The 55,781-nt window shown below is 35.3% G+C and carries 43 protein-coding genes (1 of these 43 only partly in view); 35 read left to right on the top strand and 8 right to left on the bottom strand.

Translation table 11 applies throughout. The features are described 5' to 3' along the window. The 12 genes from argB to Q5Y73_RS17565 all read left to right on the top strand — a co-directional run. A protein-coding gene (gene argB / locus Q5Y73_RS17510; RefSeq protein ID WP_305993205.1) for an acetylglutamate kinase crosses the window boundary here: on the top strand, window positions 1–262 show its final stretch. It extends 539 nt beyond the left edge of the window; only the last 262 of its 801 coding nucleotides appear in the window; its start codon lies off the left edge, out of view; it ends in the stop codon at window positions 260–262. A gap of 406 nt (window positions 263–668) precedes the next feature. Next, window positions 669–1,865, top strand: a complete 1,197-nt coding sequence (gene argD / locus Q5Y73_RS17515; protein WP_305993206.1) for an acetylornithine transaminase — start codon at window positions 669–671, stop codon at window positions 1,863–1,865. Beyond that, a complete protein-coding gene (argF, locus tag Q5Y73_RS17520) occupies window positions 1,862–2,815 on the top strand; it encodes an ornithine carbamoyltransferase (protein WP_305993207.1) in 954 nt (317 codons plus the stop codon). Before argD ends, argF begins: the two co-directional genes overlap by 4 nt. A 153-nt stretch (window positions 2,816–2,968) precedes the next feature. Beyond that, window positions 2,969–4,165 (top strand): argininosuccinate synthase, encoded by a 1,197-nt coding sequence (locus Q5Y73_RS17525; RefSeq protein WP_305993208.1) that lies wholly within the window; start codon window positions 2,969–2,971, stop codon window positions 4,163–4,165. Between the two features lie 12 nt (window positions 4,166–4,177). Further along, the gene (gene argH / locus Q5Y73_RS17530) at window positions 4,178–5,590 is read left to right on the top strand and encodes an argininosuccinate lyase (RefSeq protein WP_305993209.1); all 1,413 of its coding nucleotides are present in this window, start codon (window positions 4,178–4,180) and stop codon (window positions 5,588–5,590) included. Window positions 5,591–5,871: 281 nt separating this feature from the next. Beyond that, entirely contained in the window at window positions 5,872–7,509 is a 1,638-nt protein-coding gene (locus Q5Y73_RS17535) for an RHS repeat domain-containing protein (protein WP_305993210.1), read from the top strand. Beyond that, entirely contained in the window at window positions 7,496–7,765 is a 270-nt protein-coding gene (locus Q5Y73_RS17540; RefSeq protein WP_305993211.1) for a deaminase domain-containing protein, read from the top strand. The genes Q5Y73_RS17535 and Q5Y73_RS17540 overlap by 14 nt, the downstream gene beginning before the upstream one ends. 112 nt (window positions 7,766–7,877) lie before the next feature. After that, window positions 7,878–8,285, top strand: a complete 408-nt coding sequence (locus tag Q5Y73_RS17545; RefSeq protein ID WP_442548609.1) for a hypothetical protein — start codon at window positions 7,878–7,880, stop codon at window positions 8,283–8,285. A gap of 46 nt (window positions 8,286–8,331) precedes the next feature. Then, window positions 8,332–8,499: a hypothetical protein gene (locus tag Q5Y73_RS17550; RefSeq protein WP_305993212.1), complete on the top strand. Its 168-nt coding sequence runs from the start codon at window positions 8,332–8,334 to the stop codon at window positions 8,497–8,499. Between the two features lie 313 nt (window positions 8,500–8,812). Further along, window positions 8,813–8,992, top strand: a complete 180-nt coding sequence (locus tag Q5Y73_RS17555) for a deaminase domain-containing protein (RefSeq protein ID WP_305993250.1) — start codon at window positions 8,813–8,815, stop codon at window positions 8,990–8,992. A gap of 23 nt (window positions 8,993–9,015) precedes the next feature. Continuing rightward, a complete protein-coding gene (locus Q5Y73_RS17560; protein WP_305993213.1) occupies window positions 9,016–9,381 on the top strand; it encodes an Imm3 family immunity protein in 366 nt (121 codons plus the stop codon). A gap of 103 nt (window positions 9,382–9,484) precedes the next feature. Next, window positions 9,485–9,961 (top strand): hypothetical protein, encoded by a 477-nt coding sequence (locus tag Q5Y73_RS17565; RefSeq protein ID WP_305993214.1) that lies wholly within the window; start codon window positions 9,485–9,487, stop codon window positions 9,959–9,961. A 73-nt stretch (window positions 9,962–10,034) separates the two neighbouring features. Here Q5Y73_RS17565 and Q5Y73_RS17570 read toward each other — a convergent pair whose 3' ends face one another. Together Q5Y73_RS17570 and Q5Y73_RS17575 are read right to left on the bottom strand one after the other, a co-directional pair. Next, a complete protein-coding gene (locus tag Q5Y73_RS17570; RefSeq protein WP_305993215.1) occupies window positions 10,035–10,214 on the bottom strand; it encodes a hypothetical protein in 180 nt (59 codons plus the stop codon). A gap of 188 nt (window positions 10,215–10,402) precedes the next feature. Next, window positions 10,403–10,585: a hypothetical protein gene (locus Q5Y73_RS17575; RefSeq protein ID WP_305993216.1), complete on the bottom strand. Its 183-nt coding sequence runs from the start codon at window positions 10,583–10,585 to the stop codon at window positions 10,403–10,405. 728 nt (window positions 10,586–11,313) lie between these two features. On the opposite strand from Q5Y73_RS17575, the gene ftsE reads away from it, so the two are divergent. The 13 genes from ftsE to Q5Y73_RS17640 all read left to right on the top strand — a co-directional run bounded on the left by ftsE (window position 11,314) and on the right by Q5Y73_RS17640 (window position 37,256). Then, a complete protein-coding gene (gene ftsE / locus Q5Y73_RS17580; RefSeq protein WP_305993217.1) occupies window positions 11,314–12,000 on the top strand; it encodes a cell division ATP-binding protein FtsE in 687 nt (228 codons plus the stop codon). Further along, complete coding sequence (locus Q5Y73_RS17585; protein WP_305993218.1) at window positions 11,990–13,063, top strand: permease-like cell division protein FtsX; 1,074 nt, start codon at window positions 11,990–11,992, stop codon at window positions 13,061–13,063. Before ftsE ends, Q5Y73_RS17585 begins: the two co-directional genes overlap by 11 nt. A 25-nt stretch (window positions 13,064–13,088) precedes the next feature. Next, window positions 13,089–14,285 carry a murein hydrolase activator EnvC family protein gene (locus Q5Y73_RS17590; protein WP_305993219.1) on the top strand — a complete coding sequence of 399 codons (1,197 nt, stop codon included), beginning with the start codon at window positions 13,089–13,091 and terminating at the stop codon, window positions 14,283–14,285. Between the two features lie 65 nt (window positions 14,286–14,350). Further along, entirely contained in the window at window positions 14,351–15,811 is a 1,461-nt protein-coding gene (locus Q5Y73_RS17595; protein WP_305993220.1) for a S41 family peptidase, read from the top strand. Window positions 15,812–15,962: 151 nt separating this feature from the next. Then, the gene (locus Q5Y73_RS17600; protein ID WP_305993221.1) at window positions 15,963–17,135 is read left to right on the top strand and encodes a S41 family peptidase; all 1,173 of its coding nucleotides are present in this window, start codon (window positions 15,963–15,965) and stop codon (window positions 17,133–17,135) included. 60 nt (window positions 17,136–17,195) lie between these two features. Beyond that, window positions 17,196–18,488, top strand: coding sequence for a PDZ domain-containing protein (locus Q5Y73_RS17605; protein ID WP_305993222.1), 1,293 nt, complete (start codon window positions 17,196–17,198; stop codon window positions 18,486–18,488). Between the two features lie 330 nt (window positions 18,489–18,818). Further along, window positions 18,819–20,816, top strand: coding sequence for an excinuclease ABC subunit UvrB (uvrB, locus tag Q5Y73_RS17610; protein WP_305993223.1), 1,998 nt, complete (start codon window positions 18,819–18,821; stop codon window positions 20,814–20,816). 15 nt (window positions 20,817–20,831) lie between these two features. Then, window positions 20,832–23,714 (top strand): excinuclease ABC subunit UvrA, encoded by a 2,883-nt coding sequence (gene uvrA / locus Q5Y73_RS17615; protein WP_305993224.1) that lies wholly within the window; start codon window positions 20,832–20,834, stop codon window positions 23,712–23,714. Between the two features lie 500 nt (window positions 23,715–24,214). Beyond that, a complete protein-coding gene (locus Q5Y73_RS17620; protein WP_305993251.1) occupies window positions 24,215–27,790 on the top strand; it encodes a DUF8508 domain-containing protein in 3,576 nt (1,191 codons plus the stop codon). A 383-nt stretch (window positions 27,791–28,173) separates the two neighbouring features. Further along, a complete protein-coding gene (locus Q5Y73_RS17625; protein ID WP_305993225.1) occupies window positions 28,174–31,179 on the top strand; it encodes a carbohydrate-binding protein in 3,006 nt (1,001 codons plus the stop codon). A 196-nt stretch (window positions 31,180–31,375) separates the two neighbouring features. Beyond that, on the top strand, window positions 31,376–34,066 hold the full coding sequence (locus tag Q5Y73_RS17630; protein WP_305993226.1) for a carbohydrate-binding protein: 2,691 nt from the start codon (window positions 31,376–31,378) through the stop codon (window positions 34,064–34,066). 226 nt (window positions 34,067–34,292) lie between these two features. Then, window positions 34,293–35,300, top strand: a complete 1,008-nt coding sequence (locus Q5Y73_RS17635) for a LacI family DNA-binding transcriptional regulator (protein ID WP_305993227.1) — start codon at window positions 34,293–34,295, stop codon at window positions 35,298–35,300. A 213-nt stretch (window positions 35,301–35,513) separates the two neighbouring features. Beyond that, the gene (locus Q5Y73_RS17640; protein ID WP_305993228.1) at window positions 35,514–37,256 is read left to right on the top strand and encodes a stalk domain-containing protein; all 1,743 of its coding nucleotides are present in this window, start codon (window positions 35,514–35,516) and stop codon (window positions 37,254–37,256) included. A 73-nt stretch (window positions 37,257–37,329) separates the two neighbouring features. Here the strand turns inward: Q5Y73_RS17640 and Q5Y73_RS17645 are convergent, their stop codons facing one another. Continuing rightward, the gene (locus Q5Y73_RS17645; RefSeq protein WP_305993229.1) at window positions 37,330–38,937 is read right to left on the bottom strand and encodes a nitrite/sulfite reductase; all 1,608 of its coding nucleotides are present in this window, start codon (window positions 38,935–38,937) and stop codon (window positions 37,330–37,332) included. Window positions 38,938–39,218: 281 nt separating this feature from the next. Here Q5Y73_RS17645 and Q5Y73_RS17650 point away from each other — a divergent pair, with 281 nt between their 5' ends. From Q5Y73_RS17650 to Q5Y73_RS17665, 4 genes are all read left to right on the top strand, one after another. Then, window positions 39,219–39,434 carry a hypothetical protein gene (locus tag Q5Y73_RS17650; RefSeq protein ID WP_305993230.1) on the top strand — a complete coding sequence of 72 codons (216 nt, stop codon included), beginning with the start codon at window positions 39,219–39,221 and terminating at the stop codon, window positions 39,432–39,434. Between the two features lie 280 nt (window positions 39,435–39,714). Continuing rightward, complete coding sequence (locus tag Q5Y73_RS17655; RefSeq protein ID WP_305993231.1) at window positions 39,715–40,521, top strand: histidinol-phosphatase; 807 nt, start codon at window positions 39,715–39,717, stop codon at window positions 40,519–40,521. 92 nt (window positions 40,522–40,613) lie between these two features. Beyond that, entirely contained in the window at window positions 40,614–41,735 is a 1,122-nt protein-coding gene (locus tag Q5Y73_RS17660; RefSeq protein ID WP_305993252.1) for a glycoside hydrolase family 88 protein, read from the top strand. Window positions 41,736–41,767: 32 nt separating this feature from the next. After that, window positions 41,768–42,919 (top strand): DUF2264 domain-containing protein, encoded by a 1,152-nt coding sequence (locus Q5Y73_RS17665; protein ID WP_305993232.1) that lies wholly within the window; start codon window positions 41,768–41,770, stop codon window positions 42,917–42,919. Window positions 42,920–43,082: 163 nt separating this feature from the next. On the opposite strand, the gene Q5Y73_RS17670 is transcribed toward Q5Y73_RS17665, so the two are convergent. The 4 genes from Q5Y73_RS17670 to Q5Y73_RS17685 form a co-directional block, all read right to left on the bottom strand. Further along, window positions 43,083–44,333 carry an MFS transporter gene (locus Q5Y73_RS17670; protein ID WP_305993233.1) on the bottom strand — a complete coding sequence of 417 codons (1,251 nt, stop codon included), beginning with the start codon at window positions 44,331–44,333 and terminating at the stop codon, window positions 43,083–43,085. Continuing rightward, window positions 44,330–44,863, bottom strand: coding sequence for an NADPH-dependent FMN reductase (locus Q5Y73_RS17675; protein ID WP_305993234.1), 534 nt, complete (start codon window positions 44,861–44,863; stop codon window positions 44,330–44,332). Before Q5Y73_RS17675 ends, Q5Y73_RS17670 begins: the two co-directional genes overlap by 4 nt. 158 nt (window positions 44,864–45,021) lie before the next feature. Further along, complete coding sequence (locus Q5Y73_RS17680) at window positions 45,022–45,654, bottom strand: response regulator (protein WP_305993235.1); 633 nt, start codon at window positions 45,652–45,654, stop codon at window positions 45,022–45,024. A gap of 73 nt (window positions 45,655–45,727) precedes the next feature. Then, the gene (locus tag Q5Y73_RS17685; RefSeq protein WP_305993236.1) at window positions 45,728–47,218 is read right to left on the bottom strand and encodes a GAF domain-containing sensor histidine kinase; all 1,491 of its coding nucleotides are present in this window, start codon (window positions 47,216–47,218) and stop codon (window positions 45,728–45,730) included. Between the two features lie 184 nt (window positions 47,219–47,402). Here Q5Y73_RS17685 and Q5Y73_RS17690 point away from each other — a divergent pair, with 184 nt between their 5' ends. From Q5Y73_RS17690 to Q5Y73_RS17715, 6 genes are all read left to right on the top strand, one after another. Then, the gene (locus tag Q5Y73_RS17690) at window positions 47,403–47,621 is read left to right on the top strand and encodes a hypothetical protein (RefSeq protein WP_305993237.1); all 219 of its coding nucleotides are present in this window, start codon (window positions 47,403–47,405) and stop codon (window positions 47,619–47,621) included. A gap of 26 nt (window positions 47,622–47,647) precedes the next feature. Beyond that, window positions 47,648–48,265, top strand: a complete 618-nt coding sequence (locus Q5Y73_RS17695) for a spore coat protein (protein ID WP_305993238.1) — start codon at window positions 47,648–47,650, stop codon at window positions 48,263–48,265. Window positions 48,266–48,415: 150 nt separating this feature from the next. Beyond that, window positions 48,416–49,114, top strand: coding sequence for a heptaprenylglyceryl phosphate synthase (gene pcrB, locus Q5Y73_RS17700; protein WP_371320231.1), 699 nt, complete (start codon window positions 48,416–48,418; stop codon window positions 49,112–49,114). A gap of 85 nt (window positions 49,115–49,199) precedes the next feature. Further along, entirely contained in the window at window positions 49,200–51,461 is a 2,262-nt protein-coding gene (pcrA, locus tag Q5Y73_RS17705; protein ID WP_305993239.1) for a DNA helicase PcrA, read from the top strand. A 113-nt stretch (window positions 51,462–51,574) separates the two neighbouring features. Next, window positions 51,575–53,584, top strand: a complete 2,010-nt coding sequence (ligA, locus tag Q5Y73_RS17710) for an NAD-dependent DNA ligase LigA (RefSeq protein ID WP_305993240.1) — start codon at window positions 51,575–51,577, stop codon at window positions 53,582–53,584. Window positions 53,585–53,827: 243 nt separating this feature from the next. Beyond that, window positions 53,828–54,064 (top strand): hypothetical protein, encoded by a 237-nt coding sequence (locus Q5Y73_RS17715; protein WP_305993241.1) that lies wholly within the window; start codon window positions 53,828–53,830, stop codon window positions 54,062–54,064. 424 nt (window positions 54,065–54,488) lie between these two features. On the opposite strand, the gene Q5Y73_RS17720 is transcribed toward Q5Y73_RS17715, so the two are convergent. After that, window positions 54,489–55,277 (bottom strand): MBL fold metallo-hydrolase, encoded by a 789-nt coding sequence (locus Q5Y73_RS17720; RefSeq protein ID WP_305993242.1) that lies wholly within the window; start codon window positions 55,275–55,277, stop codon window positions 54,489–54,491. Between the last annotated feature and the right edge of the window lie 504 nt (window positions 55,278–55,781).

The raw sequence follows: 55,781 nt of genomic DNA on the forward strand, positions 1-55,781 counted from the left end.
AATGATTGTAGTAACGGATGTACCAGGCATAATGAAGGAAGAGAATGGGGAAAAAGAAGTGCTTCCGAACATTACAGCGCAAGAAATTGAGGAGATGATTCATTCAGGTGAAATTTTTGGAGGTATGATCCCGAAAGTTAGAGCTGCAATGAAATGTATCCAAGGTGACGTGCAAGAAGTTCTTATTGTTAATGGTGCAGAGCCGAACGTACTAACGAAAGTTCTTAAAGGTGAGAATATCGGGACTAGGATTACGAAATAATTTTACAGCTCTTATATATTGTTTTATTTTTTTGTAAGACTTATAAATATCACTAGCATGTAATTGGTTTGGGAAATACTCCTCGTTAATAAGTGATTTGTTCTTAGAGAGACTTTTGCGGTTTGTGCAAGTGGAACAAAAAAGAGCAAATTACTTTTAACTGAAATACTTTTAATGTGTTGTTTGTTTATTAATTTACTCCACCTACAAGTCATTTACTTTTGGGACTGACTTGACTTGCACAGGAAGTGCTGATGTCTACGTTGCCACATGGACGTGGCTGTCTTTAGTAGAGGTACATTAACGTAGGCAAATGAAAGGAGTAAAAGTAAATGACTTATAGCTGAATTACTTGCAGTATCTTAAAGTTTTTATATTTTAACTAATTATAAAGAGGTGAAAACGAATGAGTGAAAAAAGCTGTCTATTTCCAACCTACGCAAGGTTTCCGATCACATTTGTTAAGGGGGAAGGAAGTCGATTATGGGATGACCGAGGCAACGAATACCTGGACATGATGAGCGGTCTTGCAGTGACAAACTTAGGGCATGCACCTGAGTCTGTGAAACAAAAAGTGAAAGAGCAGCTGGATCAGCTGTGGCATGTATCCAATCTTTTTACCATTCCTAATCAAGAAAAACTAGCCTCTTTACTGACGGACATTAGCTGTGCTGACGCTGTGTTTTTCTGTAATAGCGGAGCAGAGGCCAACGAAGCAGCGATTAAACTTGCTAGAAGATATAAACAAAAGATTTTAGATCAAGATAAATACGAGATCATTACATTTAAACAATCTTTCCATGGTAGAACTTTAGCTACATTGACAGCAACAGGACAGGAGAAAGTACAAGATGGATTCTTACCTTTACCAGAAGGATTTGTTTATGCGGAATACAACAATAGTGCTGATGTGGAGAAGCTGATTAATGAAAAAACTTGTGCCGTGATGTTGGAAATGGTGCAAGGTGAAGGCGGGGTAATGCCAGCAGATCCAACCTTCGTAAAGGAAGTTTCTGAATTATGTAAAAAACATGATTTATTATTGATCGTTGATGAAATCCAGACAGGAATGGGACGTACAGGAAAATGGTTCGCTTATGAACATTACGGAATTGAACCAGACATTATCAGTGTAGCGAAAGGTTTAGGGAGCGGACTCCCAATTGGAGCTATGTTAGGTAAGGAAAAATTAGCAGAGGCGTTCACGCCAGGAAATCATGCTACTACTTTTGGTGGTAATCCCGTAATAACAGCGGCATCTATTGCAACGATTGAAGAGATGACAAACTTAAAATTACCTCAAAGAGCTTTGGAACTGGGAGACTGGATGATTACTCAATTTTCAGAACGATTGAAAAATAATTCGATTGTAAAAGAAGTCCGAGGCAAAGGGTTAATGATTGGGATTGAATGTACACATCCGGTGGCTGATTTGATAAAGGCAGTACATCAAGAAGGCGTGTTGGTGGTTGGAGCAGGTCCGAATGTTATTCGATTACTACCCAACTTACTCGTCCAGAAAGAAGATTTGCAAAAAGCCGTTGATGTCATTTGTACGATACTAGAAGAACATAAATCAGCATGGAAGGAGACGGTACAATGAGTGTTTTGGAGAAGGATTTAATCGTAAATTTAAAGGGAAGAGACTTTTTAGCCCTGATAGATTATTCAACAGAGGAAATTCATTATTTAATTGATTTTGCCATAAAATTAAAGAAGCTGCAAAAGGCGGGAGAGTTTTTTCAACCGCTAAAAGGAAAAACGTTGGGTATGATTTTTGAAAAATCATCGACACGAACTAGAGTTTCTTTTGAAGTTGGAATGTACCAACTAGGAGGTTCGGCTTTATTTTTAAGTAAAAATGATTTGCAAATTGGACGTGGTGAGAGTATTTGGGATACAGGACGTGTGATGTCAGGATATTTGGACGGAATTATGATTCGCACGTATGAACATCGTAAATTAATAGACTTAGCTAGAGGTTCAACAGTACCTGTAATTAATGGTTTAACTGATTTATCTCATCCGTGTCAGGTTCTAGCTGATTTACAATCGATTGTTGAGCAAAAAGGGAAATTAAATGGACTGAAAATGGCTTATATTGGAGACGGAAATAACATGGTGCACTCATTGATGATGGGAGCTGCTAAAGTAGGAATGAATCTATCTATAGCTACCCCTCCTGGTTATGAACCAAACAAGGAAGTAATTAAATTATCTCAAGAAAATGCGCTGGTTACGGGTGCAAATATTGAAATTCACAACGATCCAAAACAAGCTGCTTCAGATGCAGATGTTGTATATACAGATGTGTGGGCAAGTATGGGCTTTGAAGAAGAGCAGGGTGAAAGAATCCAAGCCTTTAAGGACTTCCAAGTTAATGAGGATCTAATGAAATATGCAAAATCTGATTATTTGTTTATGCACTGTCTTCCAGCACATCGTGGGGAAGAAGTAACAGGCGACATTATGGATGGAAAACATTCCATCGTATTTGATCAAGCTGAAAATCGTTTGCACGCACAAAAGGCGATTATGGCTTCGATTCTGTAAGATGAATGAAGTGATTTTCCTAAGAGTGACTTCATAAAAAATATACTTTAACGTTTCGTTTTTCACATTGATGTAGAAGTTGCTAGATATAGTCATTAAGTATATAGATTACATTATATTTTTAAAATTAAAATGGTTTGAGGAGAGAGAGAAATGAGTAAAGAGAAAATCATATTAGCTTACTCTGGAGGTTTAGACACTTCCGTAGCTATTAAGTGGATACAAGAAAAATATAATTATGATGTTGTAGCAGTAGCGCTTGATGTAGGGGAAGGTAAAGATTTAGATTTTGTTCGTGAAAAAGCACTAAAAGTAGGAGCTATTGAATCTTATGTAGTTGATGCTAGAGAGCGTTTTGCAGATGAGTTTGTATTGCCTGTTATAAAGGCTAATGCGATGTACGAAGGAAAGTATCCTTTGGTATCAGCACTTTCACGTCCTTTAATTTCACAGATTTTAGTGGAGTTTGCTGAAAAAACAGGGGCAGTTGCGGTAGCGCATGGTTGTACAGGAAAGGGAAATGATCAAGTTCGATTTGAAGTATCCATCGCCGCATTAAATCCTGATTTAAAAGTGATTGCACCTGTAAGAGAGTGGGGACTTTCTAGAGATGAAGAGATTGTATACGCACAAAAACACGATATTCCAATTCCAGTAGATTTAGATAATCCATACAGTGTGGATCAAAATTTATGGGGTCGTGCCAACGAATGTGGTATACTAGAAGATCCTTGGGCTGAACCGCCAGAAGGTGCCTATGATATGACCGTTTCATTGGATAAAGCATTGGATACGCCAGAGGAGCTAGAATTAACCTTTGAGCAAGGTGTTCCAGTGGCAATCAATGGAGTGCAAAAACCATTATATGAATTGATTTTACAATTGAATGAAATTGCGGGACGTCATGGGATCGGAAGAATAGATCATGTAGAGAATCGTTTAGTGGGCATTAAATCACGTGAAGTGTATGAAACACCAGGAGCAGTCGTCATTATGAATGCACATAAAGAATTGGAGTTCCTAACACTGCCTCGTGAAGTGGCTCAATTTAAACCGATCATTGAACATAAATTATCACAGGTTATTTATGAAGCTTTATGGTTTTCACCGATCCGTGAAGCATTGATGGCTTTCATTGAAGAAACGCAAAAAAATGTCTCAGGGATTGTGCGTATTAAGCTATTTAAAGGGCATGCAACGGTTGTTGGACGTAAATCTGAGAAATCTTTGTATGATCTTGAGTTAGCAACTTATAACTCAGATGATAAATTTGACCATAATTCTGCAGTAGGTTTTATCGAGTTATTTGGATTGCCTACAAAGGTTCAAGCGAAGGTGAATAAAAAGTAGGAGTGAACTCACGTGTCAAAACTATGGGGTGGGCGTTTTACGAAAAAAACAGATCAATTAGTAGAAGAATATACTGCATCGATCTCTTTTGACCAACTATTAGCTGAAGAGGATATTCAAGGTAGCTTGGCTCATGTGCAAATGTTAGGAAAGTGCGGCATTATCCCTTATGAAGATGTAGATAAGATTCGAGAGGGATTACATGCTGTGCTAGGGAAAATTCGTCGTGGGGAAGTCGAATTTTCCGTTGCAGATGAAGATATTCACATGAATATTGAAAAACTGCTTATTGAGGAAATTGGATCTGTAGGTGGAAAACTACATACGGGGCGCAGTCGAAATGATCAGGTTGCTACAGATATGCACTTATATCTACGTAAAAGAGTGAACGAATTTGTAGATCTATTAAACAAATTGCAGCAAGCTCTGATTGGACAAGCGAAACAACATGTAGAAACCATATTGCCTGGGTATACTCATTTGCAGCGTGCACAACCAATCCTTTTTGCACATCATATGATGGCTTATGTATCTATGTTTCAAAGAGATATTGAAAGATTGCAGGATAGCTTTAAACGTATCAATACGTTGCCTTTAGGTGCTGGAGCTTTAGCAGGAACAACATTTCCAATAGATCGTGAATTTGTAGCAGAAAGATTAGGCTTTGAACGAATCTATGATAATAGCTTGGATGCCGTAAGTGACCGTGATTTTATTGTCGAATTTTTATCGAATGCGTCGATGATCATGATGCATTTATCTCGCTTGTGTGAAGAGTTAGTTTTATGGTCTAGCAATGAGTTTGATTTTGTTGAACTAGATGATGCGTTTTGTACAGGCAGCAGTATCATGCCGCAGAAGAAAAATCCGGATGTAGCTGAACTCGTTCGAGGAAAAACAGGGCGTGTTTATGGACATTTAGTAGGATTATTGACCTTGTTGAAATCACTTCCGTTAGCGTATAACAAAGATATGCAGGAAGATAAAGAAGGCATGTTCGATACGGTTAATACTTTGCAAGGTGCTCTGCAATTGTTTGCACCAATGATTGAAACGATGACCGTAAATAAAGATCAAATGAGACAAGCCGTGAATGAGGACTTTTCAAATGCAACAGATATTGCTGACTACTTAGTGAATAAAGGCCTGCCATTCCGTCAAGCACATGAAGTGATCGGAAAAACAGTGCTTTATTGCATTCAAAACAAAAAGTTTTTATTGGATTTAGAGCTTGAGGAATTTAAGCAGTTTTCTAACTTATTTGAAAAAGATATATACGATACCCTTCAACCTGAGCAGGTTGTTAATGCTAGAAACGTATATGGTGGTACAGCCTCTAACCAAGTGTTAGAAGCGATCAACCGTGCGGAAGCTGCGACACAGGAAACTGAGCAGTGGGTTGAGCAGCATATGGAAAAGAACTAATTTAATAAAGTGAATATAAAAACAACCCTTTCCAAAGTGAACTGATTTGGAGAGGGTTGTTTTGTTTATAACTTAATAATTTATAAAATTACAAATTTTAAGGTTCAACAAAAACTACCACTAAAGAAGTATTCGACTACTTCTCCGAGAGACTCCAATTGGAGTTTTTGTTCAATCTATCATATTTTTAGGTCCAATGAATTCAATTAAATTGTATAAATTCTTGTGGATTTTTTCTGATAAAGGTGCTGATGATCTCTCTAGAATGTGGTTTCGCTATAGTGAATTTTTCAAAGATAGTATTTAATGCTGAAGCAAACTCGGGATCAATATTTAAATCTTCCAGTGAAATTTCACGCCAGGTTCCACTTGAAGAAACAAATTTTATTTATGATAAACAATATGTGATTTTAGAAACAAATCAAGGTGGAACAGAACAATTTAGATATATTCGAGGATTGAACTATATTGCAAAGATCAATTCATTCAATGAGCTGTCATACTATTTATTTAATGGGCATGGTGATGTCGTACAAACTGTATCAGAAGATGGGGAACTGAAAAATCAATATGACTATGATGTATTTGGTAATCCTATTCTAACAGTTGAGGTGGAAGCTAATGCAATTCGTTATGCTGGAGAATTTTATGATGAAGAAAGTGGATTATATTACTTAAGAGCTAGATATTATGATCCTTACACAGCCAGGTTTATTTCACGAGATAGTTACTGGGGTGAAGATGCTAATCCGCTTAGTTTGAACTTATACACCTATGCATACAATAATCCAAATATGTATGTGGATCCGTCAGGACATATTCCTTTACCTCTTCCAAAATCGAAATCTCCTGGAAAAGGTAGTTTGGGCGGACCGAAGAAAGATTGGGTAAAACCAAAGAAAGATAAAAAGCCAGATAAGAAAAAGCCAGATAAGAAAAAGCCAAGTAAAAGTACAACAAATAGGAAAGATAATAGTTCAAAAAACAAACCTAATAGTAGTCCAATTCCAATGGATATATTAGATTTTATTCCTGGTAATATTGGTAATATTATAAAAAATAATTCTAAATTACAGGATGTATTGTTGGGCAGTCAAGAAAAACAACAAGAATTTACAAAACAAGACTTATTATTTAAAAGAGGGATGCAATATAATGGAAGAAAGGGTTGGTTAGGAAGAAAACCAATTCCATCTTTTGATAATTTTTATGAGGGGAACCTTGTTGCATTTGATGCAGATCCGACACTAGATAACTATGGTAACCTGTTACCAGAATATGAGGAATACTATGAAGAACAATTGGATATTTTGGAAGAAACTATTAAAGCTATTGATTTAATAAATAATTTCGATAAGTATTTGCGAGATTTAATTTTTGAAATTCAAAAAGGGGGCTTTGCAGGAGCTACTATTGAACATCCTGATGAAGCACTGAAAGGGTTCTTAACTGAAGCTTGGGATAGTATATATGGAACGATTACTGGAACTGCTGAACTTTTAAAAGATATTAAAGATGATCCAATAGGAACAATTAGTGATACGAGTCAGGAAGCACTAAATCAAGTTTTCGATGCTGGTTACTACCTATTCTTTAATCTTGATGAAGATCTAAGAAATCTAGAAAATAATATAAATAAGCTATCAAAAGAAGAGAAAGCGGCTATTGCAGGAACTATTGTAGCTACTATACTATTATCTCAATCAGGTAAAATTAAGGATCTTCTTCTACCAAAGAAAAAGTTTGAAACAAACCAAATTGATAAAGATATAGAAGGACACATTCTAGATAGAGTAGCGGAATTAAGAGGACAGTTACCAAGTGCATATAAAAGAAGTGGTAACTTTGCATTAGCAGAAGTGGAAATTGAAGGGATTGATAAAACAGAGAGCTCCGGATATTTCTTTGAAACCCAGTGATCCTATGTTTGAAGCAACTAAGGTTCCAGGTAAAGATGGTAAACCTTATTTAAGGAGTAGTGACACTGAGTATAAAATACTTAATGATATAGCTGATAGACTAGGAGATAATACAGAAGCTACAGGGAATATCAAGCTATTTACAGAGTTGGATACATGTGCGAGTTGTAATAATGTAATATCAGAGTTTGCAGACAAATATTCAAATATTGAGATTGAAGTTATTCATAATAATGGTGTAAGGATTAAACCTTAATATACACTAGCAAATCCAACTGATATACACTTATGATGAGGTAGGGAATATAACATCAGTTACCGATCAAACTGGATTTACAACTACTTATGGATATGATCTTTCCAATCGAATGAAGTCTGCCACATTTAACGGACAGACAACAACCTATTCTTATGATGTTAATGGAAACAGAGAAGCGATTGAGTATGACGGTGGTGTAAGAGAAGAATATACGTATGATAAAAATAATCGTATACAAACACTAACAAATAGAAAGTCTGACGGAACGGTTCTTTCAAGTTACCAATACACTTATGATGCAGCTGGAAGATGGATATCTAAGACAGATGATTTCGGGACAACATTTTATACTTATGATGAAGTAGGTAGAATTATAAATGTTGAGGCACCAGGTAAAACAACGGTATATGCATATGACAATGCTGGAAACCGTAAATCGATGCAGGTGACATACACCTCTGAACAATCAAGTGGATATATAGAACCGACAAGCGGAGAAAATCTTAAAGAAAAGTGAGTACTTTTATTCAGCGAGCAATGAATTATTAAAGCTTAGTGAAAAGATGTATGATGCTAATCAGCAGGAAATCATTAAAAAAACAACGGCTTACTATTATGACAACAATGGAAACCAACTGAGTCAAAAAGTAAATTATATATTGCCACATCATGTTAATACGAATCAAATGACAGGTGGAAATATACAGTCTAGCACAGCTTGTTTACGTTGAAGTTTTTTTTTCTTTGCTTTAAGAAATTGTAACATGCATTAGGAGATAACTGAAATCGTTGCAATAGCCATCTTACACCAAATTCAGAGGCATGCTTTTGGATAAACTCATATATTAATTGTCGCTTTCCTTCGCAAAGAATGCTGCCGCCTTTTTTAAGAATCGATTCTCTTTCTCTAATTCTTCATTTTTCTTGCAATGAAAAGAAATCATACAAGAAATAGTTGCCAACAGAAAATGAATAACCCTTTTTAGAGTCAACTGGCTCTTGAAAGGGTTATTTTCTGATTATTGATTTTAGAACCAGTATAAAATCTTAAATGACATTGCTTCTAGATTAGGAGATAATACAGAAGATTCTGGAAGTATTAAGTTATTTACAGAGCTAGATACATGTGCGAGTTGCAATAATGTAATATCAGAGTTTGCAGAAAAATATTCAAATATAGAAATCGAAGTTATCCATAATAACGGTGAGAGAATTAAACCATAATATATTATAAGGGGAAAGCATGTATGGAAAATTGGGACTATAATGAATTAATTAATGTAATTAATGAGGCCTATATTGATTTTATAAATGAAGGAAGAGGATATAAGCATGCAGTAGCTAGACTTGTTGATGAGTTTAATAATTTAGGAGAGATAGAGGATTTTATTGTGGATACAGCAATTGGAGAGATATTAATAACCCATAAAAAAGTGTTTGTTAATACTCTTAATAGGATTAGAAAGAATATAAGTAGTTTTAACCATGACAAAGCGAAGGGTGAATTAACACTTGAAGAAGTTGCAAATTTATGTAGAAGGATGGAGAAAGTATTAGAGGGTTTAGATAAAGTCGAAATTGATTATAATCCAAATGCTGAAATGAGAGATTGATAAATAAAGTGAATCTAGATGTAAATTGTTTATTAGTATGATTAACTAGAGTTAGTAAGTTTGATTATTTTAACAATGATAAATTCTTTAGGAGCTATCACCAATGACCCAGGCAATAAAAACAAATAAAAAAATATTAATCTTAATAGGTGTCATAATATCTTCTTTCTTAGTAGAGGGATATTTATATCTTTTAAATCATCCACCTCTCTCTTGGACGGAAAATTCATCTAATGATGACAATACAACAGTAACAGTAAACATTCAAAATGATGGTCTAACATCCGTTGAAATTATAGATGTGTTCGTAAATGGAACAAATGTAACGAAGTCAGCAGAATTAGGTATAAGTTATTCTGGAAAGATAGTGCAAATAAAGGATGAACCTGAATATAATGTTGTGTTTGTAAGCAACTTTGAAGAACATGTAATTTATCCTACAGATAGCATATACGAAGCTATACATAAAAATGAACCGACTAGTTATGGGATTAGAATTATTCATCATGAACCTATTGGAACAATAAAAATAAAGTATAAATACTTAGGTTTGTCATGGGAGTTTATTAAAAATATTTAAGCTGATAAAGATGTGTGATAGATATGATCATTTATCAAAAAATAGGTTGTCATTTTTAATGCTGCACCTGTAACTAACCTCCTCCACTATGATCTTGATCTTGACCCATTACATAATTAGAGCTTTCTCCTTCTTTACTATGTGGATTAATGCCTCTTTGATATAAATTATTATTTTTTTTACGTTTAAGATCGATCAGGAGAGCAAAAAGTAATAAAGCTATAATAGACCCAATGACCCAAAGCCAAAACATTTAAACCAACTCCATTGTAAAAAAATTGAATTTATTATAGATTATTTTAACATAACTCTTTTTATGATTTGATTATTCAATTGGAGTAAAAGTAACTAGGAAAAACATCGTTCGATAATTTGTACCACACCCAATGGATAGTCACATTCCAACAATTGGGTGCAGTATTTATAAAATCCCCATCTATTCTATCCCTTTTTGTTATTCTTTTTCCTCTCGTTTTCCTCTAACTGTTCATTTGCCTGATGGATTTCCTCTGAGTTAGAAGGAATTGGTTTTGTAATTTCAGATAGGTCAAATCCCCCAACCGCAGAAACCCCCATTAAATAAGATGATAATGCAACGGTAGATACTAATTTTTTAAATGCCATTTTAATTTCCTCCTATTCCGTTTATATGGAAATGTTTTGTGTTTGAATAGCATACGCCCCTTATATTAAAGAAAGGTTAGTCAAACATTAAAATCACATAAAATGTTAGGTTTTATTTCCATACAGTATCCAATGTTTCGTTTACAATCATTCTTACTAATTCGTTTGATGTTCTCTTAATAAGAAATAAAGACAACTAGTTACTTCTCTTCTAAAAAAGCAGCTCTGTGTTTAGTTTCAATCGATTCATATGGGATAAAAAGTAGTTGCCAAACACTCAATAACATCTTTCAATTTCAGTTTTGATGCGATGTGGACAAATATTCTTGATATAATTTTTGAACAAAAAGCCAACTTATTTATTTCCTCTAAAAAATAGTAAATTTTATGTGGAAAAAACTACTTAAATTGACGTATTTGATGGTATAATGTAAAAAAAAGCTGTTTTTTGATATAGAATTTGTTCAAATCCCTTTTACAGAGGAAATAAATAGTTAATAGAATATGTCGTTCGTGCTTAAAATCGCAAATATACCTTGATTTAACGCTTATTTACGATTTTAAGAGTGACCGGAAACAAACACCCTTTCTCTGAGAGATTTTTTTTTGAGCAGGCTTTATATTTCAAGGATTTTTTTAGTTTTTGTCGAATTATATAATTGAAGTGCGTGTTCAGAAGGGACTTTTTGAACAACCTCTAAGACTACCAAGAATCGGGAAGTGATAAAGTGATAGAGATGCAGGGTGTTTTCAAAAAATATCCAGATGGCAACGATGCCTTAAAAGGCATTAACTTGGTTGTCGATCAAAATGAATTTGTATACATAGTAGGTCCATCAGGCGCTGGTAAATCCACATTTATGAAATTAATCTATCGAGAAGAAAAACCCACAAAAGGACAAATTGTCGTAAATGGTTTTAATATTGGAAAACTGAAGCAAAGAAAAATTCCATATGTAAGAAGAAATATCGGTGTTATATTTCAAGATTTCCGTTTGCTTCCAAAGCTCACAGTTGCAGAAAATGTCGCATTTGCGATGGAAGTGATAGAAGAACCCAAAAAAGTAATCAGAAAACGGACCAATGAAGTATTAAGTTTAGTTCGATTAAAGGGTAAAGCAAATGCGTATCCCTCACAATTGTCTGGTGGTGAGCAACAAAGAGTTGCGATAGCTAGAGCAATAGTAAACAACCCTTCTTTGATTATTGCAGATGAACCAACAGGGAATTTAGATCCAGAAACATCTTGGGGCATCATGGAGCTCTTAGAGGAAATTAATTTTAGGGGAACAACGATCATCATGGCTACACACAACAAAGAAATTGTAAACAAAATGAGAAAACGAGTGATTGCTATAGAAGATGGAGTTATTGTAAGAGACCAAGAACGAGGTGAATACGGATATGAAGTTTAGCACAATCGGTAGACACTTTCGTGAAGGGTTCAAAAACGTTATTCGTAATGCGTGGATGTCATTTGCATCCATTAGTTCTATTGCGATTCCTCTTTTTATATTAGGTGTATTTTTATTACTAACCTCAAATGTAGATGAGTTCTTAAATGATCTTGAGAGTCAAGTTGAAGTAAAGGTTTTTCTACATACAGAAGTACCTCAAGATGAAATTCTTTCAATTAAAAATAAGATTGCTACGATTGATGAAATTAAGAGAGTTACACACATAACAAAAGAGCAAGGTATGGCAGATCTTAGAGAAAGAATTGGAGATCCTTTGGAAGGTTATGATGGGGAAGAAAATCCACTCCCAGATTCCTTTGTGGTTGAAGTTTATCAACCTAGAGAAGTGAAAACAGCTGCTGAAAAAATTGAAAGTTTGTTTGAAAATGAATTTATAACGATTGAACGAGCGATATCAGATGAAGTGGATCAATCAGACGAGTCAACCACTACAGATGGAGAGAATACAGCAGAAGAACAAACACCGGAAGAAAGTACAACAGAAGGAACTGCAACAGATGAAGAATCAATTACAGAAGAGCCATTAACACAAGACACTGAAATTCCAGTGATAGAGAGTGTAAAATATGGTCAGGGATATGTAGAAAAATTACTTACAATTACCAATACGATCAGACTCATTGGATTTATTATTGTTATTGGATTAGTATTTACAGCGATGTTTTTAATTGCGAATACGATTAAGCTGACGATTATGTCAAGAAGTAGTGAAGTAGAAATTATGAAGCTAGTAGGTGCAACCAATCAGTTTATTCGTTGGCCGTTTTTCATTGAAGGGGCTGTTATTGGAGTTATTGGTTCATTCATTCCAAGCGCGATTCTTTACTTTGGATACTCCGGCTTAGAGCAAAGAAGTGAGCTCCAGTTAGGTATCTTAGGTATTAAAATGATTCCTGTGAATGAAGCGACGCCACAAATACTGATGGTATTGTTTGCAATCGGTATTGTGATAGGTGTTTTTGGAAGTCTATTATCTATTAGAAAACATTTGAAAGTATAATATATTTGTTGACGAGGTGGAGCCGGTGTTAAAGAAGGTTTTTGTTGTTTTTTTATTATCTCTATTTATATTAACTTCTATTTTGTTACCAGACCAAGGACAAGCTGACGATTCAGGAAATATAGAGCAAATAAATGCCCAAATAAATGAGGCAAAAGCTAAACGACAACAAGCACAAAAGGATAAACAGATTGCTATCGGTATAATAAGAAATTATGAAACTAAAATAGCTTCTACTGAGCAAGAGATACATCAACTTGAACTTGAAATAGAGAAAAAGAATCAAGAGATAGCAGAATTAGAAGGTAAAATAAATCAAACATTTGAAGAACTTGATGTCACGAAAGAAGAGCTGGATGATGCGATACAACGTGTAATTGATCGCAATGAGTTACTTCAGTCCAGACTATACATCATGTACACAAATGGTTCTGTTTCATACTTAGATGTGATGTTAAGTGCAACTAGTTTCACAGACTTTTTAGAACGATTCGAAGCTTTAAACACAATTTTAAGTAATGATAAAGTCTTATTAGAGGAAAGAAAACATGATCAAGCAATCATTGAAGAGAAGAAAGCGAGCATTGAAGCAACGATTGCGTTGTTGAATGAGGACTTTGAAGAATTAGAACAGAAACGATTGGATCTCACACAACAAGAAAAAGATAAAGCAGTAGCTATTTCTACTTTTAATGAGGAAAAAAAGAATCAAGAAGAAGTAGTTCATGAAGCAGATGAAATTGACAAAGAATCAGAAGAATTAATGAACAAATTAATCGCGGAAAGACAAAAGCTATTATCAAAAAACTTAAAATTCAACGGAAACTTGGCATATCCACTCCCACAAGATGGGAATTATCGTATTACTTCTAAATTCGGTACGAGAACAGATCCGTTTACAGGAAAAACCTCAAGCCATACTGGGGTAGATATTGCGGCACCAGGTGGAACGAATATTTTAGCATCTGGTGATGGTGTTGTGATCGTGGCAGAATATTATTATTCCTATGGAAATGCAGTGGTAATAGATCATGGAAGTGGGATAACTACCCTATACGGACATATGAAGCAGATTAATGTAACTAAGGGTCAGAACGTAAGTCAAGGAGATAAAATTGGAGAAGTAGGAACAACAGGTAGATCTACAGGTAATCACTTGCATTTTGAAGTGCGCAAGGATGGTACTCGTGTAGAACCAAATGATTATGTTAGTTTGTATTAAAAGAATTGGACTTGACATATAATACAAAGATGAGCTTCAAGATCCATAGTTAGGTAGGTGAGTCAATGGTTTTAAAACGAAGTACGGTTACAATATTAATTATACTTTCCATGATAATTGGAGCAGTGCTTTCTATTACAATTGTAAATTGGAGCACTTCCATATTTGCAGAACAAGACGAAACAGAACAAGAAACCATGAAAGAAGAGACAAAGGATACCTTCGGTTTTACAGAAACGGATCTAAAGAAAATGTCTACAGTGTTTGGGATTATCGGAAACGATTATTACAAGGAAATGGATAAAACAGAAATTATAGATGGTGCGATACGTGGTATGCTCGCTTCACTAGATGATCCATATACTGTATATTATGATGCAGAGCAATCCAAAATGTTCAGAGAAGCTGTGAATTCTTCTATTACTGGTATTGGTGCGGAAGTAACGATGGAAGATAATAGAGTAACAGTGGTTTCACCAATTAAAGACTCCCCAGCTGAACAAGCAGGTATTCGAGCAAAAGATCAAATTATCTCTGTAAATGGAGAAAGTTTGGAAGGTTTGACACTAAATGATGCTGTTTTAAAAATCAGGGGTCCAAAAGGAACGCAAGCAAAGTTAGAAATTCTTAGATCAGGATTTAACGAAACGATAGAAATTATCGTTGTACGTGATCAGATAGATATTGAAACGATTCAATCTGAAATGCTTGAAGGAAATATAGGATACATAGAAATCAAGCAGTTTTCTCAGCATACATCAGATCGGTTCCATGAGGATCTAACTCAATTGGAGAGTGAAGGTTTACAGTCATTAATTATTGATGTTAGAAACAATCCAGGTGGGTTTTTGGATACAGCAATAGAATTATTGGATCCTTTGCTTGAAGAAGGAAAAATCATTGTACAAGTTGAGGATCGCCAAGGGAATAGACAAGAGACTCGATCTAAGCAAGGAGGAAAACCATACTCCATAGTCGTTTTAACAAATAACGGAAGTGCAAGTGCTTCTGAAATTTTAGCGGGTGCTATCCGAGAGTCAGCAGATGGGATAATCGTCGGTGAAAATACTTTTGGAAAAGGAACAGTACAAAATACATTTCCTAGTGGAGTGAATGATGGCAGTGAGTTGAAAGTAACCATTGCTAAATGGCTGACACCAAATGGAAATTTCATTAATGAAGTAGGTATTGAGCCAGATTATATCGTAGAACAACCAGCTTTTTATACTGTGGCTCCGTTACGAAAGGATGAAGTTTTATCTCTTGAGTCTGTTGGAGAAAATGTGAAAACATTACAGATCATGCTTGAAAGTTTAGGGTTCAACCCTGAAAGAAGTGATGGATTTTTTGATGTGAAAACAGAAGCGGCATTGAAAAACTTCCAAGCAGAAAACGGTTTATCGGTAACAGGCAAAGTAGATGAGCTGACTGCAAACGAAATTGAAAAACAAATTATTGCTAAATTTAATGATCCTGAAAATGATTATCAACTACAAAAGGCAATAAAGGTTTTAAGTGGAAGTTAGCAGGATTTAATTATTCTTATGTCGAAATGATTGTAGGAGGGTTGGGTCAGAAATACTCAATCTTCCTATTTTTTTTCAGTGTGATCATAATCAACCTGTCAACTAAATATTTATGGAAAACAAAAAGTATTAATGATAGGTAGGTGAGCTTATGTTTTTTAGAGGTCGTACTGTTATAATGATAGTTACACTTTCGATGATGATTGGTTCCGTATTTACATTTACAGTTGTAAATATGAACACTACTGGCTTTACGAATGTAGAATTAAAAAAAATATCTTCTGTAATTGGAATGATTGAAGAAGAGCATTATAATCAAGTTGATAAAACTAAAATGCTTGATGCAGCCATAAGGGGTATGGTAGATTGGCTAGAAGACCCTTACACTGTTTATTATGATGCAGAGCATATGAAGCAAATGGATGAGTTGAATTATAGATTTTCGTCAGGAATAGGTACAGAGATTGCTATGGAAGAGAATCGAGTTACTGTTATATCCCCTGTTAAAAATTCACCCTCAGAACAAGCCGGAATTCAAGCTAGAGATCAAATCATTTCTGTGAATGGAGAAAGTTTAGAAGGACTTTCATTAAAGGAAGCAGTTTTAAAATTAAGAGGTCCTAAAGGAACGCATGCTAATTTAGAAATTATTAGACCAGGAGTAACAGAACCTCTAAAAATCACTGTAGTACGTAATAACCTTGAAGTTGAAACCGTTCATTTGGAAATGCTTGAAGGAAATATTGGTAAAATGAAAATTGATCAATTTTCACAATATACTGCACAACATTTTCATGAGGGTTTGAGGGAATTAGAGGATGAAGGAATGCAGTCACTTATAATAGATGTTCGCAGCAATCCTGGAGGACTGTTAAACAGTGTGGTTGATGTTTTAAACCCATTGCTAGAAAATGGAAAGTTGATTGTCCAAGTTGAAGACAAAGAAGGAAATCGAAAGCAATTTTTTTCTGATGGGAACGGTAAACCTTATCCAATAGTTGTTTTAACGAATCATGGTAGTGCTAGTGCATCTGAAATATTAGCAGGAGCAATTAAAGATTCTGCCGATGGGATCATTGTTGGTGAAAATACCTTTGGGAAAGGAACTGTACAAAAAACCTTTCTTACAGCAGGAGAAGATGGTAGTCAGTTGAAAATCACAACTGAAAGATGGTTAACTCCAGCTGGGAGAGTTATTCATGAAAAAGGAATAGAACCTGATATTTTGGTGGAACAACCTTTATTTTTCGCAACTAATTCTTTAGAATCTAATCATAGTGATTTACAATTACAAAAAGCAGTAGAAATATTAAAGCAAAGTTAAACTTTTTTATAGACGGATCGGTGAATTTTCTTCCAAATCAAGTTCAAGGAGATTAAAGCAATGGAATTCATAATACAATTATCGTTGGAATTAGTACAAGCTTTAAAGGTGTTGTTCCTTCAGCCCTTTTATTATTTAGGTATATTGTTTGTGATCTTTCAATATAGAAGACAAATTTATTTAGAAAGAAAACTATTCCACACTAAATTGCATTCTCTTTTGAATGAAACTTGGAAAACCTTAGGTTGGGGATTGCTTGGTGGGTTTGTTTGTTCAGTATTTATGATTTTTTTAGGCGTAAGCATCTCATTTGAGGTATTGATCATTCTTTGGATAATTTCATTGATATTGATTTTATTTAGAGTTCGATTTTTATGTTTTTCATACTCTGTTGGAATTTTGGGCATATTGCACGTACTCATTGTCTCGTTTCCGTTTTTGGGACCGTTGGAAAATACTTGGATTATTCAAGTTATAAAAGATGTAAATGTACCTTCATTACTAAGTTTAGTTGCAATAGTGCATATGTTAGAAGCTTTTTTATATTACATAAATGGAGTGAAATCCTCTACACCGTTATTTATTAAAGGAAAACGTGGAAAGATTGTAGGGGGTTATCATTTTCAAGGTTTTTGGCCTGTTCCACTGTTTTTATTAATCCCGACAACTTCATCCAGTGTAATATTGCCTTGGAACCCAATTCTAAGCAGCGACATGCTAGCAGGTGGGTGGATGATGATTGCATTTCCAATTGTCATAGGATTTTCAGAAATGACTCGAGTTAAACTTCCAGTCGAAAAGGTCAAGTGGAGTGCAAAATGGCTGTTGATTTACAGCATTGTCCTTTTAGGACTAGCAATTGCTGCCAATTATTTGCCGATTCTTACTTTTTCAGCTGTACTGTTTTGTATCATCTTTCATGAAGGCATTGTTTATTACAGTAAAAAGCAAGAGATTAATCAAACTCCTATCTATGTTCATGATGAGAGTGGATTATATATACTTGGTATTCTCCCAAATAGCCCTGCGGAAAAAATGGGTGTAGAAACAGGGGAGAAGATCCATAAGGTGAATGGGTTGGAAGTTCATACGAAGGAAGAGCTCCACCAAGCAATTCGCATGAATCCTGCTTATTGTAAATTAGAAATTATTAATCTTGATGGTCAGAGTAAATTTGTAAAGTGCCCATTATTTTCGGGGGAACATCATCAACTAGGCTTAATTATAGCACCAGATGAGAAGGCGATGTACTATATGGAGCTTCATGAGAAGCCAATTTGGTCTTATGTGAGAATGAAGCTGTCTGGAATATTTAAAGTGGAACAGCATTCAAAAAATAATGTTGATGTTTAGAAGGAATCTTTGTTAAAAACCTTTGATTATTTGTCGAAGGTTTTTTGCTGTGCAGTCTATTTTCTTTTCATATATACTAGGTAGGATGCTGTACATTTTTATTGTTGTTATCGTAAGAAAAATATACCCGTGATTTGCATTTTGTTATAGTTTTTGGGTATGTTCATTTAATTACGACAGTAGTTGACGTAATTAAATGTTATATTAAAATTATATGTAAATGTAAAGATGAATTTCCACAGTTTTGAAATTTGCATCAACACTATTTTCAAGGTATAATATGAGATGGGAACAAGTATTCCTATTAATTTATATTAGGCAGGTGTCTACATGAGTGACATTGTACAAAGTGATAAAAAGTTTGAGCTGATTTCTGAATATTCACCACAAGGTGATCAACCGAAAGCCATTGAAAGTTTGGTCGAAGGGATTAAAGCAGGAAAAAAACATCAAACCTTATTAGGGGCGACGGGAACAGGGAAAACGTTCACGATTGCACAGACGATTTCCAAATTGAATCGACCAACACTTGTGATTGCACATAATAAGACACTTGCAGCCCAGCTTTGTAGTGAATTCAAAGAATTTTTCCCTAATAACTCAGTGGATTATTTTGTGAGTTACTATGATTATTATCAACCTGAAGCTTATATGCCAGCTTCAGACACATATATAGAAAAAGATTCAAGCATTAATGATGAGATTGATCAGCTGCGGCATTCTGCAACAAGCTCCTTGTTTGAGCGAAGAGATGTCATTATCGTTGCCAGTGTTTCTTGTATTTATGGTTTGGGTTCCCCAATGGAATACCGCAACCTAGTATTGGATTTGCGTGTTGGTATGGAACGGTCTAGAGATGAGATTTTGCATAGGTTAGTGGATATCCAATACCAAAGAAATGATATTAATTTTACTCGGGGTACCTTTCGTGTTCGAGGTGATGTTGTAGAGATTTTTCCTGCATCTGGATTTGAACACGCTATGAGAGTAGAAATGTTCGGAGATGAGATAGAAAAAATTACGGAGATTGATGTATTAACAGGTGAAATCGTTGCAGACCGACAGCATATTGCTATATTTCCAGCTTCTCACTTTGTGACACACGAAGATACGATGAAAGTGGCATTAAAAAATATAGAACAAGAGTTGGAGGAAAGACTAGAGGAATTTCGTTCACAAGGGAAGCTGCTAGAAGCCCAGCGTTTAGAACAGCGGACTAGATATGATATTGAAATGATGGCAGAGATGGGGTTTTGCTCTGGTATTGAAAACTACTCTGGCCCACTCACCTTTAGAGAAAGAGGAGCCACTCCATATACTTTGTTCGATTATTTTCCTGAAGATATGTTGATTGTTGTAGATGAGTCTCATGTGACATTGCCACAAATAAGAGGTATGTATAATGGGGACAGAGCAAGGAAAAACATGTTAGTAGATCATGGTTTCCGTTTGCCTTCTGCACTGGATAACCGTCCATTGCAGTTTGAAGAGTTTGAAAAGAAAATAAGTCAGATCATACATGTTTCAGCAACACCAGGTCCTTATGAATTAGAACATACACCAGAAATGGTAGAACAGATCATACGTCCAACAGGATTGATTGATCCAAAAATTGAAGTAAGACCTACTAAGGGACAAGTGGATGATCTTATAAACGAGATTCAGGAAAGAATAGAGAAGGATGAAAGAATTTTAGTCACAACTTTAACGAAAAAAATGTCTGAGGATCTAACAGATTATTTAAAAGAAATCGGCATAAAAGTCCGTTATTTGCATTCCGACATTAAAACGTTGGAACGGATGCAAATTATAAGAGACCTACGTTTAGGAACGTTTGATGTTTTGATAGGGATTAATTTATTAAGAGAAGGTTTGGATTTGCCAGAGGTTTCGTTAGTTACAATTTTGGATGCAGATAAGGAAGGGTTTTTAAGGTCTGAGCGTTCATTAATTCAAACGATAGGAAGAGCGGCACGGAATTCAGAAGGTTCAGTCATCATGTATGGAGATAAAATTACGGATTCCATGGACAAAGCCATGAAAGAGACGGAGCGTAGACGCGAAATCCAAATTGCTTATAACGAAAAACATGGCATTACACCTAAAACGATTCGTAAAAAAATCAGAGATGTAATTGAAGCAAGTAAAGTAGCAGAACAGAAAGCGGATTACGGAATAGATAAACATGCAGGCAAGATGTCCAAAAAAGATCGTAAAGCATTAGTTGAACGATTGGAGTCTGAAATGAAGGAAGCCGCTAAAAACCTGCAATTTGAAAGAGCAGCAGAGCTTCGTGATGCTGTATTGGAATTAAAAGCACAGGATTAAGAAGGAGCGTTAATAATGTCAAAGGATCAGATCGTAATTAAAGGAGCTCGTGCTCACAATTTGAAAAATATAGATGTATCAATTCCTAGAGATAGCTTCGTTGTACTAACTGGTTTAAGTGGATCAGGAAAATCCTCGTTGGCTTTTGATACAATATATGCCGAAGGACAAAGAAGATATGTTGAATCTTTGTCTGCGTATGCAAGACAGTTTCTTGGTCAAATGGATAAACCCGATGTAGACTCCATTGAGGGATTATCACCAGCTATTTCTATTGATCAAAAAACAACAAGTCGAAATCCTAGATCTACAGTAGGGACTGTAACTGAGATTAGTGATTATCTTCGCTTGTTGTATGCACGTGTTGGTAGACCCCACTGTCCCAAACATGGAATTGAGATAACCTCGCAAACCGTCGAGCAGATGGTGGATCGGATTCTTGAATATCCTCACAAAACAAAGTTGCAAATTTTAGCTCCTCTTGTTTCAGGTCGCAAGGGGGAGCATGTCAAATTGTTGGAGGACATTCGAAAACAAGGATATGTACGCGTAAGAGTAGATGGAGAGATTAGGGATTTATCTGAAACGATTAAGTTAGAGAAAAATAAAAAACATCACATTGAGGTTGTCATCGACCGTATTGTAATTAAAGATCAAATTCAAACCAGATTGGCAGACTCCATTGAAACTGCATTAAAATTATCTGAAGGACAGATCATAATTGATGTCATTGGTCAAGAAGAACTGATGTTTAACTCAAAGTTGGCATGTCCAGAATGCGGATTCAGTTTAGAGGAATTATCTCCACGTATGTTTTCTTTCAATAGTCCATATGGTGCATGTGTTGAATGTGATGGATTAGGATTGAAAATGATTGTAGATCCTGACTTATTAGTTCCGAATAAAGATAAATCCGTAAGTGATGGTGCATTCGAAGCTTGGGCGGGAAGTACTTCTAACTATTACCCCCAATTTTTAGCTGCGGTTTGTGAGCATTTTGACATTCCAATGGATGTACCTGTTTCAGAGCTTTCAGAGGAGCAAATGAATACTTTGTTATACGGAACAGGTGAGGAGAAAGTTAGATTTGTTTATGAGAATGAATTTGGAAAAAGACGAGATGCATTAGTTCCTTTTGAAGGGATTATTAATAACTTAGAACGAAGATACAGAGATACAGCTTCAAATGGAATTCGGGATCATATTGAAGGGTTTATGAGTGCTAAACACTGTAATAAGTGTAAAGGGCAGCGATTAAAGCAAGAAAGTTTGGCTGTAACAATTAACGAGAAAAACATTGGTTATGCTACGAACCTTTCTATAAGTGAAGCTTATGAATTTTTTGATTCCTTAACTTTAACGGAAAAGGAAATGCAAATTGCTGTATTGATTTTAAAGGAAATAAAAGCAAGGTTAGGTTTTCTGAACAATGTAGGATTGGATTATTTAACTTTAAGCAGAGCAGCAGGCACATTATCTGGTGGTGAGGCGCAAAGAATACGTCTAGCAACCCAAATCGGTTCAAGTTTGATGGGGGTTTTGTATATTTTAGATGAACCAAGTATCGGGTTACATCAAAGAGACAATGATCGATTGCTTCAAACCTTACAGCATATGCGTGATATTGGGAATACACTGGTTGTTGTTGAACATGATGAAGATACAATGAAGGAAGCTGACTATATTATTGATATTGGTCCTGGTGCGGGCATACATGGTGGAAAGATTGTTTCACAAGGGACACCAAAAGAAGTGATGGAGGATGAAAATTCCTTAACAGGTCAGTATTTAAGCGGTAAAAAATTTATCCCTGTCCCTGCAGAAAGAAGAAAACCAAATGGAAAATGGATCGAAGTCAATGGGGCAAAGGAAAACAACTTAAGAAATGTAAATGCCAAATTCCCATTAGGTGTATTTAGTTGTGTGACTGGAGTTTCAGGTTCAGGAAAAAGCACATTAATTAACGAAATTTTATATAAAACATTAGCAAGAGAGCTGCATAAAGCGAGTAAGGTCAGACCAGGTAAATTCAAAGAAATCAATGGTTTGGAACATGTGGAAAAGGTAGTTGATATTAATCAATCTCCAATAGGAAGAACACCAAGGTCCAATCCGGCAACTTATACAGGTGTTTTTGATGATATAAGAGATGTTTTTGCAGCAACTTCAGAAGCGAAGGTAAGAGGTTATAAAAAAGGAAGGTTTAGCTTTAATGTAAAAGGTGGACGATGTGAAGCTTGCCGTGGGGACGGAATTATTAAAATCGAAATGCACTTTTTACCTGACGTATATGTTCCTTGTGAAATATGTAAAGGGAAACGATACAATCGTGAAACGTTAGAGGTAAAGTATAAAGGGAAAAATATATCGGACATTTTGGATATGACGATCGAGGATGCATGTGAATTTTTCAAAAATATTCCGAGAATTGAACGTAAACTACAGACCCTATTGGATGTAGGTTTAGGATACATGGATTTAGGTCAGCCTGCAACGACTCTTTCGGGTGGAGAGGCACAAAGGGTAAAACTAGCATCAGAACTATATCGACGCAGCACCGGAAAAACATTTTATATATTGGATGAACCTACAACAGGATTGCACGTTCATGATATTGATCGTTTATTGAAAGTATTGCACAGATTAGTGGATAATGGGGATAGTGTGTTGGTTATCGAACACAATCTAGATGTTATTAAAACAGCCGATCATATTATTGATTTAGGACCTGAAGGTGGTAAAGGTGGAGGTCAAATTATTGCAACCGGCTCCCCCGAGGATCTTATTAGAGTTAAAAAATCTTATACAGGGAAGTACCTTGCACCTATTTTGGAAAGAGATACGGGACGATCAGTTAATAAAGAAAAAGAAGAAAGTATTAGTGAAAGTGTAGTTTAGCCATTTTCTTAAGTGGATTAAGCAATTGTAAAAAAAGCATCTCTTGTAGAGGTGCTTTTTTGCACTTTAAGAATTTATAAAGGTTCATCAAACTGCGAGTTTTCTTTATTGAAATAAATGATGATTTGCCATACAAAGTTTGCTGAATCTAAAATATTTCATGTAAACTCTTTCATTTGACACATCTATATTAAAGATTGAGTCTTAAGTACTGTTAATATGGATGAATTTAACCAAAATCTACTATGTTTTTTATTTAAATTTAATATTACAATGGTAATGTAGTATGGGACAAGGTAGTATGAATTATGCAACTAAACATACAATATAATGATATAGTTGACCCGTATTAATAGTCTGAGAGACCCTGTTTCAGCTAAATTTCTTGTGGGTGGAATACTTCTATTAAAAGAAGAGTCTCTATATTTGTATGTTGATTTATATGATCTTGTTCAATTGGTACAAACAATATAACCTATGGGGGAGGAAACAAAGTGTATATGAAAAAAAGTTTATCTATTTTCATCGCATTTGTTTTAGTAATCAGTTTACTTAGCTCAAGTTTTATGAACATCAGCTCCGCGGAGGAACAAACATTTATTGAAACCTTAAGCAACGCAGATGCACCAGGTAATACCTATGCAGACGGATCATTTTTAGGTGATAATGATATCGCATGGTCTTATATTTCTGCACGTGATGAGTCAGGGTATGGCATTGATGGAAACGGTTTAATGTTAAGGAATGCGGAATCTAACAGCAGTATCGTGTCAGAAGTGATTACAGGCGGCATTCATTCGTTTTCAGTAAATCTTAAAAAAGGGTTTACTGGTGCAGGAAATCGTCAAGTTGAATTATTTATAAACGGAGAATCAAAAGGGACATCAGAGGCATTTGATGATACAGATGTTCATACATTTACAGTTGATGAAATCAATGTAGCTGGGGATGTAGAAATTAAAATTGTAAATACAACTACAAAACAAGTTGTAATTGACAACATTACTTGGACAAGTTTTGATGGTCAAATTACGCAGGTTTCTTCTGTAAAGGCTCTACCAGCAGTTGGTGAAGTAGAGGCAGGAACAGAAGTAACATTGTCTACTTCAACTGCAGATGCTCAAATCTACTATACAGTAGATGATTCTGAACCAACAAATGAGAGTACTTTATATGAGAATCCGATTTTAGTAGAGGATTCAGTAACAATAAAAGCAGTTGCATATAAAGATGGACTTGATCCAAGTGAAATTGCAACATTTGATTACACTGTGAAACCACCATTAGCTTTAAGTAACATAACCGATGTTAGAAGCAATGTTGGATTAGAAGCTAAGATTCAAGGGATTGTGACTGCCTCTTTTGAAGCAGGTGGAAAAACAAACTTATATGTACAAGATGAGACAGCCGGAATCATCGTAAGAGGCAGTGGGTTGTCTGCTTCAATTGGAGATAAAGTCTCAGCAGAAGGAACTGTTAGTGAATATTTCGGAATGTCCCAATTTGAAGTAAATGAAGTGGTTGTTGTAACGGAAGGTGAGGGTACACCCGAACCTCAAGTTGTTACTTCATCTGATTTAACAAGTGAAAACGGTGAGGCTGTAGAAGCTGAGCTTGTTACAATTAAAAACATTACAATTCAAGAAGTAGATAACTTTGGTAACTATACAGCAGTTGATGAAAACGGAACATTCAAATTATATCCAGAAGATGAAAGCTTATTGGAAGTAGGAAAAACATACGAACAGATATCAGGTGTTGTGAACTACAACTATAATGAATATAAAATTGTACCGCGTTTTTCAGTAGATGTTATTGAAGAATTCTTTACAGTGTATGCTCAACCTGGATCAGGAAAAATTGAAAAAGGGAATACTGTAAGTCTAAAAACGTTTGTTGAAGAAGGAACAATTTACTATACGTTAGATGGAACAAATCCAACGACTGAAAGTAATGTGTATGTTGATCCTATTCAAATTAACGAAGACACAACAATAAAAGCCATTGTTGTAGAAAGCAGCAACGTAAGTGATGTTGCAACGTTTGATTATACCGTAGTTTTACCTTTGGATTCATTATCTATTCATGATATTCAAGGTGTAGGACACACTTCTTTATATGAAGGCTTAGTAGTAAAAGATGTGATTGGAGTAGTAACTCATGTAAATGGAACTTCCGGTTTTTATATTGAATCAATTGAAGCTGATGATGATATTCGTACTTCTGAAGGAATTTATGTGTATGTAAGAAATTCAGCTGTAAAAGTTGGAGATTTAGTATCCGTCACTGGTGGAGTAGTGGAATATAGAGAAGATGGATATGACGATGCTGCAGATTTATTAACGACTCAAATTAGTGCAAATTCTGTTCAAGTTATTGCAATGGATCATACAATTCCAGCACCAGTAGAACTAGGTGTGGATCGTGAAATCCCAACTTCTGTGATTGATAATGATGGGTTTGATGTCTTTGACCCTGAAGAAGATGGTATTGATTTTTATGAAAGTTTAGAAGGTATGAGAGTTGTGATTAATGATGCATCCGTTATAGCTCCACCTAAATATGATGAGATTCCAGTTGTACTTGAAGGATTTGTGGATGCAAACCGTACACCAAATGGTGGAATTTTAATTACAGAAGACGACTTAAATCCTGAACGCATTATGGTGAAAGTATCCAATGAACCAAATGTGAAGGTTGGAGATCGTTTTGATGGAACTATAACAGGGATCTTTAGCTATGATTATAGTAATTTCAAGCTTTTAGCGATTGATCAATTACCACAAGTGGTTGATGGTGGTGCTGAACGTGCTGTGACAACAATTCAACCTACTGAGGATAAATTAACAGTAGCTTCATATAATGTTGAAAACTTCTCATTAGAAAGTGGACAAGAAAAAATTGATACGATTGCAGAATCTATGATCACAAATTTAAATACACCTGACATTATTGGACTAGTAGAAGTTCAAGATAATGATGGACCGACAGATAGTGGTGTTACAGACGCTAGTGAAAGTTATAAAGCATTAATTGAAGCGATTGAAGCTCACGGTGGTCCAACTTATGAATTCACTGAAATTGCTCCTGTTGATAAAACAGATGGTGGACAGCCAGGTGGGAACATTCGAGTAGGATATATCTACAATCCAGAACGAGTAAGTCTTGTTGAAAAAGAAGCGGGAGACGCAACGACTGCAGTAGGTTATGATGAAGATGGATTGACTTTTAATCCAGGTAGAATTGACCCTACAAACGAAGCGTTTGAAAGCTCTCGTAAATCATTGGCAGCAGAATTTGAATTTAATGGTGAAAGAGTGATTGTGATTGCTAATCACTTTAATTCAAAACGTGGAGACGGTGCTCCATTTGGTAGTGATCAACCTGTTGTTTTAGGAAGTGAACCACAGCGTTTAGAGATGGCAGCAGTGATTAATGGATTTATTCAAGATGTATTATCTGTAAATCCTGAAGCAAACATTGTTGTATTAGGGGATATGAATGATTTTGAATTCTCGAATCCTTTAGATGTTCTAAAAGGAAATGAATTAGTAAATATGATTGACGAACTTCCTGCGGAAGAAAGATATACGTATAATTATCAAGGAAATTCACAAGTATTGGATCATATTTTGGTAAGTGAGAATTTAGTTGATTTTACAGTTGCTGATATTGTAAATATGAATGCTGATTTTACTGAAGAGCATGGACGTACAAGTGACCATGACCCTGTTATGATTCAAATTGACTTTCAAGATCCTGTTGGGGAACTAACGAATGATTTTGAAGATTTGAAGAATGGTGATGCTTCAACTCAGGTTGTTGCAGAACAAATTGTATCTCAAGTAATTTCTGAAGAGTTTACACCAAGTGATATAAGTTCTCTATTAAAAGAAGTGTTTTTAACTGGCGTTTCTGATCATGTAGGGATCAAACATGTAGAAAATACAACCGACCATATTGAAAGAGATTTAGAACGTATGTTAAAAGACTTAAATAAAGCAAACAAAAAGAACTTTGATCAAGATAAGTATGTGAAATTAGTAGAAAAAGAACTAGCGAAACTTCTTAAGTAATAGTGTTAATATTAAAGTAAATATTTTCTAGAAGCTCCCTGAGCTCTACTATATAGAGTTCAGGGTTGTTTTTTTCCTAAAATTCCTTATAATTCGCTGTTGAAATCGATACCAATTTCATTTACAATATCATTAGAGAGAGAAGATAGGTTCTTCAGAACGACTGAATATATTTATTGTCATATTTTTCAGAAGATTTTCATAACTATCAATGAAAACGATTGCAAATATTTTCGAAAGTAGAATAGGATTCGTATTTATCGTTTTCATAATATTGGAGGTGGTACATAGATTCATGAAATAAGCTAACATGTCCTTAAACCTAATATAAGTTTTTTGAAAATACTGAAAATATATCTAAATATAATAAGAGAGGTGTAATGATGTTTAATCAGAAGAATAAAAAAACTCGTTCATTTACAATGTTGTCTTTAGCCTTTATATTAATTTTTACTAGTGTAAGCATGAGTACTTCTATGGCAAGTGGAGAAACGGTTGAAGTTTGGGTAACAACACCAGATCAACAAAAATTGCTTGAGAAGGACAGTAACCTTCAATTCTCATCAGATACAACTGCTGCGGATATACATGTAGATGAAAATATAGAATATCAAGAAATGGATGGATTTGGAGCAGCTGTTTCTGGCTCTTCTGCTTATTTACTTAATCAAAAAATAGATTCTACTCAAAGAGAGAACATTTTAAAAGATTTGTTTGGAAAAGATGGGATCGGTCTAAGTTTTGTAAGACAAACGATCGGTGCGTCTGACTTTAATCGATCGAGTTATACTTATAATGATATGCCAGAAGGTGAGACTGATCCAAATTTAGATCAATTCTCAATACAAAAAGATAAAGAAAATATTATTCCTATATTACAAGAAATAGATTCTGTTAATCCAGATCTGAAAATATTAGGAACACCATGGAGTGCCCCAGCTTGGATGAAGGAAAGTGGAACACTAAATGGCGGTTCTTTAAGTCCAGATCACTATCAAACTTATGCTGATTACTTTGTGAAATATATTGAGGCATATGAAAATGAAGGACTACCAATTTATGCTATTACGGTTCAGAATGAACCACATCACGAAACAAATAGTTATCCAAGTATGTATATGTCAGCGGAACAGCAAGTCGAATTTGTTAAAAACTATTTAGGTCCAACATTTGAATCTCAATCTGTGAATACAGATATCATTGCATGGGATCACAACTGGGATGAGTTTGAGTATCCAATCCAAGTATTAAATGATGAAGAGGCAAATGCATATCTAGCTGGAAGTGCCTTTCACTGTTATGCAGGTTCTCCAGAAGCTCAAACAGCAGTTCATAATGCATATCCAGACAAAGGGATATGGTTTACTGAATGTTCTGGTGGTGAATGGGCAACTGAATTTGGTGGAAACTTGAAATGGAACATGGAAAACATCGTAATTGGTGCGACACGTAACTGGGCTAAATCAGTTTTACTATGGAACTTAGCTTTAGATGAAAATTTTGGCCCTACAAATGGGGGTTGTTCTGATTGTCGTGGTGTTGTAACGGTGAATTCAGAAACAGGAGAAGTTGTTAAAAATGTAGAGTATTACGTATTAGGTCATGTTAGCAAATTTGTAAAACCAGGTGCAAATCGAATCGAATCAAATGTGAATAGTGACGTTCAGAATGTTGCCTTTAAAAATCCTGACGGCTCTAAAGTATTGCTAGCCATGAACAACACGGAAGCAGAAAAAGAATTTAAAGTAAGATGGGGTGAGCAATCCTTTGCTTATACACTTCCAGCTGGCGCGGTAGCTACATTTGTTTGGTCAGGTGAGCAAGTTGGAGATAGTGGCAATTTTGAATTGAATCCGTTTGAACAAGTAGAGGCAGAGAATTTCAGTGATATGAGCGGAGTGCAAACGGAGTCTGCCAACGATGCAGGTGGTGGATTAGTTGTTGGACATACAGATGATGGTGATTATTTAGTTTTTAATAATATGAATTTTGAAAATGGTGCAGAAAGTGTTGAAGTCAGAGTAGCAACTGAAGCAGTAGGGGGTCAAATCGAATTTAGACTTGGAAGCCCAACAGGTACGTTAATCAGTACAGTGGATGTTCCAAACACAGGTGGTTGGCAGTCTTGGGTAACAAATTCAGCTTCAGTTTCAAGTGTAGAAGGTGTTCATGATTTATATGTTGTCTTTGCAAGCGAAAACGGCGGTATTGGAAACTTCAACTGGTTTAAGTTTAATGAGACTATACCAGAAGAAACCGAAATAAGCGCCTTTGAAAGAATTGAAGTAGAAAACTATGATGTTTTATATGGCATACAAACAGAATCCGCGAACGATGCAGGTGGTGGATTAAATGTAGGACATACAGATGATGGAGACTATATTGGATTTAACAATGTGAATTTTGAAAACGGGGCAGTAAGTGTGGATGCCAGAGTATCTACAGATTCAGATGGTGGAGTGTTAGAGTTTAGATTAGATAGTACGGATGGTACTTTAATCAGTACACTCGAAGTTACTAAAACAGGTGGTTGGCAATCTTGGGTGACAAAATCAGCGGATGTATCTAATGTAGAAGGTACTCATGATTTATATATTGTATTCAAAAGCGATACGGGTGGAATCGGTAATTTAAATTGGGTTACATTTCATAAAACAGACATTGAACAACCTGAAATCAATGCTTTCGAAAAAATAGAAGTAGAAAATTATAATACCCAATATGGTGTTCAAACTGAAAATACAAGTGATGAAGGCGGAGGTCTGAACGTAGGTCATACAGACAATGGAGATTATATTGGATTTAACAATGTGAATTTTGAAAATGGTGCTGTAGGTGTAGACGTAAGAGCAGCAACAGATTCAGAGGGTGGTACGCTTGAATTCAGAGTAGACAATCCAACAGGTGCTATTATTGGTACCGTTGAAATAACAAATACAGGTGGATGGCAAACATGGGTAACTGAAACAGCTGAAATTTCTAATGTTACAGGTGTCCATGATCTATATGTAGTGTTCCAAAACGGGTCAGGTGGAATTGGAAATATCAATTGGATTAAGTTCTTTGATACAGCTGATGTAATAAAGGGAGAATTGGAACAATTCAAAGCTGAGGATAAAACGGCACAGGAAATCTCTGAACAAATTATTAATGAAGTAGTGTTAGGTGTAGTGGATCCTAATAAGATAAATATGTTATTGCAAGATGTATTTTTAGAAGGAGTTACAGATCAAGAGACAGAAATCCATGTAAATAACATCGCTGATCATATTGAAAGAGATTTGAATCGTATGTTAGAAGACTTAAACAAAGCAAATAAAGATTTTGATCAAAATCAGTATGTGAAATTAGTAGAGAAAGAATTAGAGAAATTATTGAAAAAAACTTAAACAATTTTGCAGTAAACTTTCACTATTATAGATATGACTGGAGCAGCTCAGAAACTGAGCTGCTTTTATTTATTATGGAGGCCCCTATATTTGAAAACGATTCCAAAAAAAGCGGTATAAATTAAATAAGACAACATATGTTTATATAGAAATCGATTTCAACTGAATGTATTAATTTAATATGGGAGAGATGTATATGAGTTTTATGAGAAAAATGTTCATATCATTGTTGGGAATTTCATTAATAGTTCCTCTAACTGCATTGAATATGGGACTTGCAGCTGATGAAATTGTGGAGGTTTGGATCACAACACCAGATCAGCAAAAGCTGTTGCAAAAAGAAAGTAACATTCAATTTTCTACAAATTCAGGACCAGCAGGAATAACGATCAATGTGGATGAAACGATAGAATATCAAGAAATCGATGGTTTTGGCGCTTCTGTTACCGGTTCATCTGCATACCTGTTAAACCAAAGTTTAAACCCCTCACAGCGCAATCAAATTTTAAATGATTTATTCGGAAACGATGGAATCGGACTTAGTTTTTTACGTCAACCTATCGGGGCATCTGACTTCAACTTATCCAGTTATTCATATAATGATATGCCTCCGGGTCAAACCGATCCTAACTTATTCAATTTTTCCATCCAACAAGATGAAGTGAATATAATCCCTATTTTGCAACAAATTACAGGAATTAATACAGATCTCAAAATATTAGGAACACCATGGAGTCCTCCAGGATGGATGAAAGATAGCGACTCCTTGCATGGTGGATCTTTAAAACTTGAACATTATCAAGCACTTGCCGACTATTTTGTAAAGTTTATAGAAGCATATGAAGCAAAGGGTCTTCCGATCTATGCCATTACAGTCCAAAATGAACCTTACCATAATACAACCAGCTATCCTAGTATGTACATGGAACCTCTGGAGCAAAGAAACTTCATTAAAAATAATTTAGGTCCTACCTTTCAAAATCAAAACATTGACACTAAGATCATTGGTTTTGATCATAACTGGAAATATGTTGATTATCCATTAGAATTATTAAATGACGCAGATGCTAAGCAATATATGGCAGGTACTGCTTTCCATTGTTACGAAGATCCTACCGATCCGGGGCTGCAATCTGTAGTGTATAATGCACATCCCGATAAAGGGGTGTGGTTTACAGAATGTACTGGTGGAACATGGGCCGAAGATTTTGGTGGCAATTTACAATGGGAGTTATCTAATTTATTCATAGGTACGACACGAAATTGGGCTAAATCAGTGACACTTTGGAATTTAGCATTGGATCAAAACAATGGTCCAATAAATGGTGGTTGTGGCACTTGTCGTGGAGTGATTACAATCAATGATCAATCAGGGGATATTACAAAAAATGTAGAGTACTACGTTTTAGGTCATTTTAGTAAATTTGTAAAACCTGGTGCAAAAAGAATTGAATCGAATCAAACAGAAATTGAAAATGTAGCTTTTAAAAATCCAGATGGTTCAAAAGTTTTAATTGCACTAAACACAGCGTCTGATCAAAGAACGTTTAAAGTGAATTGGGGATCACAATCGTTCAATTATAACCTGCCTGGAGGAGCAGCTGTGACCTTTAAATGGAGTGGTGAACAGACTGGTGGTGGTGATCCTCAACCAATCAATGCATATGAGCAGGTTGAAGCAGAAAACTACTCTTCTATGATAGGTGTGCAAACAGAACCTACAAGTGACATAGGCGGGGGATTAAACGTAGGTTGGATAGATGATGGAGACTATATTGCTTTTAAAGATATTGATTTTGGAGTTGGAGATGGAGCCACAGCAATGGAAGCAAGGGTAGCTTCTGAATCACAAGGAGGATCATTTGAAATTAGGTTGGATAGTTCCACTGGAACGTTAGTCGGTACTATGGATATAAACAATACAGGTGGATGGCAAACATGGGTTACGAACACTACTTCTATCTCGGGTGTTACAGGAATACATGATGTATACTTTGTGTTCAAAGGTGGATTAGATGAGGGGATAGGGAATTTGAATTGGTTTAAGTTTACAAAAGATGTTATTGTTCCACCTGATCCATCACTTATTGATGCTTTTTCACAAATTGAAGCGGAAGAGTACACAACCATGGATGGTGTGCAAACAGAATCCACAAGTGATGTAGGCGGAGGGTTAAATGTAGGTTGGATAGATGACGGAGACTATATTGCTTTTAAAGAAGTAGATTTTGGTAATGGAGATGGAGCCGCTGGTTTTGAAGCTAGAGTGGCATCAGAGTCAGATGGAGGAAGTGTTGAGTTAAGACTAGGCAGCATTACTGGGCAATTGATTGGAACTCTTGACGTCTCGAATACAGGAGGGTGGCAATCTTGGGTAACAAGCAGCATATCTGTTGAGGACACTGCAGGTGTACATGATTTATACTTGATATTTAAAGGAGGTTCATCCATTGGCAATTTAAATTGGTTTACATTTACTGAATCCTTTACTCCTACTCCTATAAACATCAAAATAGAAGCAGAGGATTATACAACAATGAATGGAGTACAAACAGAATCCACAAGTGATGTAGGCGGAGGATTAAATGTAGGCTGGATTGATGGTGGAGATTCTCTTTCTTATTCGAATATTGACTTCCAAACAGGGGTAACAAGTGTGGATGTCAGAGTAGCTTCAGAATCAGAAGGAGGAGTGATTGAATTAAGAGTAGATCAAATAGATGGTCCCGTAATTGGAACTGTAAGTTTTACCAATACAGGAGGATGGCAAAATTGGGAGACAAAGACAACTTCTATACAGAGTACATCTGGCATACATGATGTATATCTATTATTTATAGGTGACTCCGATTTAGGAAATGTAAATTGGATTGAGTTCAAAGAATAGATAAAATACGGAAGAAATAGATTGAATAGTACAACATATTTTCAAATGATTAGCATATCATGTTAATGGAGGATGTTTTATCCTCCATTTCTTCTGTTTATTCAACAAAAAGTACACTTTTTTTATAGATATGTTAAAATAAATGTGACAAATAAAAACAGAAATCGATATCAAATTATAAATTGTGTTAAATAGTATCAATGGGAAGAGGAAGAGGTAGATTTTTATGACTAACAAAATTAAAGATGTATCCGCAAAAGCAGGCGTGTCTCCCACAACCGTTTCGAGAGTATTAAACAATAGTAAACTAGTAAATGAAAAAACGAAACGAAAAGTATTACAAGTAATAGAAGAAATGGGATACATTCCAAATGCCTCTGCGAAAAACCTGCGCTCTAAAAAAACTATGACCATTGGTGTGATTGTCACAGATATTTTGGTGTCGTATAATGCGGATATTATTAAAGGGATTGAAAATATGGCAAATTCCCTTAACTATAAAATTATTATTTGCGATGCACAGGATCAAAAAGAAAAAGAAATAGATTATTTAAATTTATTATATAATCGCACAATCGATGGGATGATACTAGTAACATCTACTTTATCCGATCAAGAGATTATTAAAATTGCTGAGCAAGGTTATAACGTAGGTGTCATTGGGAGAAATATTGATCATGATTTAGTATCTTGTGTATATAATGATAATGGAAAAGCAGTACAAGAAGTGATAGATCATTTAGTAGAAAACGGACATAAAGAAATTGCATTTATTAGTGGTTTAAAGGATGCAGTTGACAGTTATGAACGTTTAGAAGGTTTTATTTATGCATTGAAAAGAAATAATATATCATTTAATCCTGATCTTGTTGATAACGGAGATTTTTCAGAGTATGGAGGATACCAAGCTATAAAAAGAATGATTGCAAAAGGACAGTCTTTCACTGCTGTTTTTGCAGCAAATGATGAGATGGCTTTAGGTGTATATAATGCTTTTAAAGAACTAGACATTAAAATTCCAGAGCAAGTAGCTGTTATCGGGGTTGATAACATAAGAGTATGTAGTTATGTTAGTCCTAGATTAAGTACGGTTGCACAGCCCAAGTATTCTATGGGGGCACTCATGACAGAAAAATTAATAGATCAAATGAATGAAAATAAATACACCTCTTCTAGAACGTTCAAAGTTTCATCTACTCTCTTGATTCGTGAATCTTCTGATTATAAAATATAGTTTTACAGATTAGATTTTGCTCATTTAAGGAAAAATGATTAATCATTGGATTAATTGTTTTTCCTTTTTCTATGAAATTTACGTTATTTTTTTCCTTTTTTAAATATTAATGCAACTTTTTATAGAAAAGTGGGTCTAATAATACTGTGAGACAAGAAAATGTACTTTATAAATGAAATAATAAATAAACAACTGAGAGGATTGAAGTGAAACATGATCAAAAAGTCGGTGGCTATGCTGTTGGTTTTCGCACTATTAATTTCTTCTGCTCCAATGGGCTCCTTAGCGAATTCAACAACAACAACACAAATTATATTATATTTAGATAAAACAGATGCTTTTGTAAATTTAGAGGTTGTTAAATTAGATACAGCACCTACTGTAGTGAATGGAAAAACGTTCTTACCAGCTAAATTTTTAGGAGAAGCATTAGGGTTTAATGTACAGTGGATTGATGAAACCAAAACAATCATTATAGAACCAACGGATTCTTATATAGAAATCAATCTAGAAGAAAAGACGGTATTCCAAGATGGAACAAAACTTTCTTTTAACGATTATGTGTATATAGATGAGGGAAGATCATTAGTACAGATGGGTTGGATACTTAAAGAACTAGGTGCTTTATATCAATATGATAGCGATGAAAGAAAAATAGAAATCAATTATCTTTCTCTTCCTTCAAGCATATCGAATCGAAATCCATCAACTCCAGTGGCTAGATTTACGTTTGGAAAGCCTCACTATCGGATTGGAGAACCCATCAAATTAGTGGATTTAAGCTACGATCCTGATGGAGAAAATTTAAGCAAAAGCTGGACAGGGAAAGAGGAAGTATACTTCAAATCTGGAACTCATCCGATTACTTTAACTGTTACAGATACTAGTGGAAATGTGAGTGAAGCTTATACAAAATATATTACAATCGTTGATGATGTATATTTATCACAGTCAGAGTATCCATTGTATTTTCAAAAAGAAGGAACTTCCTTTCAGACCAATTTGAGTTTAGCGTCATTAAATCAAATTCCACATGAATTAGAATATGATTTTGATAGAAAACTGCTTGTTAGTGATAGTCCTGAAGTGATTAAAGAGCAGGGGATTTTATATCAAGACACGATCGATGGAAAGGCTCGTTTATATGCAAATCATATCAATGGGATGCAAGAGAATGTAACATTTGCTATATTGGCAACGAATGAAACTGATGAAGATATTAAAATTACAACTACGAATAGCGGAGAAGTCATGCCGACTCCTTTAGTTAATTTGATGGGGCATATTGCTTCAGTAGACTTTTTGTTGGATGAAGATCCAGATTCTTACAATGTAGTAAAAGCGAATGAAACGATTTTTTATAAAATATATCCTGACTTTCTTCCTCAGTCTGGTGTGAACACTTTTTACGATATTCAAACCGATGGGGAGTTGACATTTTCATTTGTAGCCATGGAAGATGCAGATATAGATGAATTTGAAGATGGGGACTATGATCCACTTGATTACGATGGGCATGTTCGTGGAAGCTTCCCGGCATCAGACATTTATATTGAGGCAAATCCTAGTGGTAAGCCGTTAACTGAGCCTTATCGTTTATCCATTGGAGATGAGAATGTGTTACCTTATCTAGAAGGATATGATGAGTTAGATAATGATCGAGAAGAAGTAATAAATAAAGGGCATTATGGTATGACCTATAATATTACTATTGATAATCCTGGTGAAGTTGTAGTGCTGCTTCGACCAAGAGGAGGGGCTTTTAAAGGGCCAATGAAAATCAATGGAGAATTAATTATGGCACCAACTTCAGGAGTACTTACACATTTAAGCGGGGTATACATTCTTAAAAGAACTACAGGGTATGAAAAAACATTAGACATTGAATTAACCCCACCTGCTGGTTCAGCTTTCCCAGTAGATCTTATCTTTTATCCATTAAAAGATTTAAAGTAGAGCATCAAACTTAAATGAAAATTTCTAGATAAAAAAGAAGGGAACAATGAGTTCCCTTCTTTTTTGATAATTATTAAGCTAATATTTCATTTAATTTTTCTTGGAAGGCAGGAACACCTACACGATGAACATATTGATGGAAAGTTTCTTCCTCAGAACGATTATCATTGTAAAATTGAATAAGTTTTTCCAACACAGGAGCAACATTGTCCCCTTTAACTCTTCCTTTTAACTTTTGGTTGAATTCACCAGCTCCATCCAGTGTACCTCCAACGGCAAGATCAAATGCGTCCACCATACCTTCTGGTGTCTTCACAAGTGAGCCTTGTAAACCGATATCAGCTATATGTTTTTGACCACAGGAGTTAGGACAACCAATAAAGTGAATGCGAACAGGTTCTTCCATTTCAATGTGTTCATCCAAATATTCAGCAACATCCACTGCTCTTTGTTTCGTTTCAACAATGGCAAGATTACAAAATTCATTACCAGTACAAGATACAGTACGGCTCATAAATCGTTTAGGATTTGGTGTAAGTCTTTCTAATACTTTTTCTTGCAATAATCCTTCAACTTTTTCATCTTTAACACCAGTAATGATTAGGTTTTGTGCCATTGTAGAACGAAGAGTTCCATCTCCATATTCATCAGCTAAACGAGCTAATTCTGTGAATTCTTGTGCATTTAATCTTCCTACAGGAAGGTTTAAACCTACGAAGTTATAACCCTTCTGTTTTTGTGGATGAACCCCATCAAAGTATGCTGCATTCCAGGCTTGAGTTTTATCTTCACCTCTTGTTGGAAGTTCACCGTATTGCTTTACTAATTCCTCGCGGAATTTGTCTACGCCCCAGTCTGCAACTAAGAATTTAATTCTTGATTGATGACGTTTTGCACGGAAGCCGTTGTCGCGATAAATGATGGTGATTGCTTCTGAAATCTTTAACACTTCTTCAGGACGTACAAAAATATCAAGCTGTTGTGCTAAGAATGGTTTGGCAGATAAACCTCCACCTACCCATACATGGAAACCAATGACTTCTTCTCCATCAATCACTTTTGTTGCAGGTGTAAAAGCTAAGCAGTTGATTTGTGCGTGTGCTGTATTGTAAATATTAGATGAGATGGACATTTTATATTTTCTAGGTAGGTTAGAGAAATCTCTATTCATTAAGAAAAAGTCATTCACTTCATTCACAATATCCGTTGTATCTATTAATTCATTAGGGTCAATCCCTGCTAACGGGTTACCAACGATCGTTCTTGGGCAATCCCCGCATGCTTCAAATGAATACAAACCTACATCCTCTAAACGTTTAAAGATGTCAGGTAAGTGTTCAACCTTTAACCAATGAAACTGAATGGCTTGTCGAGTAGTAACATCAACTAGGTCACGTCCATAATCATGTGCGATACTGGATAATGCACGAACTTGATCAGTAGTCATAATTCCTGAGTTGATTCTAACACGCATCATGAAATGTCCGTCTTTTGGTTTTTGCTCATAAACCCCAGCCCATTTAAAGCGAAGCAATTCATCTTCAGGAATGGATTCATAACCTTCATTTGCATATTTTTCAATAATGGTACGTATGATATCCAAACCGTCTTTTTCTAACTTTAGTAACTCTGTTTTATTTAATTTAGATGGGTCATCAGCCCACTTAGCTTCATAAGCCATTTTATTTCCTCCTAATTCGATAATTCCGATAAATTTAGTATGATTAATCTTTTATTTGATAGTACCATATTAGACAATAATCGTAAATCAGTAAAGAAACAATTAATTATAAATAATAATTATAAATAACATAGGGAAAAATTATGATAAATCCGAGTCATTCAAAATTTGTGATCTGAATCGTGACAAAGTTGTTAACTTTTTATATAATGACTTGTATACCGAATGGAACAAAAGTATTATATAATTAATGTGTTATGTGTAAAAAAGGGGGTACCTTGATGTTTCTTGCAGAAGAAGTCGTTGAAAATGCGGGTCAATTTGCTTATTTTGACCTTATCATGATTTTATTTTCAGTGATCGTCGCAATTGGGTTCGTACGTTTAGTATTAGCTCGAGATAAAAATATATTTGCGATTGGTTTTACGTCAGTTTGTTTAGTTATTTTTCTTTTTACGGATTATCTAATTGTAAGAGCTTGGTTGGGTATTCTTTAAGTTAATGAATTGAAAATACATAAAAAACACTCTTTTTAGAAGGGGTGTTTTTTTTCGTGAAAAAAAGTAACTTAAAATAACGAATATTAGTTTAGATGTAAGCTGAAAATCTATTTATTTTCTATATCCGTCATGGTAAAATGGGAAAAAGGTGTAGAATCCATGATTTTCATGGGATGAGTGATAAGTTATCAATTTAAGTTAAGCGCTTACTCAGTTTGTGTTGATCATGAAAAAAGATTCTGCTGCTTTTAAGAATAAATTATAGTGGGGGATTTCCATGAAATTTGATTTACACACGCATCATGAAAGATGTGGACATGCAAAAGGATCTATACGTGAATATGTTGAAGCAGCTATCGATGGAGGGCTTAAGGTTATCGGTATTTCTGATCATTCCCCTTATTTTGCTCATGAGGAAGATCGTCCTAACCCTCGTCTTACAATGGCTACCAGTGAATTTAATACATATGTAGAAGAAGTGCTGAGCTTAAAAAAAGAATATGAAGATAAAATTGAAGTTTTACTTGGGATGGAATCGGATTTTCTGCCTGATGTTGCACACGTTTATAGAAGGGTACTGGAATCTAAACCGTTTGATTATATTATTGGATCAGTACATGATGTTGAAGAAATTCGAATTTTTGATCGCAATCGTTGGAAGGGTTTAAATGAACAAGAGCAAATAGAGTTGAAGGAATTATACTATGATCTCATCGAACAGTCAGCTCGCAGTGGGATGTTTGATATATTAGGTCACATTGATGCTATGAAAGGGAATTATCCTGAATTTTCAAATATTCCAACCCACCGTATAGATACTTCACTTAAAGTAATCTCTGAATGTGATGTTGTTATTGAAATTAATACATCGGGTAAAAGCAAAGATGTAGGTGGTTGGTATCCATCCGATGAGATTCTAGAAAAGGCTTTGTTTTATGGAGTTAAAGTAACCTTTGGTTCTGATGCGCATGTTCCAGCAAGTGTAGCTGATGAATTTGAGAGGGTAAGTAAGCGTCTGAAAGAAATAGGATTTAAAGAATGGGCATGTTTTAGGAAAAGACAACGTTATATGATAGAGCTTTAAATGAAAAACACAATGCATATGAAATGAACCCAATTTCTGAGAGTCAAAATAGAGTATATTCTAACAAGGATAATTTGAAAGTGAGTGATTTTATGTGGAAAAGGGCAATTGAAGATGCTGTAATAAAAACAAAAATGAATGTGGATCGATTTGGTGATATGATTCCACATGTCAGTGAAAATGATAAGTATCATCTGAATGATAACAAACAATGGACATCTGGTTTTTGGACAGGGCTACTTTGGCTTTCTTATGAGTATAGTAAAGATCCTGCATTGAAAGAAGCTGCAAAGAAATGGACCAGAAGCTTCAAAACTCGTCTGAATGATGAAAGTAGAACAAGGACACATGATATTGGTTTTTTGTATTCTTTGTCAACTAAAGCACATTGGTTGAATGAAAAAGATGAGGAAGCAAAACAATTAACAATACAAGCAGCTGAAACATTGTTAAAACGATGGAGACCAAATATCCAGGCCCTTCAAGCTTGGGGTCCTGAAGGAGACACAAAAAATGGTGGGAGAATCATTATTGATTGCCTTATGAATCTTCCTTTATTATATTGGGCAACTGAGGTGACTGGTGATCCAAAGTATAAAGAAATTGCAGAAATTCATGCCGAGCAAAGTCGTAGGTATTTAGTGCGCGGTGATGATTCATCTTATCATACCTTTTATTTTGATCAGGAAACAGGAGATGCAGTACGTGGAGGTACACACCAAGGGTATCTTGACGGTTCTACATGGACGCGTGGGCAAGCTTGGGGTATCTATGGTTTTGCTTTATCTTATCGTTATACTCGCAATCCTCTATTTCTAGAAACCTCCAAAAGAATGGCCAAGTACTTTTTTGATAGATTACCAGAAGATGATGTTGTATATTGGGATTTTGATGTAGAGATAAATGAGGATACGAAAAGAGACAGCTCAGCTTCTGCTATTGCTTCTGCGGGAACATTGGAGTTAATGACTTTCTTAGATGAACATGATCCACTCAAGCAATATCTTAAGGATTCAGTTCATAAAAGCATGTCTTCTCTCGTTAACAATTATTCAACGATAGGTGAAGAAGCAGAGGGTTTGATTAAGAGAGGATCATATAGCGTGAGGAGCGGAAATGCTCCAGATGATTTTGTCATATGGGGAGATTATTATTACCTAGAAGCACTTCTACGATTGGAAAAAGGAATTACAGGTTACTGGTATGAAAGGTAATATTAATATACTTGTCATGAGAGGTGCTGCAAATGAGAGAACCTGCGGTTACAAGACAATATTGGCTTGATGTTTTATGCCAGATTTCTGAACCTGTTCTTCACCATTTATCTAATCGAACACTGAAACAAAACATGCCCGTCATTAGCGGGTTTTATAAAGAACGTGATCGTATACTTTATACTTACCTTGAAGCTTTAGGAAGATCTTTAGCAGGAATGGCTCCTTGGTTGGAGCTCGGACCTGGGAAAGATATTGAAGGAAAACTGCGACAACGTTTTGCGAATTTAGCACGAGAAGCTATTGATGCGGGAACAGACCCAGATTCACCTGATTTTATGAATTTTGGATTAGGGAATCAACCTATTGTGGATGCAGCTTTTCTATCTCATGCTATATTGCGCGCTCCTACAGAATTATGGGAGAAGCTAGACGGATCTGTACAAAATAACCTAGTGAGAGCTTTAAAGTTAACTCGTTCACGTAAACCTGGATTTAATAACTGGTTATTATTTTCTGCAATCATTGAATGTGCTTTATATCGAATGGGAGAAGACTGGGATCGGATGAGAGTGGATTATGCCCTGAGACAGCATGAGCAATGGTATAAAGGGGATGGAGTGTATGGGGATGGTCCTGAGTTTCATTGGGATTATTATAACAGTTTCGTAATCCAACCGATGTTATTAGATATACTTGATACTGTTGGTCATAAAGAAAAACATTGGATAGAGCTCATAGAACCTGTTAAACTTCGTGCACAGAGATATGCAGAAGTATTGGAGAGGATGATCTCACCTGAAGGGACCATTCCTCCAATTGGAAGGTCACTAGCATACCGTTTTGGCGCATTACAGCATTTAGGTCAAATGGCGCTTAGAGATGAATTGCCTTCTTCTTTATCCATGGCTCAAGTAAGATGTGCGATGTCCGCTGTTATAAACAGAATGATGGAGTTTCAAGGGAATTTTGATAAAAACGGCTGGTTGCAAATTGGCTTCTGCGGCAGTCAAATGGAATTAGGTGAGCCCTATATTTCGACAGGGAGTCTCTATTTATGTTTAACTGGATTATTACCATTAGGGCTTTCTGAGCAGCATGCATTTTGGACTGATCCTGATGAAGAATGGACTTCACAAAAAATATGGTCAGGAAAGTCAGCTCCGATGGATAAAGCTTTGTGAATTTTTTTTCTTTTTAATTGTTACGTTTGTAGTTTTCCTAGGATATTAGTTTTACTTCTTCAAAACCATAGTATATAAAAAACATCCCATCCACAATAAGTGGTTTGAGATGTTTTTTGTTTGAGAATCATCATTCGTTGCTAACATTGGATAGGCAAAACAATTACTCCACTGCCTTAGACACCCTAGCATTCATAGCATGTGCTGAGTTCTTTTTAAAATATAGTTTCCCAATGATGGCTGTGATCAAAGAGACAATAAGAATCATACTTAATATAGATACAGCAGGCAAGGTTCCTGTTTTTGGTATCATGATGGTAAAACTTCCAATTAAAGCGATTCGTAAGGCAAGGCCTAAAGATCTAAATAAGCTTTCAACACGCCCCATCTTATCATTTGGAATGATTTCCATCATTAAAGTGTTTCGAGCTACTCTTGTGCCTGCATTTCCTAATCCGAAAAATACAGATACAACTAGAAATAAGATTGTAATAGGGAAAATGGTTGTAAGGATGATGGCTACCATGAAAATAAATATTCCTGCAAGCACAATCTTAATATTTCCAAACTTATGAATAAGAAAAGGTACAAACATCCCAGCTACTAGCGCTCCAATTCCATACAACATCTCATGAGCTGCATAAATGGTACCCCCAGCCTGTAGAGTGCTTTCGATATAAATTGGAAAGACAAAATTGGTAATCATAACCGCAACAAATGGAATGAATGCAGAAAATAAAAACAGAAATAACAATGGACGTTCTTTTAAGTAGATAAAGCCTTCTCGCATTTTCCCCCAAAAAGAAGCATCTGCATTGGAATGAGTTGTTTGTTTCGTTTTGGTATAGGGTATAGTACATAAAATGAAAAAAGCGATAACATAAGTAATTGCATCAATAAGCAAGATCCATTGAAAATCAATAACGTCAATTAATAAACTGGCAATTCCTCCAGTCACAACAGCAGATAATTGTCCTTGGATTTCCATCATACCGTTTAAGCTTTTGTACTGTTTTGGTTCAAATATTTCTTGATTCATCGCGAACATTGTCGGATAGAAGAGAGAATAATATAACATTCCGCTGGCAAATAAAACAACAAGGTGCCATGTAGCGTAACTTCCGTTTATAAACCCAATGATTGCAAATAAGCTGATAATGATGAATCCGACCATCTCAGAACCTAGCAGCAATGTTTTTCTTGAATACTGATCTACTAGATTCCCTATGATCGGTGCGATTAAAAATAACATGATGGTCAATATCAAGGAAACAATACCAAATGTGCTGGCTCCATTTTCTCCTGTAACAATCATCCACGGGATCGCAATCATGGTAATCCCCGACCCAATGGATGAAAAAATATTCGCAGTTAATATCTTTAGGAAACGTTGATCCTGAACGATCAAACTCATTGTCTTATGCTGCGCTGTACACTGTGCTTCATATATAGTTGTAGTTCTTTAATAACTTCATCTACTTGACCTTCACCCTGTGCTGTTAATTGTTTGTTTTCCATATCAAATCGATCTGGATCTAATACCAATTGCTTAGGGATAACATTTGCATAGATTCCTCTCGCTACAGTACGCATATTGCTTAAAGCATTAATTCCACCTTTTCCTCCACCCGCTACTGCAATGATTGCAACAGGTTTATGCTCGAATTGAGCACTGCCTAAGAAATCAAGAGCATTTTTAAGGGCTCCGCTCATTGCGTTATGATATTCAGGAGATGTCAATACAACACCGTCTGCATCGTAAGCAAGTTGTCTTAATTGTTTTACAGAAGGGATTTCATTCTGCTCCTCCTCACCGTTATATAAAGGAATGGAGCCTTCACTTAAATCTATTAAATCAGCATTGTATTGATTAGAAATATAGTTTCCAATTACACCTGTTCTACCAAATTTTCTAGGGGTTCCGTTAATCACTAATAATTTCATCTTGATCTCTCCTTATTTAACTAATCTATTGGTTTTAGTTTTACTTTTTGTTTATGTGATATGATCTACTATTTATTATAGAATCTTTTTTATTTTTTAACCTCGTGAAAAGGGTTTAATTTTCTCTACGACTTTAGTCGTAGAAGATTTATGATATTTTACAAATTGTGCTTTACAGCAAATAGAGCAGCTTGCGTACGGTCTGCAAGATTCAATTTTGACAGGATGTTAGACACGTGTGTTTTCACTGTTTTTTCTGTAATATTCAGACTGTCTGCGATTTCTTTGTTGCTTTTTCCATTTGTGATCTCAGACAATACTTCTCTTTCCCGTTTAGTTAATTGCTCTACTAAGTTGTCTTCTTCGCTATTATCCGTCATATGAGACATCATATGAGACATGGCTTTTGGATGGACATGATTCTGCCCGTGGTATACGTTCCGTATTGTTTTTACAAGCTCATCGGGTTCTACGTCTTTTAATTGATATCCAGTTGCACCAGCTTTAATTGCAGGAATGACGTGATCCTGATCAGAGAAGCTAGTTAAAATAATGATTTTAATATCTGGCAACTTTTCTTTTATTACTTTAGTTGCTTCGATACCGTTCATTTCAGGCATCATGACATCCATTAAAATAATATCAGGTTTTAATTCAGCTGCAAGTTGAGTAGCTTCTTTTCCGTTTTCTGCTTCTCCTACAATTTCAATATCCTCTTGTGTACGTAGAAAAAAATATAACCCTCTTCTTACGACTTTATGATCATCAGCAATCAATATTTTAATTCCCATCTATAAATCCTACCCTTCATTAGAAGTTGTTCAAAAACTCCCCTTTTGAATATGAAAAAAAATAAACTCAACTTTATTTTACTGAAAGTGTATCCACATAGGTTTTTGCCATTGGAAGACTTACTTTTAGCAGGGTTCCTTTACCTGAAACACTTTGGATTACTACGTTGCCACCGAACAAGTCTGCTCTTTCACGCATACTTTTTAAGCCAAGAGATGGACTGTGTTGACCATTTTCAATATTAAATCCTACACCGTTGTCATGAATATTCATCTCTACGTTTTTCTTATCACGATTAAATTCTATGCAAACCTCAGTGGTTTCAGCGTGTTTTTTAATGTTGTTCAGTGCTTCCTGACCAATTCGCCATAAACACTCTTCCATTATACTAGGAAGCTCGCCAACACCTTGAACATCAACTGATACTTTTAATCCTAATACTTTCCCATATGCTACAAGGGCGCAAACAACCCCTTCTTCCAATCCCTGAGGGCGCAGCTGCCAAATCAAAGCTTTCATTTCCTTTAAAGCATCTTGAGATAACTCCTGCATGTAGTTCAGCATTTCATGAATATCCTCATCTTCTGTCATTTCCTTTGTCCCTCTAACCGTGAGCATTAGAGAAAACAAGAGTTGGTTAACGGAGTCGTGTAAGTCTCTAGCCAGACGATTTCGTTCTTGAATTAAAGCAAGTTCGTGTCCTTTTTGATTTAAACGAGCATGTTCAAATATAATGGCTAAATGTTGGCTTAATTGTTCGATGATTAATTGATCAATATCATCTAATATCGGATTGGAGATCGTAATTTTCCCTGTTGTTTCTCCTAATTGAAAGGTCTGGGTGAAGGTTGTCATCTCTTCACTGCTTGTTTTGTTTTCTTCATGAACTCTTTCATTGCATTCAATCATAACTTGGTCATATTGAAACTTAATTTGAATAATAGAAGCGGCATACTCTAATCTATAATTTTCATTACGGTCCCCATGAAGAGATGTACTTACCTCACCTAATTTTTGAAACATATGCGCTCTTTTCTGTTCTCGATTCATAAAGTTCAAACGTTTTATTGCTGTTCCTATTTGGATAGCTACAGATTCTAACAAAGCAAGTTCTTCCTCATTGAATTTTAGCTTGTTGGGAGAAGCTACATTTAATAATCCAAACTTTTCGTTCCCTGCTTTTAAAGGAATCGTAGCATGGTGAGTGACACCTTCAGTATCCCCATAATCATTTTCGATTGCATCCTCAATACGTTTGCATTCAATGATGTTGGCAGCTTTATCTAAACGACCATCATGATAACGATCTATACACCAGCAGTCTCCTTCACACATATATCTCTTTTCTTTATAACTTAGAGCAGGGGGTAATTCATAATCTGTCACTAGTTTGAAATTTCCGTCTGGATCGATAAAATAAATCCAACCTGTTTTTAAATCCATTAAATGAATGAGTTCATTTAATACCGACTGCAGCATTTTATCTAAGTCCGTCACTTGGTTTATTGTTTGCAGTATGACTTTTAATGTATTTAATTTTTGTATATTTTTTTCATTCACCATCTTATTTTCACTTCCCTACAAGTAATGTGATTTCGTTGGAAGAAATATCAATCTAAGTACTAATATACTAAGTATAATGGAGTGTGCAATAGGAGTGCAAAAAGAAATTTAGCGATTATTTTTAAATAAAAATGAAAAAATGTGGCAAGCTAATATGGATCAAAAAGGGAAAGGGGGGGAATCAATGCACACTGGATCAGTATCAACCAAAGAATTGTCTTACATATGTGATTCAATGAAAAATGAAGAAACATTAGTAAAGCTTTGTGTTCATGGAGCAGTGGAAAGTCAAAATCCTCAGTTAAAGCAGTTTTTTTATCAGCTGTCACATGAACGTTTTCAGGATTATAACCAATTAATGAATGTATTAGATCATCACAGCGGTCAAACCCAATATTCATAATCTACTTAAGAAAGGGAGGGTTTTTATTGTATAATCAATCCACATCAACAATGGGACAGCAAATGGGGCAGCAGCACGTTGCTTTACCAGACAAAGATATGGCAAATATAGTATTATCAGAACTTAAAAGAATGTCCAGAGAATATACAACTGCATGTTTGGAAGCGGCAAATCCAATGGTTCATCAAACCTTTAATCAATTGCTTCAGAAGTCACTTGCTGATCAAATGCAATTATTCCAATTGATGAATCAACAAGGCATGTATAATGTTACAGCAGCTCCTACACAGGAGATTCAAAAGGAACAGCAAAAATTTAGACAATGTGGTTTTGAAACACAGCAGTTCATGCAGCAATATTTAGGTGGTGGACAAACAACTGCAGGGATGATGGGTGGGCAAAATGCTCAACCAACAAGCCAAGCAACGATGAATCAAATGACCTCTAATTATGGAATGCCGAGCGGGATGGGTACGATGCCGCCAGGTGCATCTTCAACCACAACTAGCTCAAATATTAATGCATCTGGAAATCCGCAAATGAGAGCTGGATCTGGAACGAGCTCTGGGATGAGCTCTGGATCTGGGATGAGCACACAAATGTCATCTACTACCCAGGATCACAGTAAAAAGTATTTGATTTAAAAAATGAATTAGCGACAAGTGGTTTAACGCTCTGAATATTAATATTTCAGAGCGTTTTTTTGTATATTTGACAGTGTACTGTGCGTACTTTAGACTGATTTTAGGAAGACAATCATCTCTTCATCATAGAGTCAAAAATGGAGGTTCATTTTGAAGGATACAATAAAGAATTGGAGACATATATTTAAGCTTGATCCTGATAAAAAAATATCAGATGATCACTTGGAAAGAATATGTTGCTCTGGAACCGATGCGATCATGATCGGGGGTTCTACTGGCATTACCTATGAAAATACTTATGACCTATTTTCTAAGGTTCAGCGCTTTTCCAAGCCCTGTTTATTAGAAATTTCCAATCAAGAAGCCATTGTTTTAGGTTTTGATTTATATATGATTCCGATTGTTTTAAATGCAACTGATCCGAATTGGATTGTTGGAAACCACCAAAAAGCGATAAAAGCTTATGGAGATATTATTCCTTGGGAGTTTATTTTGCCAGAAGCATACGTTTCATTAAATCCAGATGCTGCAGTCTCAAAACTTACAAATGCAACTGCTTGCTTAGATGAAGAGGATGTGCTTTCTTACGCTAGGTGTGCGGAGCATTTATTTCATATGCCTATTTTTTATGTTGAATATAGTGGTGTTTTTGGTGACATGGATATATTGAAAAAAGTAAAGAAGAACTTAAATCAAACCCAGCTTTTTTACGGGGGCGGAATAAATAATGTAGAAAAAGCGAAGAGGGCTGCAGAAGCCGCTGATACAATTATTGTTGGTAATGTCATTTATGAAGATATAAAATCAGCGATTGAAACTGTCGAGATTAAAGAAATCACATCGAAGTAAAAGTAAAAAATACAAGAACGTGTATTCGCTTTCATATGATATAATATATAATTATAATCCGATTAGGAAGGTCTGAATAATAAAAATGAATGAAGCTTTTAATATTTTTGAATCAATAGAAGGTTTAAATGATCAGCAAAGAAAAGCAGTGGAATCTACAGAAGAACCATTACTAATCATGGCAGGTGCGGGTAGTGGGAAAACAAGAGTGCTGACACATCGCATTGCTTATTTAATTGCCAAAAATAATGTAGCACCTTGGAACATCCTTGCTATTACATTTACGAATAAAGCAGCAAGAGAAATGAAAGAACGGGTAGAAAGTTTAGTTGGTCCTTCGGCCAACGATATTTGGGTGTCCACTTTTCACTCTATGTGTGTCAGAATTTTACGCAAGGATATAGAGAAAATCGGTTACACCTCTAATTTTACTATTCTTGATTCTACAGATCAGTTATCAGCAGTGAAAAACTGCATGAAAGAACTTAATATAGATAGTAAAAAATTTGAGCCAAGAGCTGTTTTATCGGCGATTAGTACGGCTAAAAATGAACTTGTCTCACCTGAGAGATATGAAAGTACAATTGGTGATTATTTTCAAGGCGTCGTTTCCAGTGTGTATACGAAGTATCAAAAAAAATTAAAGAGCAATAATTCTTTAGACTTTGACGATTTGATCATGAAAACCATTGAGTTGTTTCAACAAGAAGGCGAAGTGTTGGAACACTATCAATATAAATTTCAATATATTCATGTTGATGAATATCAGGATACAAACCGTGCGCAATATTTGTTATGTCAGATGATTGCAGATCAGCACCAAAGGATTTGCGTTGTAGGAGATAGCGACCAATCCATCTATAGATGGAGAGGGGCAGATATTTCGAATATCTTAAACTTTGAAAAAGATTATCCAAATGCAGAAGTGATATTATTGGAGCAAAACTATCGATCAACTTCAAATATTTTAAATGCAGCCAACCAAGTCATTAACAACAATACTGGGCGAAAACCGAAAAAGCTTTGGACAGATCAAGGAAACGGGGAAAAAATTCATCTATATAAAGCAGATTCAGAACATGATGAAGCTTATTTTATTGCAAATGAAATTAAACAAAATCATGATAAAGGCATTAAATACAGAGATCATGCCATTTTATACCGAACCAATGCCCAGTCACGTGTCATTGAGGAAGTATTGATCAAATCAGATATTCAATATCAGATTATCGGTGGGATCAAATTCTATGATCGTAAAGAAATTAAGGACATTTTGGCTTACCTTCGTTTAATTTCCAATCCAAATGATGACATTAGTTTGCAGCGAATTGTGAATGTACCTAAGAGAGGAATAGGAGCGGCTTCCCTAGATAAACTTCAAGAACAGGCTGCCGTGGAAGGTAAATCTATGTTTACGATGCTCGAAGATTTAAGTGCTGTAAACCTGAGTTCAAGAGCGAAGAATGCATTGCAGCAATTTAAAGTTTTAATGGATAATTTAAGCTCCATGATCGATTATTTAACAGTGTCTGAATTGACTGAGAAGATGCTGGAAATGACAGAGTACAAGGAACCTTTTCTACGTGAAAATACGATTGAATCAAAATCAAAATTGGAAAATATAGAGGAATTTCTATCCGTTACGGCGGAATTTGAAAAACGGAATGAAGATGATTCTTTAGTCTCCTTCTTAACTGATTTAGCCTTGATTGCTGATATTGACTCGTTTGATGAAGATCCATCTGATCTAATGGATGCCTCTGCAGTGACATTGATGACCATGCATAGTGCAAAAGGATTAGAGTTTCCTTACGTATTTGTAGCAGGGATGGAGGAAGGTGTATTTCCGCACAGTCGTACATTTGAAGATGAAGAGGAATTAGAGGAAGAAAGACGGTTGGCTTACGTAGGGATTACTAGAGCGGAGAAAAAACTATTTTTAACCTGTGCCAAAATGAGAATGCTGTTTGGTAGAACGAATTCGAATCCACCTTCAAGATTTTTGAAGGAAATACCGGAGGAATTAATCGAAGATAAATCACCTGTTAGAGAGTTTCAAACATTTAGCAAGGCCAGAACAACATATGGTTCTCAACCTCAATATAAATCTAACTCATCATCTCAAAGTTCAGGAACGACAAGTTTTCAGCGGCAAAAACCGTCTTCACATGAAAAACCTGTAGGCAATTATAGTAATGGAGATAAGGTTGCTCATAAAAAATGGGGTACAGGTACTGTAGTTGCTATTAAAGGAACTGGGGATGACACAGAATTGCAAATTGCATTTCCTGCTCCAGTGGGCCTTAAAAGACTGTTAGCTAAATTTGCTCCAATTGAGAAAGTCTAAATTAGATTGCTATTCACAAATGTAAGTATAGGGCAACTTAAATGATTTGTGTTAGATGCACTGGAAGGAATATGAGTGAATCTAACGCACATTAGACGAAACGAGGGAATTCAATGGACGATCGATTAGAAACAATGAAGAAACTCATCGATGAAATCAACAAATATAATTACCATTACTATACATTAGATCAACCTCTGATCAGTGATAAGGAATATGACCTTTTATATGATCAGCTAGTGGCACTAGAAAAAGAAACAGACGTAGTTTATTCTTATTCACCAACCCAGAGAGTTGGGGGAGAACTCTTAAAGGGTTTTACTGAACACCAACATATTAATAGACTGTGGAGTTTGGATAAAGCACAAAGCCATGAAGATTTACATGCTTGGCACAAACGAATTACTAAACTTATAAATGATTATAATGTAAATAATCCAGAACAGAAGCTCCCAGACCCTTCATTTGTTCTGGAATTAAAATTTGATGGACTTACATTAAACCTTACCTATGATCAGGGGGAGTTAATTCAAGCTGCAACAAGAGGAAACGGTGTGGTGGGTGAGAGTATACTTGCACAAGTGAAAACAATAAAAACCATACCATTGCAAATCCCCTATAAAGATGGACGTTTAGAAATTCAAGGAGAAGGATTGATGTACCTCTCTGTTTTAGATAAATATAATGAAAAAGCAGATGAACCATTAAAAAATGCACGAAACGCTGCGGCAGGCGCACTAAGAAATCTAAATCCTCAAGTGACAGCAAAACGGAACTTAGATGCATTTATATATAATGTAGGTTATACAGAAAAAGCTGAGTTCAAAGATCATAAGGAAATGGTTGCTTTTTTAAAGGAAAACTATTTTAAAATTAATCCATATATTCATTTTAAAAACCAGATTGAAGGTGTAATCAAGGAGCTAGATCATATTGATCAAATGAAATCAACGCTCGATTACTTAATTGATGGGGCAGTTATTAAGATAGCAGATATGAAAACCAGAGAAATATTAGGCTATACTGAAAAATTCCCTAGGTGGGCCATTGCTTACAAATTTAAAGCGGAAGAAGCAACCACTGTACTTGAAGAAGTCATGTGGGAGGTTGGCCGTACTGGCAAAATTACACCAGTAGCTAAAGTGAGTGCGGTTGATATAGGTGGTGTTACGGTGCAAAGAGCCACTTTAAACAATGAGGGGGATATTGAGAGAAAAGGATTGAACTTTGCCCTTGGCACAGAGGTTTACATTAGAAGGTCCAATGATGTTATTCCAGAAATTCTTGGTAAAGTAACAGAAGAAGATGATGGGGATGAAATAAAAATTCCTGAAACATGTCCTTCTTGTGAGACAGACCTAATAAAAAAGGGAGCTCATTTATTTTGTGAAAATCAATTAGGATGTAAACCTCAGCTCATAGGACGAATGAGACATTTTGCTTCAAGAGATGCAATGGATATTGATACTTTGAGTATTAAAACCATCACTCAGTTATATGAAGAACGTGAGGTTCGTGATCCAGCAGACTTATATGAGTTAGAGTTTGATGATTTAATTGACTTGGAGCGGTTTGGAGAAAAGAAAGCAACCAAGCTGTTGGAAGCAATCGAAAACAGCAAAAACAAAGACTTAACGCCATTTTTGTATGCGTTAGGTATCCCAAATACAGGGATTACCACAACTAAATTAATAGCTGAGCATTATAATAGCTTGGAAAATGTAATGAATGCCACGCAGGAAGAGTTAGTGCAGCTGCATGATGTTGGAGAGATCGTTGCTGAAAGCATCGTTTCATTTTTCGCAAATCCAATCATTATAAAAAGCATAGATCGTATGCTCTCGGCAGGAGTAGATCCACAAGCTGTCATAGAAGAAACTATGGAAATTAAAGATAGTATATTCAAAGATAAAACCGTAGTCATTACAGGTACTCTACATGAGCTAGGTCGTAAGGAAGCAGCGGCGAAGCTAGAAGCGATGGGCGCGAAAGTAACAGGCAGTGTTTCTAAGAACACAGATATTCTAATTGCGGGTGAAAAAGCGGGAAGTAAATTGAAAAAAGCAACTGATCTTGGTGTGCAAGTTATGAATGAAGCGGAATTACTTGAGCATCTATCATAATTTTAAATGAAATAAATGATGATAAGTTCGTAATCGTATTGCTATTTAGATTGGATATTTCAGATTCATTAGAAGAATCTAGCTACAGTGATGTAGTTAAAGAACACTGGTCCTATAAATATATCGAAGCAGCATCAAGAGCAGAAATATTAATGAAATAGACGATTAATAACACTATGAAAAGTATGGTTACCTACTTTCATAGTGTTATTTTTTATAAGCGTCAGATATTATTGAAAAATCATGGCAATAGTCAGGGCAAATACGGTATTTGAAAAGGGAGAACACATCTCTTACGGAGCTTGTGGACTTCCTTATTATGTTTCTGATGTAATAAAGGATCATCGCAAAATGATGATTATCAATGTAGATGATTTTGCTAAAGAGGGAATAGACATTCATTTTCGGCATGGAGTTGTACGTGTGGTACCAGAAGACAACAACATTTTAGAAAGTAAAACAGATTATACCTCAGTTTGATGAAGAAATGCTGGACGATATCGTAGAGCATCTGAGGAATGAAGGGTTACCATTCATCTGGAAAAAGGGGGAAGCAATTAAACGCGAGGGCAATGCTTCAGCGGTTGATGGTGTCATTATGTGCATCTTTCTTTCAATAATTCATTCATACGTCTTGATTGTACTTCACCTAAATTTATTTCTTCTTTTTCATTTAGCATTTTATTACGTAGATTTTCAAACATCATTTTATTCTTCTCTTGTTCTTGATCCAGCATTTGATTAGCTTGATCGTTAAAATCTTTCTTTGATTTTTTTCTTTCCTCTGCTACTTTGCTTTTTAAAACATTAATCCTTTGATCATAAATAAGCCACCTTTTTTGTTTACAGTGTCATTAGTGATTACTTTGTAAAAGGTGGTTTATTGTATTATATGAATCTTTATTTATGAAAGCATTGATTTAACTAAATGAACAGGTGAAGTATCAAAAAAAGAAAAATAATTTAACATATTTTTGTGAGGAAATAATTCATTCGCAATTTCTTTAACAGTTTTCCCTTCTTTGTGCAGTTCTTTTACTTTTGTTTGAGATTCTTCCAAATAGTTGAGCTTTGCTCTTAATTTTTGTTTTCCATCTTGTAGTATTCCAGCATGACAGCAATAAACAGTAGAAAAATCATATGTTAATACTTTGCGTATAGAATCCATTAATACAGGGATGTTTTCAAAGTGCCAGATACTTTTCGGTTTTCCTAATACATATAAATCCCCACCAAATAATCGTCCATTTTCTTCATCTAAAAGAACAACATGATCATCAGCATGCCCTGGTGTATGAATCACTTTAAATTTATATTTGTTTGTTTCCACCTGCAGAGGAATCTCTTGAGTATCAAAACCTTTCCGTCTTCCCCAAAAAAGTTTGCGGTAATATGGCATATCCCCATTTTTGCGGCAAAGTTCTATACCAGATTCATGAGCATACAATGGGATTTGCTTGTTATTGACGATCCATGATGCTAGACCAGTATGGTCTTCATGATGATGAGTGACCACAACTTGATCTATTTTTGTTTTTTGAATATATGGGACGATGTCCTTTTTTCCCCGTTTTGGACCTGTATCCACTAAAAGACCATCTATATAATAGAAATAAACATTTACTTGAAAACCAATAGCAGGTACGACTGTTTTTAAACCAATAACATCTTCATGATGTGATAATTCAAGCATATATTTTCACTTTCCTTATTCATTTTCTATTGAGCTATACTCTTATTATATGGATTACTATATTAATTTAAAAGTTATTTTTTGAAAAAATGACCAAAAAAGTTTTCCAGTTCAAATTATTCAAAGTGATTTTCTTGTAATTTTGTAACTTTCATTAAAGCATTCACATACTATCTATTTGGAAATGAGAACTGTTGGATTCGGATTTTGAACGATTGATTGGATAATATTCAAATGATAAGAGGTTTTTTTTTAAAAATATGTATTTGGAATATATTCTCATTGCATTACATTGAATGTTCGTGGTATATTATTTCTTGCCGCTAAGAAGCAGAAAAATTTAACGGTAAACAACAAGAAAAAATAGCTTGCAATTAATTATAAAGTCTGCTATTATTAATTCTTGTCACGACAATTTTCGACAAAGGAAGTTATCGTGAAATAAGCTCTTTGAAAACTGAACAGAATGAATCGATAAAATTATTTGAAAAGTATTACTTTTCA

Origin of the sequence: Chengkuizengella axinellae, assembly GCF_030730905.1 — a bacterium.
Taxonomy (GTDB): Bacteria; Bacillota; Bacilli; order Paenibacillales; family KCTC-33759; genus Chengkuizengella; species Chengkuizengella axinellae.

Bases quoted from the DNA above. Each gene is read 5' to 3' on its own strand.
- Q5Y73_RS17655 (WP_305993231.1), top strand. From the start codon at position 39,715: ATGAAATTTGATTTACACACGCATCATGAAAGATGTGGACATGCAAAA.
- Q5Y73_RS17605 (WP_305993222.1), top strand. From the start codon at position 17,196: ATGGAATTCATAATACAATTATCGTTGGAATTAGTACAAGCTTTAAAG.
- Q5Y73_RS17685 (WP_305993236.1), bottom strand. From the start codon at position 47,218: ATGGTGAATGAAAAAAATATACAAAAATTAAATACATTAAAAGTCATA.
- Q5Y73_RS17635 (WP_305993227.1), top strand. From the start codon at position 34,293: ATGACTAACAAAATTAAAGATGTATCCGCAAAAGCAGGCGTGTCTCCC.
- Q5Y73_RS17690 (WP_305993237.1), top strand. From the start codon at position 47,403: ATGCACACTGGATCAGTATCAACCAAAGAATTGTCTTACATATGTGAT.
- pcrA (WP_305993239.1), top strand. From the start codon at position 49,200: ATGAATGAAGCTTTTAATATTTTTGAATCAATAGAAGGTTTAAATGAT.
- Q5Y73_RS17650 (WP_305993230.1), top strand. From the start codon at position 39,219: ATGTTTCTTGCAGAAGAAGTCGTTGAAAATGCGGGTCAATTTGCTTAT.
- Q5Y73_RS17675 (WP_305993234.1), bottom strand. From the start codon at position 44,863: ATGAAATTATTAGTGATTAACGGAACCCCTAGAAAATTTGGTAGAACA.
- Q5Y73_RS17625 (WP_305993225.1), top strand. From the start codon at position 28,174: ATGTTTAATCAGAAGAATAAAAAAACTCGTTCATTTACAATGTTGTCT.
- argF (WP_305993207.1), top strand. From the start codon at position 1,862: ATGAGTGTTTTGGAGAAGGATTTAATCGTAAATTTAAAGGGAAGAGAC.
- Q5Y73_RS17600 (WP_305993221.1), top strand. From the start codon at position 15,963: ATGTTTTTTAGAGGTCGTACTGTTATAATGATAGTTACACTTTCGATG.
- ligA (WP_305993240.1), top strand. From the start codon at position 51,575: ATGGACGATCGATTAGAAACAATGAAGAAACTCATCGATGAAATCAAC.
- Q5Y73_RS17525 (WP_305993208.1), top strand. From the start codon at position 2,969: ATGAGTAAAGAGAAAATCATATTAGCTTACTCTGGAGGTTTAGACACT.
- Q5Y73_RS17565 (WP_305993214.1), top strand. From the start codon at position 9,485: ATGACCCAGGCAATAAAAACAAATAAAAAAATATTAATCTTAATAGGT.
- Q5Y73_RS17670 (WP_305993233.1), bottom strand. From the start codon at position 44,333: ATGAGTTTGATCGTTCAGGATCAACGTTTCCTAAAGATATTAACTGCG.
- uvrB (WP_305993223.1), top strand. From the start codon at position 18,819: ATGAGTGACATTGTACAAAGTGATAAAAAGTTTGAGCTGATTTCTGAA.
- Q5Y73_RS17720 (WP_305993242.1), bottom strand. From the start codon at position 55,277: ATGCTTGAATTATCACATCATGAAGATGTTATTGGTTTAAAAACAGTC.
- Q5Y73_RS17680 (WP_305993235.1), bottom strand. From the start codon at position 45,654: ATGGGAATTAAAATATTGATTGCTGATGATCATAAAGTCGTAAGAAGA.
- Q5Y73_RS17550 (WP_305993212.1), top strand. From the start codon at position 8,332: ATGTATGATGCTAATCAGCAGGAAATCATTAAAAAAACAACGGCTTAC.
- Q5Y73_RS17620 (WP_305993251.1), top strand. From the start codon at position 24,215: ATGAAAAAAAGTTTATCTATTTTCATCGCATTTGTTTTAGTAATCAGT.
- Q5Y73_RS17665 (WP_305993232.1), top strand. From the start codon at position 41,768: ATGAGAGAACCTGCGGTTACAAGACAATATTGGCTTGATGTTTTATGC.
- Q5Y73_RS17630 (WP_305993226.1), top strand. From the start codon at position 31,376: ATGAGTTTTATGAGAAAAATGTTCATATCATTGTTGGGAATTTCATTA.
- Q5Y73_RS17585 (WP_305993218.1), top strand. From the start codon at position 11,990: ATGAAGTTTAGCACAATCGGTAGACACTTTCGTGAAGGGTTCAAAAAC.
- Q5Y73_RS17560 (WP_305993213.1), top strand. From the start codon at position 9,016: ATGGAAAATTGGGACTATAATGAATTAATTAATGTAATTAATGAGGCC.
- Q5Y73_RS17640 (WP_305993228.1), top strand. From the start codon at position 35,514: ATGATCAAAAAGTCGGTGGCTATGCTGTTGGTTTTCGCACTATTAATT.
- Q5Y73_RS17660 (WP_305993252.1), top strand. From the start codon at position 40,614: ATGTGGAAAAGGGCAATTGAAGATGCTGTAATAAAAACAAAAATGAAT.
- uvrA (WP_305993224.1), top strand. From the start codon at position 20,832: ATGTCAAAGGATCAGATCGTAATTAAAGGAGCTCGTGCTCACAATTTG.
- Q5Y73_RS17645 (WP_305993229.1), bottom strand. From the start codon at position 38,937: ATGGCTTATGAAGCTAAGTGGGCTGATGACCCATCTAAATTAAATAAA.
- Q5Y73_RS17545 (WP_442548609.1), top strand. From the start codon at position 7,878: ATGAAGTCTGCCACATTTAACGGACAGACAACAACCTATTCTTATGAT.
- Q5Y73_RS17715 (WP_305993241.1), top strand. From the start codon at position 53,828: ATGGCAATAGTCAGGGCAAATACGGTATTTGAAAAGGGAGAACACATC.
- Q5Y73_RS17570 (WP_305993215.1), bottom strand. From the start codon at position 10,214: ATGTTTTGGCTTTGGGTCATTGGGTCTATTATAGCTTTATTACTTTTT.
- Q5Y73_RS17595 (WP_305993220.1), top strand. From the start codon at position 14,351: ATGGTTTTAAAACGAAGTACGGTTACAATATTAATTATACTTTCCATG.
- Q5Y73_RS17575 (WP_305993216.1), bottom strand. From the start codon at position 10,585: ATGGCATTTAAAAAATTAGTATCTACCGTTGCATTATCATCTTATTTA.
- argD (WP_305993206.1), top strand. From the start codon at position 669: ATGAGTGAAAAAAGCTGTCTATTTCCAACCTACGCAAGGTTTCCGATC.